This window comes from Pseudomonas sp. A125 (assembly GCF_055409485.1).
This window is the reverse complement of sequence record NZ_JBUZVP010000020.1, coordinates 1-57,671: the sequence shown is the minus strand read 5'-3', so window position 1 is coordinate 57,671 and position 57,671 is coordinate 1. Positions and strand designations below refer to the sequence as shown.

Genomic DNA, 57,671 nt, shown 5'->3' with positions numbered 1-57,671 from the left:
CTTCCAGAACATGGGCGACGGCACCTATTACCACTCCGGCTTGCTGGCGGTGCGCGGAGCCGTGGCCGCCAAGGTCAATATGACCTTTCGCATCCTGTTCAATGACGCCGTCGCCATGACCGGTGGCCAACCGGTGGACGGCCCGCTGACCCCCGGCGACATCACGCGCCAGGTCCTTGCCGAAGGCGTGGTGCGCTGCGTCGTGGTCACCGACAGCCCAGCCAGCTACAACAGCCAAAGCGGCCTCGGCGAGGGCGTGAGCGTGCACCATCGCGACACCTATGAAACCGTGCAAAAAGAGCTGCGGGACGTCAAGGGTGTGACCGTCATCGTCTACGAGCAGACCTGCGCCGCCGAGAAGCGCCGCCGGCGCAAACGCGGCAAATTCCCCAACCCGGCCAAGCGCATGTTTATCAACTCGGACGTGTGCGAGGGCTGTGGCGATTGCTCGGTGCAGTCCAACTGCGTGAGCGTGGGGCCCAAGGAAACCGAAGTGGGGCGCAAGCGCGAGATCGACCAATCCAACTGCAACAAGGACTACAGCTGCGTCAAAGGCTTTTGCCCAAGCTTTATCACCGTGCTGGATGCCGAACCACGCAAGCCGAAGAAGTCCAGTCGGGTGGGCGAGTTGATCCTGGGCCTGCCGGAACCCCGGCAGGTGGCGTTGAGTGGCGCGTTCAACATCATGGTCACGGGTATCGGCGGTACAGGCGTGGTCACGGTCGGCGCCTTGCTGGCGATGGCTGCGCACCTTGAAGGCAAGGCCTGCTCTGTGTTTGACATGACCGGGTTGAGCCAGAAGAACGGCGCGGTGTACAGCCACGTGCGGATTGCCCGCGAGGCATCGCACCTTGGCGCGCAAAAGCTCGGTGTGGGCGAAGCGGACCTGGCGCTGGCCTTCGATGCGGTGGCGGGGTTGGCCAAGGAACCGATCATGACCCTCAATACCCAGCGCACGCACGTGGTGGTCAACCAGCGCGTTACGCCGACGCCGGCCTTTCAGCGCAACCCGGACTTGCACGTGGACAGTCAGCGCCTGGTCGGCCACCTGGCGCAATTGTCCAAGACGCTGCACGGCGTCGACGCCACTGGCCTGGGCCTGGCGTTGATGGGCGATACCATCGCCTCCAACCTGTTCATGCTCGGCTATGCGTGCCAGAGCGGGCTGTTGCCGGTTTCACCGCAGGCGATCGAGCGCGCGGTGGAAATCAACGCCGTGTCGGTCGAATTCAACCAGCAAGCCTTTGCCCTGGGTCGTCTGCAAGCCTGCGACCCGGCGCGCATCGATGCAGCGCTGGCCCAACAGCGTCCGTCCCTGGCGTTCACACCATTGACGGTCCTGGCGGACATTGTTGCGCACCGCACCCGTTTGCTCACCGACTACCAGAACGCCGCCTGGGCCAAGCGCTATCAGCGCCTGGTTGAGGCGGTCGGCATTGCCGAGCAACGGGTGCTGCCCAGCAGTGAGGCACTGACCGTGGCCGTGGCGCGCAACTTTGCCAAGTTGATGACCTACAAGGATGAATACGAGGTGGCGCGCCTGCATAACTCGGCGGCGTTCAAGGCGCAGCTCAAGGAGGCGTTCGAAGACGGTGCGCGTTACCGCTACAACCTGGCGCCGCCGCTGTTTGCCCGGCGCGACCCGCAAACCGGGCACCTTAAAAAACGTGAGTTTGGCCAGTGGATGGGCGCCGTCTTTGGGGTGCTGGCACGCTTCAAAGGCCTGCGCGGCAGCGCCCTGGACGTGTTCGGCTACACCGAGGAACGCAAGATGGAGCGCCGCCTGATCACTCATTACGAACAGCAGATGGTTGCGTTGATCGAGCACCTGACGCCCGTCAACCATTCCATAGCGATTCAGATTGCCTCGTTGCCGGGGCAGATCCGCGGCTTTGGCCACGTCAAAGAGGCGAATGTTGAAAAGGTCCGTGGGCTGGAAGCGCAGTTGCTCACGCAGTTCCACAACCCGTCGGTGGGCCAGCCCATCCAGTTTATTCCGGTGCGCCAGCTCTCGCCGCAGGAGCAGTTAAACCAAGCCGGTTAACCAGAATCGCAGGTGTTGCGCGGTGTCGCGTGGGCAGTCGTGAAGGGCCTGCCTGCGCGCACAAAACTAAAAATGACATCAAATAATAAGTCCAAAAGGATGTGTCATGAATACTAAAACCAAGCGTGGAGCGTTACCGTCTCTGAAGTTCTTGACCCTGGTATTGGCCAATATCGGGGTGATGCATCAGGTTCAGGCGATGGACCTCGATACCGGCGAGAACTGGGACACCAGCCTCAATACCACCTTGCAATACACCATGGGGTGGCGAACCCAGGGGCGTAATGCCGGGGTAGCCAACAACCCGTCCTACGACGAAGGCGATTACAAATTCGACAAGGGCGACATGGTCACCAACCGTGTCAATGCCCTGGTAGAGCTGCAAGGTATCTACCAGCAGAACCTCGGTTATCGGCTGTCGGGCTCGGCCTGGAAAGACTTCGCCTACGACGATCACGTGGAGTCCAACCCGGCGTTTGCCGATATCACCAGCTACAGTAACAGCCGCTATTCCAGCACCACTAAAAAGTACAGCATGCGCGGCGCCGAGTTGCTCGACGCATTCATGTTCTACAACACCGACATGGACCAGACCCCGGTGTACCTCAAGGCTGGGCGCTTTACCCAGTATTGGGGTAATGCGTTTTTCTTCGGGTTCTCCAACATCGGCTATTCGCAGCACCCGATCGATTACCAGAAGTCGTTCACATCGCCCGGCACCGAGGTCAAGGAGCTGTTCCTGCCACGTACCCAATTGATGGCGACCGCGGACCTCACACCGGAGCTGTCGGTCACCGGCCAGTACTTCCTGGAGTTTCGCCCCAACCGGTTCCCCGAAGGGGGTACTTACCTGGGGCCGTTCGACTTCCTCTATGCGGGGCCGAACCAGGCGCTGTCGTTGGGTGGGCCGTTTGACGCCGGGCATGAAAACAAACCCAAAGACATCAACAATAACTTTGGGGTCAAGGTGTCGTGGTCGCCGGAATGGGCGCATGGCGACCTCGGTTTCTACTACCGCCAGTTCGACGAGGTGCAGCCGTTGGCGTTGGTCGACCTGTACTCCGGTGGTGGCGGCAGCGTGCATCAGGAGTTCGTGCGAAACGCCAAGCTCTACGGTTTCAGCTACGAGGTCAACCTGGGCCCGGTGAGTACCGGCATGGAACTCTCCTACCGCCAGGACACTGGCCTTGCCAGTGCCTTGCTCAACGGCCAACCCGATACCCCGTACAACAAGGGCGCCACCGGCGACATCGCCAACTTTATCCTCAACGGCGTGTACACCCTGGGTAAAACCCCGCTGTGGGACACCGGTGCGCTGGTGGCTGAACTCTCGTACACGCGCCTGGTAAAGGTCACTGACAACAAAGAGGTCTACAACGGCATCGGCTATGCCGGCTGCGCCGGCGGCTCCAAAAGCGACGGGTGCGCCACGCGTAATGCACTGGGTGTCGCAGTGTCTTTCGAGCCGCAGTGGTTGCAGGTGTTCCCCAGCATTGACCTGAGCGCACCGATGTCCCTGACCTACGGCGCCAACGGCAACCCGGCCTACAACGGCGGCGCGTTCTACGCCGAAGGCACGCAGATCTATTCAGTGGGCATGCGCGCCACGTACCGCCAAACCCATTCCGCCACCCTGCAATACAACGGTTACCACTGGAACGCCAAGCACAAAGACACCGATTTCGGCGGCGGCATGGCGTACAGCGGTGGCAACGGCGCCATCGGGCTGAATGACAAAGGTTGGATCGAGTTGCAGCTCAAGACGTCCTTTTAAGAGTTCTCGGGAGAATAACAATGAAAAAGCTGAAGAAAATCTATCTGTCCGGCTTGACCCTGGCCATCACGCTGCTTGCGGCGCAGACCGGTTATGCCGCGGTTCCTGCCGAGGAAGCCAAGGTGCTGGGCACGACGTTGACCAAGTTCGGCGCCAGTGCCGGCGCGAGCAAGGACGGTGCGATACCGGCCTATGACGGCGGCTTGAAAACCCCGCCCAAGGTCGGTGCCAACAACTACCCGGACCCGTTCGCCGGCGAGAAACCGCTGTACACCATCCAGCAATCGAACATGGCCCAATACAAGGACCAACTGGGCCCGGGCAGCATTGCGTTGCTGGAGCGTTTCCCTGACTACAAGATCGACGTGTATCCGACGCATCGCACCATGGCATACCCGGACTGGTTCCTGGACAACACCGTGAAAAACGCCACCACCGCCACCGTCGGCGGAGCCGTCGAGGGTGACAAGGTCGCGGGCGCCGCAGCCGATGGCCTGCCGTACCAGGGCATTCCTTTCCCGGTACCGAAGACCGGCTACGAGGTGCTGTGGAATCACTTCTTCCGCTACGCGCCACCGATCTCGCGCCTGCGCTCCAGCAACTGGCTGGTAGACAGCAACGGCAGCCAGAACCCACTGCCCGGGATCGACGCGGCTTACCTGCACCCCTGGTCGGAAAAGACCGGCGAACTGCGCAAGAAAACCTTCGATTCGATGTTCGGCTTCTGGACCACGCTGTTCTCGCCACCGACCTCGGCGGGCACCCAGTTCCTCAACTACTACCTGCCCGATGCCACCGATATTTCCAAGGTCTGGTTCTACACCCCGGGGCAGCGCCGCGTGCGTCGCGCGCCGGAGTTCACCTACGACACGCCGATGGGCAGCTACGCCGGGGTGATTGTCTGGGATGAACCGTTCGGCTTCGTCGGGCGCATGGACCGCTTCAACATGAAGTTGATCGGCAAAAAGGAAATGATCGTTCCCTACAACGTATTCGGCGTGACCAACCAGAGCACCTCCACGGAAATTCTCGGCAAGCAGTTCATCAAGCCGCAATACATGCGCTGGGAAAAACGCAACGTGTGGGTAGTGGAAGCTGACCGCAAGCCGGATGCACGGCACGCCTACAGCAAGCGCAACTTGTATGTCGAAGAAGACTGCTGGTGCCTGGTCGGTACAGAGTCCTACGACGATGGCGGCAAGATCTGGCGCGTATCGCAGATCCTCAACTTCCCAACCTGGGACATCGGCGGCATGAACAGCGACACCTGGATGTTCCAGGACTTGCGTAAAGGCAACTACATCATCATCAACGCCGGTCGTACCGAACCGGGCAACTACGTCAGAAGTTTCGGCAGCGACGAGAAGCTCAACCTCCCGCTCAACCCCAAGGCGCTGCAGAGTTCCAGCGCCCGCTAGCGGCCGGCAACCCGCAGGGTGACAAGCCCTGCGGGCGTGCCTGAAGGTGACAGATGATGAACCCATTCAATGCAATCAAGCTTCGGGCGGGCTGCTTCGCCACGGGGCTGCTATGTGCCACGTTGACGCTACCGGCCGGTGCGGCATTCCTCGACCCCCTGGACCTGCCAGCCAGGCCTATGGAAAACCTGCAATCGCGCCCGCTACAGGCGGTGGCCAAGGCGGGCGAGCGGTTGGTCGCGGTCGGTTTGCGCGGCCTGATCATGACTTCCGACGACCACGGTGAAACGTGGCAGCAAAGCGCGGTGCCGGTGCAGGACGACTTGGTTGCGGTACGGTTTCCGACCGCCACCGACGGTTGGGTGGTGGGGCACGATGGCGTGATCCTGCACAGCCAGGACGCCGGGCAAACCTGGGAGAAACAGTTCGACGGCCGCGCGGCCAAAGACCTTTTCACCCGTCATTACCAGCCCCTGGCCGACAGCGGCGATGCCGATGCCCAAGCGGCGCTGGCGTTGATCGAGCGCAATTACAAAGTCGGCCCGGCCTTGCCGTTGCTCGACCTGTGGTTTGAAGACGCGCAGCAAGGCTATGCGGTGGGCTCGTTCGGCATGTTGCTGAAGACGCTTGACGGCGGCCGCACCTGGCTGCCGTGGCTGGAACACATCGACAACCCGGACGTGCTCAATTTGAACGCGATCACCGGTATCAATGGCCAGCTGTACATCGCCGCCGAGAGCGGCACGGTGTATCGCCTCAACCGCGCCACCCAGCGCTTTGACACGCTTGCCACGGGTTACGACGGCAGCTTTTTCGGCCTGGCTTGCCAGGGCCAGACGGTATTGGCGTTTGGGCTGGTGGGGACGGTGTATCGCAGTGAGGACCAGGGAGACACCTGGGCACCGCTGGACACACCCTCCGAGGCGATTATTACCGCCGGTTTGGCGTTGCCCGACGGCCAGCAGTTCGTGCTGGTCAACGCCGCTGGGGACCTGCTGACGGGCAACCGGCAGGGGCCGGCAATGGCCCTGCACAAGACCGCAAGGCCTGCGCGCTACACCGGCATCCTGGCGCTGGGCGACGGCCGCTTCCTGATGAGCAGCCTGGAAGGTATCCGCACCGAGACGCCGTCTGACTCGACGGCGCAACGGTAACTTCACGTGAATCGATTTGGAATGCACAGCTGATGGCACACTCTCCCGGTCAAAGCGACGGCATGCCGGTTACGTCCAATCTCAAGGATTTCGACACGGCCTCCGGAACGCGCACTGAGCGCCTGATCTTCAACCATCGGCGGCTGCTGATCGCCATTTGTATCCTGCTGACCCTGGGCCTGGGCTTTTTGTCGGCGCGGCTGCAAGTCAAGGCCAGCTTTGAAGACATGATGCCGCAGTCCCATCCCTTCGTTAAAAACTACCTTGAACACGCCAGTTCGCTGCGCAGCCTGGGCAACTCGGTGCGCATTGTCGTCACCAACCGTGACGGCGACATTTACGACCCGGCGTACCTGCAAACCCTGCGCGAGATCAACGACAAGGTTTACCTGTACCCCGGCGTCGACCGCGCGTTCGTCAAGTCGCTATGGATGCCGGTGGTGCGCTGGAACGAAATCACCGCCGATGGCTTCCAGGGCGGCCCGGTGATGCCCATCGGTTTCGACGGCTCGGCGGCCAGCGTAGAAGCGCTGCGGTTCAACGTGCGGCGCTCGGGCATTACCGGCTCGCTGGTGGGCAATGACCAGAAGTCCTCGATGATTTTCCTGCCGTTGATCGACAAGGATGCGGTCACGGGCGAAGCCTTCGACTACAAGGCTTTTCGCGACCAGATCGAAACCCTGCGCGGTGACTTCAAACAGCGTGGCGTGGATATCCAGGTGATCGGTTTTGCGCAATTGATCGGCGATTTGATCGACGGGCTCAACCAGGTGTTGGTGTATTTCCTGATCGCCGCTGTCACCGCGACCCTGTTTATCCTGTTCTACACCCGCTGCTGGCGCAGTACCTTGCTGGTGACCGGGTGCTCCATCGTCGCGGTGGTCTGGCAGATGGGCTTGATGCAAGCCTTCGGTTTTGTGCTCGACCCGTATTCGATCCTGGTGCCCTTCCTGATCTTTGCCATCGGCGTTTCCCACGGTGCGCAAAAGATGAACGGGGTGATGCAGGACATCGGGCGTGGTACCCACAAATACATCGCCGCGCGCTTCACCTTCCGGCGCCTGTTCCTGGCCGGGATGACCGCGCTGCTGGCCGATGCCGTGGGGTTTGCAGTACTGGCGGTAATTGATATTCCGGTGATCCGTGGCCTGGCGGCAGCAGCCAGTATTGGTGTGGCTGTGCTGATCTTCACCAACCTGATTCTGTTGCCGGTGTTGCTGTCGTTCACCGGCGTCAGTGCCGCCTCGGCGGCGCGCAGCCAGCGCCGGCTGGAGGGTACGCACCCATTACTGGTGTGGCTCAGCAGGTTTGCCGACAAGCGCCGCGCGGTATGGGTGATCGTGGCGACGGTGGTACTTACGGCGGGCGGCTGGATGGTCGCACTCAACATCAAGATCGGCGACCTCGACCCCGGCGCACCGGAGCTGCGCGCCGACTCGACCTATAACAAGGACAACGCCTACATCAGCGGCCACTACCAACTGTCCAGCGATCAGTTCGCGGTCATCGTGGCCACGCCGCCCCAAGGCCTGATCAACTATGAAACCCTGTTGGAAATGGACCGTTTGGAGCAGGTCCTGCGGGACTTGCCCGGGGTGCAAACCACTGTGTCGGCGGCCACCCTGGCGCGGGCCTACACCAAGGTGGGCTTCGAAGGTTCATTGAAGTGGGAAAGCATCAACCGCGACCCGTTTGTGTTGCAGGACGCGATGAACCTGGTGTCTGCCACCAGCCCGGAGATGTTCAACGACGCCCGTTCGGTGGCGCCGATCATCGCGTTTCTCAGCGATCACAAGGCCGAGACCCTGACCCGGGTGGTCACCGCCGTCGAGGCGTTTGCCAAGGCGCATAACACCGACGAGCGCCAGTTCCTGTTGGCAGCCGGCACCTCGGGCATTGATGCCGCGACCAACATTGCGGTGGAACACGCCAACCGCACGATGTTGTTGTACGTGTACGCAGCGGTGATCCTGTTGTGCTTCATCACCTTTCGCAGCTGGCGCGCGGTGATCGTCGCGGTGGTGCCACTGGTGGTCACCACCATCCTGTGTGAAGCGCTGATGGTGATGCTGGGTATCGGCGTCAAGGTCGCGACCTTGCCGGTGACGGCGCTGGGGGTCGGGATCGGCGTGGACTATTCGTTGTACCTGCTGACCATCCACCTCTATCACCAGCGACAGGGCGCCTCGATTCGGGAAGCCTACCTCGCCGCGCTGTCCTCCACCGGCAAGGTCGTGGCCTTGATCGGTGTAACGCTGTCGGCCGGGGTCATCACCTGGGCCTGGTCACCGATCAAGTTCCAGGCCGACATGGGCATCCTGCTGGCGTTCATGTTCCTGTGGAACATGCTCGGTGCGCTGATCCTGGTACCGAGCCTGGCCGCGTTTCTGTTGCCGCAGTCGCCGATGGCCCGCCAAGGCGGGCAAACCGATCAAACCGATGTGCTCAAGACCGAGGCCAGGCGCCCGCCGCCCATGCCGGCGCAGGCGGCCCGCAAGCCGCCCGGCGTGCGGGCGGGCTAAGGCACAGCCAGTACCAATCACCCCAACAATAATCACAAAAGGGCAGGGCGCGTGATGCACGACACTATCTTGCGAGACACCACTGTATTCCGGGTCTGGCGCCTTTGCGCCTGGGCCGGGCCGGTTTATCTGGTCGGGCTGGTTGCCTTCTGGGGGCTGCTCGCCGGCTTCCTGCCGGCGCCACCGCAGTATTTGAATGCGCAGCAGATCAGCGAGTTTTTCCTGGCCAATAACCTGAAGATCCGTGCCGGCATGGTCGGCACCTTGTTTGTTGCACCGCTGTATTACGTGTGGAGTCTGGTGATTTCCGCCGTGATCAAAAAGATCGAAGGCCCCGACGGCTTGCTGGCGCAGCTGGAGTTCGTCGGCGGTATTGCAACGGCCTTCGTCACCCTGGGGTTTTCGATCATGTGGTTGACCGCCAGTGTGCGAACCAGCCTGCGTTCGCCCCAGGACATACAGCTGTTGAGCGACATGGGCTGGTTCATCTTCGACACCACGATCATGGTCACCGCGATCCAGATGTGCGCCTTCGGTGGGGCCATTTTCATGGACCGGCGCACGCAGCCCTTGCTGCCCAAGTGGCTGGGCTGGGCGTCCTTCGCGATTGCCGCGACGTTTATCGCGGCGTACATCATGCCGTTTGTCGAAGACGGGCCTTTTGCCTGGCATGGGTTGATCACCTACTGGGTGGTACTCAGCAGCTTCTTTGCCTGGATGGTACTGACCAGCATTCTGCTGTTTCCGGCCATCCGCCAGGTCGAGCAGGAATCTTTGGCCTAACCCGCAGGTGCCGTGATGAATAGGACCCGTGTATTACCCGGCGTGCCGGGGATCTGGATTTTCATTCTGCTGGACATGCTGTTCTTCAGCGTTCTGTTTTTGGCCTATGGCATGGAAAGGGCCAGGCAACCCCAATTGTTTGCCGCCGCCCAGGCGCAACTGAACGTGGCCCTTGGCCTGTGCAACATGCTGGTGCTGTTGACCAGCTCCTGGCTGGTTGCGCAGGCCGTGCATGCCATTCGCCTGGGGCGCACGCGCGCCGGCAAGCGCCTGTTGGTCGCGGCGCTGTGCTGTGCGCTGGTGTTTGCCGCGGTCAAGCTGGTGGAGTACGGGCAGGAGTTTTCCAGGGGTATCACGCCGCTGACCGACAGCTTCTTCACGTTGTATTTCAGCCTGACATTTTTTCATTTTCTGCATGTCCTGGCGGGTAGCGTGGTGTTGGCCATCCTGGCGCGCAACACCGGCCTGTGTGCCTACGACAGCGGACGAACCTCGGGCCTGGAAACAGGCGCCACCTATTGGCACATGGTCGACCTCATCTGGATCATGCTTTTTCCACTTCTGTACCTGGCGAAGTAACCCATGGAACTGTTCTTCAACCGTCTAGGCGCCGTGTGGCTGGCGCTGATGCTCGCCACGGCGGGCGGCGCCTGGGTTGCCGCGCTGCAGGCCGGTGAACAGTGGGCTCCGGCGGCCATCCTGGGTTTGGCGGCGCTGAAAATCGCGCTGGTCATGCTCTGGTTCATGGAGCTGTTTGGCGCCCCGCGCATTTGGCAAGCGGTGTTCGGTACCTGGTTGCTGGTGGTCAGCGCGTTATTGATCGCCAGTTTCATCCTTATCTGACTTATCTGAAAAACAACAACAGGAGATTCCCATGTTTGATCTCACGGGCAAGAACGCCATCGTCACCGGCGGTGCATCCGGTATCGGCGCCGCCACCGCGCGCCGTTTGCGCCAGGCCGGCGCGCAGGTCTGGATCGCCGACGTTACCCAGGCCAGCGAAGACGGCTGCCATTACCGGCATGTCGATGTGGCCAACGAGGCTGCTATCGCCACGCTGTGTGACGAGGTGATGGACCGCACCGGGCACCTGGACATTTACGTGAACAACGCGGCGATCTCCAGCGGGCACTTGCTGGCCGACGCGGACCTGGAGCGCTCCGAGCGGTTCTGGCGCGTCAACCAGATGGGCGTGCAAATGGGCATCAAGCACGCCGCGGCGCGCATGACGGCAGGTGGCTCGATCATCAATTTTTCATCGATCACGGCGGTGCGCGGGTTTGCCCAGTGGGGTGAATACGCCGCCACCAAGGGCGCGATCATGGCATTGACGCAAACGGCGGCGGTTGAATACGGCTCGCGCGGTATCCGGGTCAACTGCATCGCGCCCGGCATCATTGAAACGCCGATGGCCATGAGCGAAGCGCCAGATATGGTGCGCAAGAACGCCGCGGTGTTTGCCTTGCTCGGCCGTATCGGCCAGCCCGAAGAGCTGGCCGCCGTGGTGCATTTTCTGGCCAGCGACGACGCCAGCTACATCACCGGGCAAATCCTCTCGGTAGACGGCGGCTGGAGCACGGGCACATCGATCAGGGGGATTGAGCTGGCGTTGGCGACTTGAAGGGTTGAACGTCGAGCCGCATTGCGCGGCTCGACGCCTGGGTCAGCCCTGGATGTAGGCGACCTGGGTGTGGGTGTACTCGTACAGACCGTGTTTGCCATCCGCGCCGCCGATACCGGAACGACGTACACCGGCATGGAAACCCTGGAAGGCCTCGAAGTTCTCACGGTTGACGTAGGTCTCGCCAAATTTCAGCGCACCGATGGCGTGCATCGAGCTGGCCAGGCTGCTGGTGAAGATCGACGAGCTCAGGCCGTACTCGCTGTCATTCGCGCGGGCAATGCCCTCGTCGAGGTCTTCAATGGTGTCGACCATGACCACCGGGCCAAAGATCTCGCGTTGCAGGATATGCATGTCGGCGTGGGTATTGGCGATCACCGTCGGCTTGAAAAAACAGCCGTTATCGCTGTCCAGGCCGCTGCCGCCGGTGAGGATCTGCGCGCCCTTGGCCAATGCGTCATCCACCAGCAGGCCCAGGCGCTCGACGGCAGCGCGGTTGATCACCGGGCCCATTTCGACGGGGCGGCCACCCAGGGGGTCACCGAACTGAATACTCTCGAACGCCGCCGCGAGCTTTTCGTTGAACTCGGCCTGCACGCCACGCTGTACGTAGACCCGCTCGGTGCAGTTGCAGGCCTGGCCACTGTTCAGGCTTTTAGTGGCCTTCATGGCAGCCACAGCCAGGTCGATGTTGGCATCATCGAGGATGATCGCCGGGGCCTTGCCCCCCAGCTCCAGGTTGACCTTGGTAATGTTGCGCGCGGCGTTGGCCATGATTGCTGCGCCCGCGGCTGAACTGCCGGTGAAGCTGATCATATCCACCAAGGGGTGGGCCACCAGCGCCTGGCCGACACTGGCGCCCACGCCGCCGATCAGGTTGAACACGCCGGCGGGCAATTGCGCCTGTTCGACAATACGCGCGAACTCGTAGGCGCTGTATGGGGTTTCCTCACTGGGCTTGATCACCACCGTATTGCCCGTCAGCAGGGCCGGGGCGACCTTGCGCACCACCATGAACAAGGGGAAATTCCACGGCAGGATGCCGGCCACCACACCCATTGGGCGACGAAACAACAGAATGTTTTCCTTGGGCCGGTCACTGGCGACGATCTCACCCTCAAGCCGTCGCGCCCACTCGGCGTTGTAGTCCAGGTATTCGGCGGCCAGTGCGACCTCAAGCTCCGCCAGCGGCATGACCTTGCCTTGTTCGATGGCGATGACCTGTGCCAGGCGCGGCAGGTTCTCGCGGACCAGTTTGGCCATGCGTCGCAGGTACTGGCCGCGCTCATTGGCGGGCAGGGCGGCCCAACTGTCCTGGGCCGCGCGTGCGGCGCCAACCGCTTCGTCGACCAGCGCCGCATCACCATCGGGAATCGAACCGATCAGGCCTTGGGTCGAGGGGTTGAACACCTCGATACGTTGGCCCGAACCTGGGATAAAACGGCCATTGAGGTAGTGCTGAAAAGTAAATTCAGGGCTTGTCATTTCACGCTCCGAAGCAAAGTGGTTGAGAGTGGCGGGTGATCAGTGGCGGCCAAAAAATGCGGCAGCTTGCCGGCCACGGTGATGTGTTGGCGGTTGATCTCATCGAGGTTGGCACAGCCAAGCAGGGCCAGCGTGCGCGCCGTCTCCTGGCGCAGCAGGCTGAGTACGCGTTGCACACCGGGCTGGCCGAAAGCAGCCAGACCGTAGAGGTAAGGGCGGCCGAGCATGCAGGCGCGGGCGCCCATGGCCAGCGCCTTGACGATATGGCTGCCACGCCGTACGCCGCCGTCGAGGACCACTTCCAGCTGGTCACCCACGGCGTCGACAATGTTGGCGATCAGGTCCACGGTGGCGGCGGTGCCGTCAAGCTGGCGCCCGCCGTGGTTGGAAACGATGATTCCATGCACCCCGGCGGCGGCCGCGTTACGCGCATCGCTGACCGATTGCAGGCCTTTGATCACGAACGGCTTGCCCCAATGCTGCATCAGCCGTTCTACCCGCGCCCAGGTGATGTTCTGTTCCATTTTTGCGGCAAAAAAAGCCGCCAGTGTGCCCAGGTCGCCGCCATCGGGCGTGGGTACATTGGGCAGGCTGATCCCGCCACCCACCAGGTAATCCAGGCACCAGTGCGGGCGTTGGGCAAAGGACCAGAGGTTTTTCAGGTTCAGGCGCGGCGGCACGGTGAGACCATGGCGCAAGTCGCGCTCGCGGTTGCCGGCGACGATGGTGTCGACCGTCAGGCAGATCGCATCGAAACCGGCAGCCTTGCAGCGCTCGATCATGTGCAGGTTCAGCCCGTCGTCGTTGAGCAGGTACAGCTGATAAATCTTTGGCCCACTGCAGGCCTGGGCAACGGCTTCGATACTGGTGGTGCCCATGGTCGACAGGCTGTACGCCACACCGGCCCGGGCTGCTTCCCGCGCCACCGCCAACTCGCCGGCAGGGTGAAATACACGCGTCATGCCGGTGGGCGACAACAACAGTGGCCATTCCAGCGGGCAGCCAAACACGCTGCGGCGCATGTCGACCTTGCGGATATCGTGCAGGTACTGCGGCATCAGGTCGTAGCGGGCAAAAGCCTCGGTATTGGCGCGCAGCGTCAGTTCATCGTCGGCGCCGCCTGCAATGTAGTGGAACAGCGGCGCCGGCAAGCGGCGCCGGGCCGCCGCCGCGAAATCCCCCACGTTGAAGCAGTCTTCAAGTCGGCTCATAGGCCCACCCCCTTGTTGAAGGATGAGGCTTACTGAGCCTTGAAACGTACGCGCAGTTCATGGGGCCCGCGGGCAAAGTAGGAGTCGATCCAATGCACGTCCTTGGACAGCGGCTCCAGCAGGGTCAGGCGCTTGAATACCACCTCCAGTGCTTTGCCGGCTTCCATGCGGCTCAAGTAACTGCCCAGGCAAAAGTGCGGGCCCTGGCCGAACGACATGATCGGTACGCTGACCTTGCGGTCGATATCGAACACCTCGCCATTGGGAAACTTGCTCTCGTCACGATTGGCTGAAGCGAGCAACGGCATGATGGTGGAGCCTTTGGGAATGGCCACGCCTGCCAGCTCGGTGTCTTCGGTGGTATGCCGGAAAATCATCTGCACGGGCGGTTCAAAGCGCAGCACTTCTTCAAGCAGCGCAGGGATCAGGCTCGGGTCGTTGCGCACGCGTCGCTCCACGTCCGGGTAGCGGTGCAGCAGGGTCAACGTGCTGCCCAGCAGGTTGGTGGTGGTTTCCACGCCGCCGATCAGCAACAGCACGGCCATCGACAGCACTTGCACATGGCTGAGTTTCTCACCCTGGACATCGGCCTGGATCAAGGTCGAGATGATGTCGTTGCCAGGCTCGGCGGTGCGCAGGGCGATGATGTCTTCCATGAACGCGCGCAACTGTTCGGAATTGGCCTTGATCTGGGCCAGGCGCGGTGCGTCATAAGCGGCGCGATTGGCGGCGGCCAGGGTGTCGTCGACCCATACCTTGAACTCCGCGCGGCGTTCGGTGGGCACGCCGAGTACTTCGGAAATCACCGTCACCGGGAACAGCGCGCAAAAGTCCCAGACCCAGTCGCATTCACCTTCGTTACCGTGCTTGGCAATGATGTCGTCGATCAACTCATGCGCGATATTGTTCGCGCGTTCCTGCAGCGCCTGGATCTTGCTCGGGGTGAACGCCTTGTTGGCGATCTTGCGCAGGTGGATGTGGTTCGGCGGGTCCATGGAGATCATCGGCGGTACCTCTGGCACCGGGTCAAACTCCCCGAGCAGTGCCGGCCAGAACTGCGCCGAACTGTAGAGTTTGCCGTTCTTGAGCAGTGCATCGACCTCCTCGTAGCTGGCCACTGCGAACGCTTGCATGCCTTCGAGCCACTTCACCGGCTCATCGCGCCGCAACTGGTTGTAGAACGGATAGGGATTCTGTTTGACGTCATGGTCCAGGGGGTCGTAGGTCTTGGTGGCGATATCGCCGTCCTGGACAGCATGTGACTGATTCATGGGTTTCTCCGGCGCTGTGGACTTTTATTCTTATTTCCCGAGAGGTATCCGGGTTCGCCTCTACACGCTATGCCTTCGTTGCCACTTTGCTCAATGGCAATACGCGCCATCGCCGCACTGCCTGTGCCATTCGCTGCGCGAGCGCTGCCAAGGGGTTTGCGGGCGCAAGGGCGGCCCAACGATTGTCACGAACCGCCTGCCGCTGGCATTTAAAGCAACGGGCGGCCGCAGTGGGGGCCGTTATAAGTGTCGAGCGTGAAAACGGCTTGATGATTCATCCCAGAACAATAAGAGGACACGTGTATGCACATTCTTTATGCGAACCAGCTCAACGACGAGCACCTGGACCCGCACCAGCGCGAATTCATCCGTACTTTGCGCACGCCGGCACCGCTTACCCACGTCGAAGGTGCCAGCGCCCTGGGCGGTGGCCACGCCCGCAAGAGTTTCACCACGGCGCAGGACTGGGTCACAGCGTTCTTCGAGAAGGGCGCCGATGAGGTGCTGGGTTACTACGCCGACGATTTTGTCTGGGAAGACATCGAGTTTGGCCAGACCATCACCACCAAGGAGGAGTTGTACAAAGCCTTCGTGGTGTTCAACAACTCCGGCCCCGACTCCGAGTTCGGTGAGCACCTGTTTGAAGTGATCAGTTATGACGGAAACACCGTGCCCGTCTCCAAAGCCACTCTGCGCGAGGCCGGTACGCCCGCCGGCTGGGCCGAGCAGGACTACCACCGGCTGACGGACAACATGCGCCTGGGCGCCGATTTCGAATACGACGAGTGGGGGTACATGCAGTGGATCTGGAAAGCCCGGCATAACGCCGATTTCTTTGGCATCCCGGCCAAAGGCAAGACCACCGTGACCCGTGGCACCACCACGCAGTTCTACCGCCACGGCAAGATCGTGCGCTGCCGTACCCACTGGAACTTTCGAGAATTCGCGATACAGCTGGGGTTGATCCCCCCACCGGACGAAGCCTGGCGCAACAACTGAGCCCACCGTCAACCGAGAAAGGAGCTGAACATGCGCTACTCGATTCTGGGTCGCAGTGGGTTACGTGTTTCGCAAATTTGCCTGGGTACCATGACGTTTGGCCCCGGTGCCGAATGGTCGCGCTCTGAAGCCCAGGCCCGTGGTGTGTTCGAGGCCTTTGTGGAGGGCGGTGGGAACTTTATTGACACTGCCAATATGTATACCGGTGGTGAAAGTGAGCGGATTGTCGGCCATCTGGTGGCCGATGATCGTGAACGCTTTGTAGTGTCGACCAAATACGCCAATGCCGTGCCCGGAAAAGGTGACCCGAACGCTGCGGGCATGCACCGCAAAAGCCTGACCCAGTCGCTGGACGCCAGCCTGCAGCGGCTGGGGCTCGATTACATCGACCTGTATTCAGTCCACTGGTGGGATTTCACTACGCCGGTGGAAGAAGTCCATCGTGCGCTGGATGACGCGATCCGTGCCGGCAAGATCCTGCACATCGGTTTGTCCGATGTGCCGGCGTGGGTGGTCTCGCGTGCCCAGGCATTCCACGAGCTGCGCGGCCTGGCGCCGATTGCTTGTATGCAAGTGGAATACAGCCTGGTGCAGCGTTCGGTCGAGCGCGAGCACCTGCCATTGGCTGACGCCTATGACATCGGCGTTACGGCCTGGTCGCCGCTGGCGGGCGGCATTCTCAGCGGCAAGTACACGCGGCAACAACCGCATGAGGGCCCCAAGCGTCTGGATTCGATGCAGTTGCAGGCACTGGATGCGCGTAACCGTGGGATCGCCCTGGCGGTGGACCGGGTGGCGGACCGTTTGCAGTGCTCATCGTCCCAGGTGGCGTTGGCGTGGGTGATGTCGCGCGGGGTCATTCCCATTATCGGCGCGACCCGTGCGCAACAGGTCCACGAGAACCTGCAGGCGGCCGAGCTTGAGCTTGATGCCGTGACGCTTGCAGAGCTGGACCAGGCCAGCGCCTTTGATGCCGGGCACCCCTACTCGATGCTGGGGTGGGACATGCCCATGTCGCTGGGGTATGGCGGAATGTTCGACCAACTTGACCTGCGGCGGTTTCCTGGCCGTCGTTGACCACAGCCGCAGGCAGGGCCGCTATGCGCCTGCCCGGCATAACAAGAACGTGTGAGGAGAGTTGCATGAGTACACCAGACAGTGCCCGGCTGATCGCCAGCTCGGGTGAGTTTCGGCGGGTTGGTTCGGTTGCCGCGCTGCGTGGCGGTGAGCCGGTGGCGGGCATCGTTGACGGGCAGGCAGTCGCCGTTTTTGTGGTACAGGACGCTGTTATTGCCACGGCGGGTATCTGCCCTCATGCAGAGGGGCCTTTGCACGAAGGCATCGTTGAGGGGCACTTGTTGACCTGCCCGTGGCACGGCTGGCAATTCAACCTGCAGACGGGGGTTTGCGAGGACGACCCGTGCATTAACCTGGCGCGCTACGAGGTGCGTATCGACGGTGACGATATCCTGGTGCGCGTCTGACCCCGACGCCAAGCGCTGGAACACAATGGGCGTGTGGTTACACGCCCATTTTTTTGGGTCGGGGGCCGGGCAGGCTGACGCCGTAAAGGGTGCGGACCACGGCGCTCTGCAACTGCAGGTCTGCACCGGCAAGGATAATGGTTTGCAGGGCATCCAGCCCGCGCAGGCCCAAATGCGTGGGCCGGGCGTTTTCCACCATCACGTGCCGGGCATCGACGCGGTACAGGTGCAACTTGCCTACCGCCATAAAGTCTTGATGGCTGCCGGCGGCGCAGGCATTTTTGATGCTGTCGAGGGTCAACTGGCTGTCGACGCCTTCAATGCGCAGCACCGCCTCAAAGGTGGTGGCGGCGCCGGCTTCGTTGTCGACGCCAGGGGTGCGCCACTGGCTCGGGTCGCCACTGCCCAGCACATGTACATGCAGGGCGCCGATAGCCGGGGCAGCACGCAATGCCGGTATCAGCCACTGCTCGATTGTATTGATGAGCGCCTTGGGGTTGTGCCCGGCACGCAACCCCAGCAGCATTACAAACCCCGCGTTCTCTGCGCCTGCCTCGGCCTGCGCATAACTGCGGCTGGCACCTGGCTCCAGGTTATAGAGCAGCGACGTCTTGAACAGGTAACGCTCATCGGCCTGGATCAGTGCGGCGACTTTGCTGTTGGCCAGCCCCTCACGCGCAGCCGTATTGGCGAAGCCAACTTCGGCCAGGCCATGGAACCGCGCAGCCACAGGCCACGAACGCGAGACATGGGTGGGCAGCGCCAGATTGCGCACCACCGCGCCCAAGTGAAATTGCGTGTAGGTCTGGAAACCCGGAATACGCGCTGCAAGCACACCGTGGACATCGCGCCAATAGCGGAAGAACAAACGGGCGGGCAGGGCGTCCTTTTTGCTCAATAAGGCGAGCGTGGTCACTGGGGTCATAAAGGGGTTCCTGGCCGGTGAGTGCAAGGACTCACCGGCTTCACCAAGAGAAAGTAGCGCTAGGCCGCGCCAAGAAAGCCACCGTCCAGCGCGGTGACGGTGCCGGTCAGGTAGGCACCTGCCCGTGAAGCGAGAAACACGACCATGCCGCCGATGTCTTCCTGGCTGCCGAAACGCCCTGCCGGGATTTTCCCGAGCATGGTTTGCTCCAGGTTGGGCACCGCCTCAAAAAAGCCTGCGGTCATGTCGCTGGGGAAGTAGCCGGGGGCAATCGCATTGACGTTGATATGGCGCACGCGCAGGTCAGAGGCCAGCATGCGCGTGAGTTGGTGCAAGGCCGCCTTGCTGCACCCGTAGGCGTAGGCGCCGTTGCTCTGCGGCATCAGGCCGCCAATGGAGCCGATATTGATGATGCGCGCGGGGTCGGCGGTGCTCGCCTTTGTACCCAGCAACGGCAACAACGCCTGGATCAGCAAAAACGGCGTGCGCACGTTGAGCCCCATCAGGTCATCCCAGCTTTTTTCGCTGACGCTGCCCAATGGCTCGGCGTTGAAGGTCCCGGCATTGTTGACCAGAATATCCAGCGACGCGCTGTGCTCGGCAAGTTCCCTGGCCAAGGCCTGGACCTGCTCGGCGTCAGCCAGGTCGTGCTGCAGGAAGGTGCACTCGCCGTGTTCGGCCAATTCATCGACCAGCCGTTGACCCGCGTCGCGCGAGCGGCCGCTGATGAACACCCGGCAGCCGGCGCGCACCAGGGTCTTGCTGATCAGCGCGCCGACGCCCTTGGCGCCGCCGGTGACCAGCGCGGTCTTGCCCTTGAGTGAAAACAGCTCGTGATAGATATCCGCAGCCATGGTCTGTATCCCGAAAAGTTGATGGGGTTGAGCCGAGGTCAGCTCGGCACAGCGCCCAATTGCCGGAACACCGGGATCGCATCCCAGATGCTGCGTTCGAGGATGATCTTGCCGTCCTTCCAGCCCATCACGGTGACGCCTCGGGTTTTAGTGACTTTGCCGGCTGCCGGCACGCCGAGAAAATCGCCGGCGTGTTTGGTTTCCCAGGTCCACTGGAAAGAACCCAGGGTTTCGTCACCCACGTAGTCGAACACTTCAAAGCGGTTGTACGACAGGCTCGGGTCGGCGATTTCGAACCCTTCAAAAAATTTGCGCAAGGCAGGCAGGTCATTGTTGATGCGCAGGTCGAAGTTGACGTCCTCGAACTCAAACTTGTCCGAATACAGCGTCATCAATTCGTCGGTGCCGTTGGCAAACAGGCCTATCCAATATTGGGACCATTGCAGGTTCATGCAGAGCTACTCCTGAGGCGTGGATTATTGTTGTTGGGGATGCAGGACGTTGTTGTAAGCCCGGTTACCTTACTCCCGCTCAAGGCCTGCTGCGATGGCACGAAATGCCAGGCCATGGCCGAACGTGACAATGTCACCCAGCGTCTGCGCCGGGTATCAAAAACCCTTGTGACAGCACCGAACGCTCTGTTTCAGGCGTTGCCGCGGGCTTTGTTGACAAGCATGGAAAGCTGTGCGTAATTCAGCGAACAAAAATAAGATTAAGGCCTTGGCGCGATTAGCCGTGGGGCCCTGAGGAGGCGCGATGAAGTCGGGAATTTCGGGTTGGGTATTGGCCATTGCACGCACGCTGGACGTCGCGGGCATACCCCACGAAAAGATTTTCCAACAGGTGGGCATGGACCCCGCCGGTCTCAACGCAGGAAGCAACCGTTACTCGCAGGAAACCGTCAGCCGTTTATGGCGGGCCGCCGTGCAGGAAACCGCAGACCCTTACTTCGGCCTGAAAGTAGCCTCGCAAATCCGTCCTTCGACCTTCAGCGTCGTTGGCTACGCCATGAGCTGCAGCGCCACCCTGGGTGATGCCCTGAACCGTTTCGCGCGCTACGCCAAGCTGATCTCCAACTCGGCGACGGTCACCCTGACCGAGGACTGCGGTAAATTATCCATCAGCTTCAATTTCGACACCGGCGGCGCCCCGCCGATTTTTCACACCATCGACACCGTGGTAGCGGGGCTGGTGTGTTTCAGCAGTTGGATCGCCGGCAAGCAGGTGGTGCCCCACGAAGTGCATTTTCGGCATGAGCGTCCAGAGGATATCAAGGCTTATACCAAGATCCTCAAATGCCCGATTCATTTCGGCCAGGAGAACGATTGCATCGTCTTCAACAGCTGTGACATGACGCGCCCCATTCTCTCGGCGGACGAGCAACTGGCCGCACTGCTCGACAGCATGGCGGTGACGCAGATGGCGCAATTGTCTGAGCGTTTTTCCAAAAAAGTGCGTGATTGCCTGGTTCAGCAATTTGCTGAAGGGGAGATCTCGCGACGCGGCACCGCCGAGCGCATGCACATGACCGAGCGGACCTTGTTGCGCCGCTTGAAGGACGAGAACACCACGTTCCAGGAAGTGCTTGACCGCTTGCGCGAGGAGCTGGCTTACGAATACCTGAGTGGCTCGGATGTCACGGTGCAAGCGGTGTCTTCCATGCTCGGGTTTTCCGACGCGAGTACCTTTTCCCGTGCGTTCAAACGCTGGACGGGCCGCCGGCCCAGCCTGGCCCAGCACAAGGACACGCCACCCAGCCTGCACCGCTGGACCGAAGAGAGCGCGCTGGCGGGGTAGGGGCGAGCCGTTTCATTGGCCACGCCGTTGAACGACCATTCAGGTGATGTTGGCCCTCAAAAAAACAGGTCCTGGAGTGCCGGCTCGCAGTACCGTGCGCTTATTCGATGGGGTATTGCTTGAAGGCTGGGTGTTCTTCAAGTCGCTCGGCATGGCGCTGCAGATGCGGGAACGTCCCGGCGTTGACCACTGAAGCAACGGTGAACTGGCTGAAGGACCAGGCCACTGCGGCGGTTAGGGCACCTTGGGTCAGCGCTTTGTCAGCGCCGTGGGCCAAGCGCTTTTCCAGGGCGCAGTAGGCCGCCAATAACTGGCCAGTCACTCGGTCGAGCCAGGGTTCGTGGAGTTTTTCTGCGGGGCGCAGATTATGCTCGTAAACAATCTGTACGGTTTTTTCACAGGCGGCCAGGGCGAGGCCGATCAATAGCAAGTCTTGGGCGCGCGCGCTGGCCTGCTGTGGCAACAACTTCTTGTCGGCTGGCGCCAACGCTTCGAAGTAATCAAGGATCAGGCTTGAGTCCATCAACACGGTTGAGTCATCCAGCACCAGGCTGGGGGCCTTCACGACCGGATTGATCCTGGCAAATTCGTCGTAGGTACTGAATACCGAGAGCGGCTGATGCTCAAACTCGATGCCGTACAGATCCAGGGAAATTGCAACGCGGCGCACGTAGGGCGAGTCCAGCATGCCGACCAGTTTCATGAAGCCTCCATTTACGTCAGGGTGATTTTCAAAGTGCAGTGAGGGTGCTTGAGGAGTTGACGGTGTAACGGGAACCTCCTGCAACTGGCAGGATTGTTTAATCGAGGTTACTTTATAGCGAGAGAGGTCCACGCAATATCGAAAGTTTTTACCAGAATAGGTTAGTTTTACTTACATGAGCGCATTTCCTCCATTGACCTGCCTGCGCAGTTTCGAGGCCACCTCCAGGTTGGGAAGCGTCACCCTGGCGGCCAAGGAGTTGCACGTCACCCATTCAGCGATCAGCCAGCAGCTCAAGGTGTTGGAGGAAATTGTGGGGGTGACCCTGTTCGTACGCGAGGGGCGTGGCTTGCGTGTGAGCGAGGATGGGCGACTGTATGCGCTGCAGATCCGCAAAGCCTTGGGAGATATCGCCGAGGCCACGCGATTGGTCCAGGCACAACCCAGGATGGGCGAGTTGGTGGTGGCGGTATTACCGTCGTTCGGCCGGTCCTGGCTATTACCGCGCCTACCGGGTTTTCAGCAGCTTTACCCGCATATCAGCATTCGGCTGCAAGCGAGCCTGACGATCTCCAACCTGCATCAGGAATCGGTGGATATTGGCATCCGCATGGGCAAGGGTGATTGGGAGGGCGTAGATCAGAAGCTGTTGTTCCATGATGAAATCGTCGTTGTCGCCGCCCCTCACTTCAATGGCGGACGCTTGCCGCAGACACCGCAACAGGTCATTGAAAGCAAGATCATCTACAACACCGAATCCTGGCTGCCGTGGTGCGAGGCGGCGGGCGTCGAGATGGGCAGCGAACGCAAGGGGTTGTGCAGCAATGACTCCAACCTGGTATTGGAGGCGGTCCGCCTGGGGCAGGGCATCACGCTGGAGCGGCGCAGCCTGGTGCATGACGCCATCGAGCGGGGAGAGCTGGTCCAGGTGTGTGACATCAGTGCGCCGTATGCCTATCCCTATTGGCTGGTGTGGCCGCCCAGGGAAAGTTCGCAAGACAAGCAGCGCAAGTTCTCCCATTGGTTGTCCGGGGAAGTGGACCGTTACCTTGCCCAACTGAAAAAAGACCCCTGAAAGAGGCTTTGCCCGATACCGCCGCCAGGCATCCGGCCGATCAACTCGTGCCAATGCATGACCTCCAGGCACTCAACGCCAAGTTCTGCCCATATCAACACCCAACATGCGGTGTTCGCCCACTTCGTTGGGCAGGCGCAGCCGTCGCTGCGGGCGGCGGGCTAACCTATCACTTGGTCAGGCGTTGGCGCACGCCGATGGAATTTTCGCGCAGTGTGCGGCTCTTTCGTAATAGAGGCGAAAAAAACGCCCCGTAATAGGTGTCGGCAGTCGCCGAGGCCCAAATAAAAATATGCGGATGGAGCCTGCCATGCCTGCATTGCCCGGTTACATAGCTTTCCTGTTTTGTCCCGTTGCACTCGGCGTGTACTTACCTGCCGTTGGCGGCTGGCGGATGTGCCGGGTCCGCCACCCAAGGAGCCTTTCATGACTGTCCTTCAAACCCTGAAAAGTCCGTCCAGCCAGTGGCTGCATGAGGGTGCTTTGCGCATTCAGTACGAATCTTTGCTTGCCGATTGGGACGCCAAATCTGCGCAGCGGGCGGCGGATTTCCTGCAGGCGCAGTTGGAACTCGTCGGGCCCGCTGAAGACGCGCCGTTGCCCACGTCGCCTCATCAACTGATGGAGTGGGTTGAACACAATTGCACGGCAGTTGCCCAGGAATACGCGCGTTACCTGCAAGGTCGACAGCAAGGCGACGACCGCCGCTATTTCCAAAATAAAGCTCACGCCCTGTACTTCCTGCAATGCGTGGCGCCGACCAAACACGTCGACGGTGCCTGGCTCTACGGGGTGCTTGCGCACTGGCCGGATTATCGCTACGACGGGCTTTTGACCACCTACCTGGAAGAGCTCGGCGACGGCGAGTCGGCACAGAACCATGTCGCGATTTACCAGCGCCTGTTGGCCGAGCAAGGTTGCGACGGCGATTTCGACTGGCAAGATCAGCACTTCCACCAAGGCGCCATCCAGTTGGCGCTGGGCCACAGCGCCCAGGGGTACATGCCGGAAATCGTCGGCTATAACCTGGGTTATGAACAACTGCCGCTGCACCTGCTCATCTGCGCCTACGAGCTCACGGAGCTGGGCATCGACCCCTATTATTTCAGCCTTCATGTGACCATCGACAACGCCAGCAGCGGCCACGCCCGCCGCGCGGTGCAAGCGGTTCTGGCGTTGATGCCCCAAGGTATGGACGCGACCGAGTATTGGCAACGGGTGCGCCGCGGTTACCAGCTGAACGACCTTGGCGTTGGCTCCACGGCCGTCATTAAGGCGTTTGACCTGGAACACGAACTGGTCGCAATGCTTGAGCGCAAGCGCCCGTTCGGCCAGCACATGCATTCCGATTACTGCCGCTTTGAAGGCAAGACTGTCAATCAGTGGCTGTCGCAACCGGGGCAGGTTCGCGGTTTCCTGCAAGCCCTGCAGGACAAGGGCTGGATCAAGCGACACCAGGCCCCTGAAGACAGCCGTTTCTGGCAATTGATCGACGGCGCGGGGGCCGCCATGTTCGGCGTGTTCAGTGGCTATGAAAAACAATTGCTGCGCGACTGGATCGCTGGGGATTGGTGCGATGCAAAACCTATTGCGCGCCCACGCCCGGCGCTGCCCGTGTCGCCAGACGCGAACGCAAGCACCGCCGACGACCCCGAAATGCATACACTCCGAGAGGCACTGGCGTCGCACAACGGCGAGCAGCAGTTAGCCCTGTTGCTACCGTGGCTGCGCCCTGACCGTCATCATCGCCCCGCCGGCTTGTTCGCCACTCGGCATTTTATTCAACTGCGCGCAGGCCTGCGCTGACTGACAAAGGAATGCGCCCATGGTTGATTCGCTGCTGTACTCATCGCCGCCCATTTCATCGGCCCAATCCCGTGCCGACCGTGCGCTGCTGCACCTGGGCCGCCGCTTGCAGGCGGATGACTATCGCTTTATCACGCCCACGCCGCTGACCCACCAACGGGTCATAGCCCGTTTGGCTAATGCGCCGGCCCGCGACATGCGCGGGATCTTCGGTTGGTCGCGACCCTTTGATGCGCAGGTGTTCGAGCCTGCCGAATGGCGGGAGCTGCAAGAAGCTGGCATTGTCGTCAAGGCGCACGGGCGCTGGCACAGCACGGTACGCTGGTCGACCCTGGGCCCGTTGCTGTTGGCGCATTCGGCGTTTCCAACCGAGGACGCGGACTCGGTGTTTTTTGGCCCCGACACCTACCGTTTTGCCGGCGTCATTGATGACTGCCTGCGCGAGCGCTTTGCGCCGATCCGCCGCGCCGTGGACATCGGCTGTGGCTCGGGCGCCGGCGCCTTACTGGTGGCGCGCGCACGGCATGACGCTGAGGTGCTGGCGGTGGACATCAACCCCAGGGCGCTGCGCCTGAGCGCGGTCAATGCCGAACTGGCCGAGACGCCGAACGTCAGCGTGTACCACAGCGACGTACTCGACAGCGTCGACGGCTGCTTTGATCTGATCCTCGCCAACCCGCCCTACATGAAGGACGGTCAACAGCGGGCCTACCGCCATGGCGGCGGCGAACTGGGTGAAGCGCTGTCGTTGCGCATTCTGCGTGAAGCGTTGCCGCGCCTGGCGCGCGACGGCACCTTGTTGCTCTACACCGGCGTGGCGATGGTCGACGGTCGCGATGCGTTTCTTGAGGCCGCCCGTGCCGTGTTGAGCAGCGACGCCTTTGGCTGGACCTACCGCGAACTGGACCCCGACGTGTTCGGCGAAGAGTTGGAAAAGCCCGGCTACGAGCGGGTCGAGCGCATTGCCGCGGTGGCGCTGACCGTTACCCGCCTGAGCTGAGTGGCCATGGACCGCGGACAGCGCTTTGGCATTGAAGAAGAATATTTCATCATCGATCTGCGCAGCCGACGCCTGCTTGCCGAGCCGTCGGCGCGGGTGTTGACAGCCTGTCGCGAGGCCATTGGCTAGGGCTTTTCCTATGAGATGTTCCAGGGCCAGGTCGAAGTGGCATCGCCGGTGTTTGACGATGCCGTACACGCTGCCACCTACCTTGGCCGCGTGCGCCGGGAACTGGACCAGGCATTGGCCGAACACGGGCTAGGGTTTATCAGCAGCGGCGCGCACCCAATGGCTGGTTGGCAGGCGCAACGGGCTACCCCGCAGGCGCATTTCCAGCGGTTGTTCGATGAGTTCCGAATCGTCGCGCAGCGTAGCGTGCTCAACGGTCTGCACGTTCACGCAGAGATCCCGGCAGGTGTCGATCGCATCGCGGTGATGAACGAGGTATTGCCCTGGTTGCCGATGCTGCTGGCCCTGAGTGTTTCATCGCCGTTGTGGCAGGGCCAACCCAGTGGCTATTGCAGCTATCGACAAGTGGTGTGTGACGAGTGGCCGCGTATGGGCATCCCCGAATACCTGCTGGATGAGCCCGGTTTCGAGCACTACTTGGGCTTACTCAAACAAACCGGCGCGGTGGCCAGCGACGCCAATATCTGGTGGGGTTGCCGACCCTCTTTGAGCTACCCGACGCTGGAGTTGCGCATGACTGACGCGTGCCCGCGTTTGAGCGACGCGCTGGCCTTGGCCGGGCTGTTCCGGGTGATGGTCAAATATGCCTGCCTGTTACCGGCGCCTGGCAGTCAATACAGTGTCGAGTGCCACTGGCTGCTCAAGGAAAACCGGCATCAGGCCAGGCGTTGGGGGCACCAGGGGCGCTTTGTGCTTGCGCCCGAGACGCCGGTGCTGTCGCTTGAACAATGGCTGACATTGGCAGAGCAACGCTTTGGCGCCACTGCCCGAGCGCTGGGCGAGGAGGGCGTGTTTATTAAGGCCCGGCAAATACTGCGCGATGGCACCAGCGCGCAACGCCAGTCAGCTTGGTATGAAGCCAGCGCGGCGCCGGCCGAGGAACGCTGGCCGGCCGTGGTAGACGGGCTGTTGGCGGAGAGCCGGGAGGGACAGGTGGTTCCGGCGAGTTGACCTACATGCCATTCGTCCTTTGCGTTGCACTTGACTCTCACAGGCGACTCGAAACAGATCCATACCCGGTAAATGGGAGAATTTCGCCATGAAACATGACCCGTCGAACACCGAGGCCGCCCCGGTAAAAAAATCTCAAGAGCCCAATGACGACGGTTTCGCTGTCGGCACCGCAGGACGTGATGAAGACCCGAACGCCACGACCGACTGGGATCATCCCGATGACCCGCAACACCGTCGAGGCACGCTCGAAGGCACGCAGCCTCCGCCGAACGGCACCCCCGGCATCGACATCGTGCCCGGGCCGGATTACGACGGTGAGGATTGAATGCCGTGCGCATACGGTATCGATAGGGTATGCCCCGTGCTGCCCTATCTGCCGAAAAATCTATCCTGATCAGCGGGTTGAAGATGCGCTGCAGGAAAGTGCCAATAAACTGTATTCGTTGCTGGCGCGGCGCCAGCAACGATAACGTGAGCGCCTGTCCTTAATCGCGCGCGCTGCGCAAACTATTGATCAATTCAATCAGCGACTCATGAGCCACCGGCTTGCTGACATGATGATTAAAGCCGGAGGCGGCGGTTTTTTTCTGATCGCTTGCGGCGCCATAGCCGGTAAGTGCAATGGATGGCGTGGCCTGCAAGTGATCCAGCTTGCGAAGGTTTTTCATCAACTCATGGCCGTCCATGGCCGGCATGCCGATGTCCGAAATGATCAGGTCATACCGGCTGGTGTTCGCGGCTTCAAGTGCCAGTCGCGGATCGCCGAAGGCCTTCACGTCGGCACCTTCCATTTCAAGCAGCATCTGCAGCACGAGCAGCACGTCTTCGGAGTCGTCGACCAGCAGGACTGTCAGTCCGCCGAGACGGTTATCCTCATCTGAGGTTTCCGGGATGACCGGTAGATCGTCTTGCTGCTCGCTCAGGGGCAACAGCACCGAGAACGCGCAGCCAAAGCCCAGCCCCTTGGAGTGCACGCTCACATGACCACCGTGAGCCTCCACCAACTGGCGTACCAGTGACAGGCCGATTCCCAGGCCTTCGCGCTGGTGCGTCTGGTGCTGGTTTTCCGCTTGGCTGAACAGGTCGAAAATCTTATCCAGGCTTTCCTCGGCCAGCCCAATGCCGCTGTCGATGACGTCCAGCTGCGCATGCCCATCCACGCGGCTCAGTATCAACTGGACGCGGCCATCGTCCGGGGTGAATTTCAGTGCGTTGTTGACCAGGTTCCAAATCACCTGCTCAAGCCGCGTAGGGTCGGCATCGACGAGCAGCGTCGCCTGCGGCGCGAGGGAAATATCCAGCGTCACCTGGCAACGGTGGCCATCGATGAGCACCACGTTGTAGATGTCCTGAAGCGTCTTGGCCAGATCGACAGGCTGTTTCTTCAGCTTGAGCTTGCCGGTTCGCACCCGTGCCACGTCCAACAGGTCGTCAATAATCCGTGCCTGGCTGGAAACGGCCTCGCAGATCGTATCAACGGCCTTGATCGCCAGGCCCGCCGACTTGGTGGCCGGAAGGCGGCGCAGCAATTCGGCGTTGAGCTGGATCAGGTTCAGCGGGTGTTTAAGCTCGTGAGACATCACCGCGAAAAACTCGTCCTTGAGATGGCTATTGGTCTGGGTTTCCATCAGCCGCTTATGCTGCTCGTCATGAATGCGTTTATGGCCGGTGAGGTCCCGGGCGATCTTGACGTAGCCGCGCAGGCTGTCGCTCTTGAGTTGGGTGACTTCACCACTGCAATAGAACCGGCTGCCGTCCTTGCGCACATGCCAGCGCTCGTCTTCACCCCGGCCATGCTCGCGGGCCGCGCGCAGTTCATTTTCCGGCACGCCGTCGGTGCGGTCCTCCGGGGAGAAGATCAGGTCGTAGTAAGCGCCCAGCACTTCGTCTTTGGTGTAACCGAAGATAAGTTCCGCGCCGGTGTTCCAGTCGGTGATAGCCCCATGGTCATCCAGGATGATGATGGCAAAGTCATGGGTGCTTTCGGCCACCAGGCGCATGCGCTCCTCGCCCAGCCTGAGCTCTTCCTCCGCCAGGCGACGTTTGGTGATGTCGATAAAGGTCAACACGGTTCCGTCAATATGGTCTTCGCTGGAGCGGTAAGGCAGTAGACGCGCGATGTACCAACGCTCGTCCTTGCTGCTGATTTCGCGCTCGATCATGCTCAATGATTCAAAGACATTTGTCGCGTCGCTGGCCATTTCCGGGTAGTTGAGGCGGTGGGTGATATCCGTCAAGGAGCGCCCGGTGTCGACCGGCAGCATGCTGAAAATATCGGTCGCACGTGGAGTGAACCAGCGGATGCGCATATTGCGGTCGACGAACACGGTGGCGATGTCGGTGGACGCAATCAAGTTGGTCAGGTAGTCGTTGACCTTGTCGGTTTCTTCAACCTTGGTCTTGAGTTCGTAGTTGACCGTCAGCAGTTCTTCGTTGATTGACTGCAACTCTTCCTTGCTGGTCTCCAGCTCTTCAGTGGCCGAACGCAACTCTTCGTTGACCGCCTGCATCTCTTCGTTGGAGGCCTTGAGTTCCTCGCTGGAGACTTCCGATTGCTCAATGGTGTCCTGCAGGTGCAACTTTGTACGCTGCAGCTCACGTTCCAGATTGCTCATCATCTGGTTTTCGACGAAGTTGACGGTGGACTCGCCCGATTGCTGCGAGTCGACCTGGGTTTCTTTGAATATCACCAGGACAAAATCGCTTTCGGTGGCATCATCCCGGTAGGGAAGGGCAGTGATGTCCACCGTGAACAATTCCTGGCCACGCTCCATTTGCACTTTGCGCGAGGTGACCGGCAGGTTGGACTGCTGCACCTGAAACAGCGTCGTGCGAATATCCAGGCGCAGGTCGGGGTGCACCAGCGCGAGCAAATTGCGCGTCATTTCCCCTGCTACGTAGCGCAGGAAGCGACCGGCCCCTTCGCTGATGTGCAAGATATCGGCGTGTACATCGACGATGACGCTGGGTGGCGCAGCTTTTTCCAACGCGCGCATGTGAATTTCGGCGAACGATAGCTTCGTCGGCGCCTTGATTTCAGCGGTGACCGGCAGGATGTTGGGACGCAAGTAGCCACCGCGCGGCATGGTGGGCGCGCGGCGCATTGAGGTCGAACCGGCACGCACACGAAAGATGCGGTTGCGCTTGTCCACCGGCACAAACAGATCAAGGCAGCCGTCGGCTGATTCCGACGAACCGAGGAACAGATAGCCGCCGGGGCGCAAGGCGAAATGGAACATCTGCAGGATGTCCCGTTGCACTTCCCGGTCCAGGTAGATCAGCAGGTTGCGGCACACGATCAGGTCGATCTGCGAGAACGGCGGATCGGCCATCAGGCTGTGCTTGGCAAACAACACCTTTTCACGAATTTCCTTGCGCACGCGATAGTGCTGGTTTTTCTCCTTGGAGAAATACTGACGCAGGCGCGTGGGCGGCACGTCGGTGATGATTGCTTCGGGGTACACGCCATTGCGGCCATGGCTGATCGCGCGCTCGTCGATATCGGTGGCGAACACCTGCATCTTTGCCCCGCTGGCGTCCAGCACCAGTTGCTCGGCGACCAGCATCGCCAAGCTGTAAGCTTCTTCGCCGGTCGAACAACCGGCCGACCAGATACGCACTTCCTCGCGATGCGGGACGCTGTCTTCGAGTGATTTCACCAGGTTGGGAATCACATCGCGCTCCAGCGCTTCAAACGCCTCGCGGTCGCGAAAGAAGTTGGTGACGCCGATCAGCATGTCGCCGAGCAGCGCCTTGGTTTCCTCGGGGTGTGCCTGCAGAAAATTGTAGTAGCTGGCCAGGTCCGGTTGGGCGGTCACCTGCAGGCGCCGCTCAATGCGGCGCAACACCGTGGCCCGCTTGTAGTGCTTGAAGTCGTGGCCGGTGCTGGCGCGCAACTGGATCAGGATGTCCAGCAGCAGCTGTTCGGCTACGGCAACATCCCGTTCGGTCGCGGGCGGAGTGGTGTGGATCTCGGGGTCATTGGCCGTGGGCAGGATGATCGATTGAGCGTTACGCCACAGTTCGAGCAGTTTCTGCGGCATTTCCACCACCGGCAGCATCAGGTCGACCATCTGCGTTTCAATGGCGGCCAGCGGCATGCCGTCGAACTCGGCGTCTTCCGGCGTCTGTACCAGGGTCACTCCGCCTTGTTCCTTGATGCGCGACAACCCCACTGCGCCATCGGAGCCGGTGCCGGAAAGGATCACGCAAAATGCACGCTCCTTGTGAGTGTCCGCCAGGTCGCGGAAAAACAGGTCGATCGCAATGTGCGAGCCGCCTTCGCGCACGGAAGGCGTTACCGCCAGGTAGCCATCATTCATCGCCAAATGTTGGGCGGGGGAGATGACGTAAACGTGGTTTTTTTCGATCGGCGTGGTGTCGGTAACCTGGGTGACCGGCATCCGGGTCGATTCCTGGATGATTTTGTCGGCCACGCTTTGATGGTCGGGGGACAGGTGCAGAATCACCACGAAGGCCATGCCGCAGTCTTTGGGCATGTGTTCGAAGAATGCCTTGACCGCCTGCAGCCCGCCCGCCGATGCCCCAATGCCCACGACCGGAAAGCTCAGGTTGCTGGGCGTAAGGTCCTTGCGTTGCGGAACATTCGGGGACCGCGGTGGGGCAGACTTCATTAGGAAAACCTTGATTAACAGCGCGCTAAAAAACCGTTATCACACGGTCTCGATTCAGACGGGGTGAGGATGGGAGGGAGTGCGGAATATAGCTCATAAACGGCCTGCCATAGAACGTTTTAACGTCGCTCGATCAACCCTCACCATTCGGTTGAGGTGCAAATACTGGCGAAGGTTTACTCAGATCGACGGGTGGTACCTCACCACCGCAACGCTAATCCGGATTTTGCAATTTCGTCTGAACTATTGCCTGCGGTGAGTCCTCGCAAGAATAGGCAAGCGAAGGAGGACCTCCGATGAGCAACTACCCAAAACCACCGTTCAAACCCCAACAGCAAGCGGTGCCCGGCGCGCAATACCGGATGGACCCGCAACCCGATTGTGGTGAAAAAACCTATAAGGGTTCAGGCCGTCTGGCGAACAAAATAGCCTTGATCACCGGCGCCGACAGCGGCATCGGCCGAGCCGTCGCCATTGCCTTCGCACGTGAAGGTGCGGACGTAGCAATCTCCTACCTGGACGAGCACGAGGACGCCAAGGAAACCGCGCGCTGGGTCGAAGCGGCCGGCCGCCAGTGCGTACTTTTGCCGGGTGATTTGAGCCGCCAGCCGCACTGCGCGGCCATCGTGAATGACACGGTAGAAGCCTTCGGCCGCATAGACATTCTGGTCAACAACGCAGCCTTTCAGATGACCCACGAAACCCTGGAGGAAATTTCTGACGAGGAATGGGTGAAGACTTTCGACGTCAACGTCACCGCCATGTTTCGGATCTGCAAGGCTGCGCTGCCCCATATGGCCGAGGGCAGTTCGATCATTAACACCAGCTCGGTCAACTCCGATGCGCCCAACCCGACCCTGTTGTGCTACGCGGCCACCAAGGGCGCCATCGCCAACTTCACGGCAGGCCTGGCGCAGTTGCTCGGCAAGCGCGGGATCCGCGTCAACAGCGTCGCGCCGGGGCCTATCTGGACACCTCTGATCGTGTCGACGATGCCTGAAGAGTCAGTGAAGAATTTCGGTGGCAATACACCCCTGGGTCGCCCAGGCCAACCGGTCGAAGTGGCGCCGATTTATGTACTGCTGGCATCCGATGAGGGCAGTTACATCTCCGGCGAACGCTACGGCGTGACGGGCGGTAAGCCGATTCTCTGACGCATGGCCGGCGCAACGTGTTGCGCCGGTTTTCATTCGACCTGCTTTAAGCGAGGGTTCCAATGACAACGACAGTAGGTGACTTTCTGGTTGAACGGCTTGCCCAGTGGGGCGTCACGCGGATTTTTGGTTATCCGGGTGACGGCATCAACGGCGTGTTTGGTGCCTTGAGTCGCGCCAACGGCAAAATCGAGTTCATCCAGGCCCGTCACGAAGAAATGGCCGCGTTCATGGCTTCGGCCCACGCTAAATTTACTGGCGAGCTTGGGGTATGCATTGCCACCTCCGGGCCGGGTGCGTCGCATTTGATCACTGGACTGTATGACGCGCGTATGGACCACATGCCGGTGCTGGCCATTGTCGGGCAACAAGCCCGGGCAGCGCTGGGCGGCCATTACCAGCAAGAGCTGGACCTGGTCTCGATGTTCAAGGACGTGGCCGGCGCCTTTGTGCAACAGGCCTCGGTGCCGTCGCAGGTGCGCCACCTGATTGACCGTGCGGTACGCACCGCCGTCGGCGAGCGTCGGGTCACTGCGATCATTTTGCCCAACGACTTGCAGGACGCTGCCTACGAGCCTCCCGCCAGGGCCCATGGCACGGTGCATTCCGGAGTGGGCTACAGCAAACCCAAGGTAGTGCCCTATGACGCCGACCTGCAGCGCGCGGCGGACGTACTCAATGCCGGCAAAAAGGTTGCAATTCTGGTCGGCGCCGGGGCACTGGCGGCGACTGATCAGGTGATCGCCGTGGCCGAAGCATTGGGCGCAGGCGTCGCCAAGGCGTTGCTCGGCAAGGCGGTGTTACCCGATGACTTGCCATGGGTGACCGGCAGCATCGGCCTGCTCGGCACCGAACCCAGCTACAAGTTGATGACCGAATGCGACACCTTGTTGATGATCGGCTCGGGTTTTCCCTATTCCGAGTTCCTGCCCAAGGAAGGCCAGGCGCGCGGCGTGCAGATTGACCTGCAACCCGACATGCTGAGCCTGCGCTACCCGATGGAGGTGAACCTGCTCGGCGATGCGGCCGAAACCCTATCCGCACTGCTGCCGCTGCTGGAACACAAGACCACGCGTACCTGGCGCAAAAAGATCGAAGGCTGGCGCGCAAGCTGGGAGAAAACCCTGGAGAAACGCGCCCTGGCCAAGGCCAAGCCGATCAACCCCCAGCGCGTGGTATACGAACTTTCGCCGCGCTTGCCCGACCACGCGATTATCACCAGCGACTCCGGCTCCTGCGCCAACTGGTATGCGCGTGATCTGAAGATCCGCCGGGGCATGCAGTGTTCGCTGTCCGGCGGCCTGGCGTCGATGGGCGCCGCCGTGCCCTATGCGATTGCGGCCAAATTCGCCCATCCGCAGCAAACGGTGATCTCGCTGGTAGGCGATGGCGCGATGCAAATGAACAACATGGCCGAGTTGATCACCGTCGCCAAATACTGGCGGCAGTGGCAGAGCCCGAAATGGATCTGCGCAGTCTTCAATAACGAGGACTTGAACCAGGTCACCTGGGAGCAACGGGTGATGGAAGGCGATCCCAAGTTCGAGGCTTCGCAGAACATCCCCGACGTGCCGTACCACCTGTTTGCGATCTCGCTGGGGCTCAAGGGTATCTTCGTCGAGCGCGAAGAAGACGTCGCGTCGGCCTGGGAGCAAGCGCTCGCCTCTGATGTGCCGGTGTTGATCGAGTTCAAGACCGACCCCAACGTGCCGCCGCTGCCACCGCATATCAAGCTGGAACAAGCGAAGAAATTTGCTTCCACGCTGCTCCAGGGCGATCCGGATGAGGCCGGGGTGATTGTGCAAACTGCCAAGCAAGTGCTGGCGAGTGTCTTGCCGGGGCGCGCGAAGCCATAGACAGCCCGCGCCGATAACAAAAATAACGAACTCCTGCGCACCCGCGCAGCCCTAGCTGTAAGGACATGGACATGAGAATCCGGCGATGACGCAGATTTTCAGGCGCTCGGCCGACACCTGGTTGCGCGTGGGATTGCTGCTGCTAATCGTCGGCGTCTCGGGAGGCTTGCTTGTGGCATTGACCCTGGAGAGCACCGACTACCGCACCGGGCGTAATTGGGTGGTCGAACAGCCCTTGCCCTTCAGTCATGCCCACCACGCGCGCGAGCTGAAGATTGACTGTCGCTACTGCCACAGCGCGGTGCAGTCCTCGGCCATGGCCAGCCTGCCGCCCACCGAAACCTGTATGAGCTGTCATTCCCAGGTCTGGAAAAACGCCGACGTGCTGGCGCCTTTGCGCAAGAGCCTGCGCGAGCATGAGCCGATGCACTGGCAGCGCGTGGTCGAGCTGCCGGACTACGTATACTTCCATCACGGCGTGCATGTAAACGCTGGTGTTGGCTGTAGCGAATGCCACGGCCAGGTCGACCGTATGCAACTGATGTTCAAGGCCCAACCTCTGAATATGGGCCAGTGCCTGGCCTGTCACCGGGACCCAGCACCGCACCTGCGGCCGGTAGATCAGGTAACGAACATGCAGTGGCGTACCGATGAGGATCGCCGCGCTCTGGGTGAGCGTCTTATGAAGGCGCACCCTATTGATATCCGAGGTCTGACCGACTGCGGGACGTGCCACCGATGAGCGCGCCACTGGATTTCACCGCCTTGCGCGGGCAACTGGCCGGGCTCAAGGGCCAGGCCTATTGGCGCGGGCTTGAGGCCCTGGCGGCGTCCCCCGAGACCCAAGCGCTGATGGAAGCGGAGTTTCCGGGAGCGGCACCGTTGATGGACCGCCGAAGCTTCCTGCAACTGATGGCGGCCAGCCTCGCCATGGCCGGGCTGGCCGCGTGCGGCAAAACCCCGGAACAGGCCGTTACGGCGGTTAACCAACCGGTTTCACTGACACCGGGTGTCGCCGCCTGGTATGCGACCGCCATACCCTTTTGCGGCGTCGCTCAGCCGGTGTTGGGCAAGACTGTCGCCGGACGCCCGATCAAGCTGGAAGGCAACCCTGAACACCCGATGTCCGGCGGCACTTGTGATGCGTTCACCCAGGCTGCAATCCTGCAACTCTATGACCCCGACCGCTCCCAGGCGCCGCGCTTCAAAGGCCGCGAAACCAGTTGGTCGCACGTGCTTGCGGCGCTGTCGGGCATGCAACAGGCGCTGGATGGCGTCCACGGCAAAGGCCTGCACATCGCCTGCGGCGCCAGCAGTTCGCCGACCCTCGGGCGACAGCTCGATCAACTGCAAGAACGCTGGCCCGAGGCGAGGCTGTACCACGCTGAGGCATTCAACGAGACCGTCGCCCTGCACAGCAGCGAACGGGTGTTCGGCCAGCCGGTGAGCCCGCGCGTGCACTTGGAACAGGCTGACGTGCTGGTGTGCCTGGAATACGATCCGTTGGGCAGCGGTCCCCACCAGACGGCGTTGCAGCGCGGCTGGGCCGAGCGGCGGCGGCGGGCGGCCAAAGGCGAGGGCGCCGCATTGGCGTTCGTGGCTGAAAGCATTCCAACCCTCACCGGCGCAGCCGCCACGGCACGCCTGCCGATCGCGCCATCACGCCTGCCGGACCTGTTGCTGGCCTTGAGCCAAGCCTTGGGCGAAACGCTTTCGGCCACGCCGCGCATGACGGCAGCGCAGCAGCAGTGGGTTGACGCGGCCGCCGCCGCGCTCAAGGCGCATCCAGGCCGAGGGTTCATCGGCGTCAGCCCTCAGGCGCCCGAGGCGCTGCAGGCGCAGGTCATGCACCTGAACCAGCGTCTCGGCCATCCGGACTGGCAGGTGCCGAGCCTGCTGGGTTATGCGCCGCAACGCCGTTGGGATTCGCTGGATCAACTGAATCGCGAGCTGACAGCGGGGCGCGTCACTCACTTGCTCATGCTTGATTGCAACCCGCTGCAGACTTCACAGCTTGCGCGCGACCTGCAGCAGGTGCCGTTCCGCCTGCACGCCGGGCTCTATTACGACGAAAGCGCTGCCGAATGCCACTGGCACCTGCCACTCAACCATGCGCTGGATGGCTGGAGTGACGCCCGCGCCGCAGACGGCAGCGCCTGCATCGTGCAGCCGCTGATCGAACCGATGTACGCGACCCGTACGTTGCATCAGGTGGTCGACATGCTGCTCAACGCCGCCGAGGTTGATGCCCTGCAACTGGTGCGCGCCACGTGGGCGCCTATCCCCGAGGCTCAATGGCGCCAGGCTTTGGCGGACGGCTGGATCGAACCGGCTGCGCCGCCCATAGAAGTCGCCGACGCGACAGCGGCAACTCCCGCATTGACCGACATCGACGGCCTGCAGGCGGTCATCCGCCCAGACCCGACGGTATGGGACGGGCGTTTCGCCAATTGTGGATGGCTGCAGGAACTGCCCAAGCCGATCAGTACCCTCACCTGGAGCAACGTGATCGGGCTTTCGCCGCGCCAGGCTGAGCAGTTGGGCCTTGGCAATGGTGACGGCGTTGAAGTAACCCTGGCCAACCAGACTGTGCGCGGGCCCGTGTGGATCGAGCCGGGGCAGGCCGACGAGGTCATCGCCCTGTACACCGGTTATGGCCGAACCCGCGCCGGGCGTGTCGGTAACCACCTCGGCTACGCCGTCAGGCCGCTGGAACAGCTTTCCGTCGGCGCGACCCTGCGTGCCACGGGCGAGCGTTATCGGTTGGCCGCCACGCAGGCCCATCACCACCTTCCCGGCGATGAAGACCCACCCATCCGCGTAGTCGCGCGCGATGCGCCGCAACTGCCCACCCAATCGATTCCGGTGTCGCTCTACAGCCCGGCCGCCGACAGTGGCCCGCAGTGGGGCATGGTCATCGACCTGGACCTGTGCACTGGCTGCAACGCCTGTGTCGTCGCCTGCCAGGCCGAGAACAACATCGCGGTGGTCGGCGCCGACCAGGTTGCCCAAGGCCGCAGCCTGCACTGGCTGCGCATCGATCACTACTACCAGGGCCCGCTGGAGGCACCGCGCTCACGCTTCCAGCCGTTGCCGTGCATGCATTGCGAACAGGCGCCCTGCGAAACCGGCTGCCCGGTCAATGCCACGGTACACAGTCGCGATGGTTTGAATCAGATGGTCTACAACCGCTGCATCGGCACGCGCACGTGTGCCTCCTATTGCCCGTACAAAGTCCGCCGCTTCAATTGGCTGGACTACAGCGCCGATGCGGCGCCGTCGCTCCAGGCCCAGCGCAACCCCGAGGTGACGGTGCGCGCCCGGGGCGTCATGGAAAAATGTACCTACTGCATCCAGCGCATCAGCAGTGTGCGGATTGACGACAAGCAGCAAGGTGGCGACTTCGACACCTCAGGCGTGGTCACCGCCTGCCAACAGACGTGCCCCAGCCAGGCCATCCGTTTTGGCGACATCGCCGACCCGGCGAGCGCCGTCAGCCAGGCACGCCGGGACCCACGCCATTACCGCCTGCTCGAAGCCCTCGGCACGCGACCGCGCACCAGCTATCTGGCGCGGATCGAAGAGGAGGGCGCGGCCGATGAGCACTGAGCCATTGCTGCACGACACCGCGCATTTTTTGCCGCAGGCCTTGAGTGACCAGCAGGTGTCGCGGCAGGTGTTCGGGCCGCTGCAACAGTTCCCGCGGCGCGTGGCCTGGCGCTGGATGTTCGGAGCCGGCATCGTGCTGTTGCTGGTCTACCTCGCCTCAGTCGCGGTGTTGTTGGCCAAGGGCGTGGGTATGTGGGGCAATAACCAGCCGGTGCAGTGGGGCTTTGGCATTCTCAATTACATCTGGTGGCTGGGCATCGGCCACGCCGGCACGTTTATTTCAGCGTTGCTGCTGCTGATCGAACGGCCCTGGCGGCATACCCTCAATCGCCTGGCCGAATTGATGACGCTGATGGCGGTGATCTGCGCCGCGCTGTACCCGATCCTGCACCTGGGCCGTCCCTGGCTGTTCTACTGGACCATGCCGTACCCGAATGAAATGGGGCTATGGCCGCAATTCAAGAGCCCCACCGCGTGGGACATGTTTGCGATCCTGTCGTACCTGACGGTGTCGGTGTTGTTCCTGCTGGTGGGCGCCATACCGGATTTCGCCACCGCCCGTGACCGCGCCAGGACGCCGTTGCGGCAAGTTCTGTATGGCCTGCTCGCGCTCGGTTGGCGCGGTTCGCAACGGCACTGGGCGTTATGGCGACGCACCACGCGGGTGCTGGCGATCCTGGCAATACCGCTGGTGTTTGCGGTCTCCAGCGGTTACTCGTTCCTGATGACCATGGGCCCCCAGAGTGGCTGGCATTCAACGTTATTCCCGGCGTATTTCGTCGCCGGCTCGGTGTTTTCCGGGTTTGCGCTGGTGGCGTTGCTGGCGATTGGCGTGCGCTGGATGCTGTGCATCGAAAGCCTGATTACCGCGCGCCATCTGGACATGCTCGGCCGCTTGCTGCTGGCCACCGGTTGGCTGACGGCCTACGGTTACCTGGCGGATCTGTTCATGCCGTTCTACAGCGGCGATGCACATGAAATCGAGGTGCTGCTCACGCGCATCAATGGCCCGCATGCCTGGAGTTTCTGGCTGGCCATTGTCTGCAATGTCGGCGTGCTCCAAGCATTGTGGTGGCCCCAAGTGCGACAGCAACCGAGACGCCTGGCCCTGGTCGCGTTGGCGGTGCTGGTGGGCATGTGGGCCGAACGTTTCATGTTGCTAATCCCGCCCCAGACCCGCGACCTGCTGGTGTCGAGTTGGGGCGACTATTCGCCAACGCTGTGGGACTGGTCGCTGTTTATTGGCAGCTTCGGCGTATTTCTGGTGCCCTACAGCCTGTTCCTGCGCTACCTGCCGATGGTCTCGGCGTTCGAGGTCAAGCAGGCGCTGCATCAGGAGCGCAGCGATGGCTGACTGCCTGGGGCTGCTCGCGCGTTTTTCCGCACCCCAACCGCTGGTAGAGGCGGGGTTGCGCGCCTGGGACCTCGGCTATCGACGCCTGGACGCGTTTGCGCCGTTTGCGCTGGAAGTCTTGGAGCCGGTATTGGCGGCCAGGTCCAACCGCGTGCCACGCATGGCGTGTGTCGGCGCTGCAGTGGGCGCCGGGCTGGCACTGTTGATGCAGATTGGCTCGGTGTGGGCCTATCCACTGAACGTTGGCGGGCGTCCGTTGATTGCGTTGCCGCAGCTGTGGGTGGTGACGTTCTTGTTCGCGGTGGTGTTTGCTGGCGTGGCGGCGGTGCTGACCTGGTTGATGTGCATCCGCCTGCCACGCCTGCACCATCCGTTATTTGCTGCAGAAGGGTTCGACGCCGCCAGTGATGACGGGTTCTTCCTGTTTATCGACGCGCGTGACCCACTGTTCGACCTTGAAAACACCCGTGCCTGGCTGGCCGAACACGCGCTCAGCGTGCAGGCGGTGCAACCGTGAGTCGCTGGCCGTGGGCGCTGTGCCTGGCGTTGCTGTGCAGTGGCTGCGATGATATGTCGCGCCAGGCCAAGGTGCTGGAGCAGCGCGCGGGTGCGTTGTTCGCCGACGGCCTCAGCAGCCGTCAGCCACCGGCGGGCAGCGTGGCGCGCGGGCAGTTGCAGCGCGAGGCAAGCGTGCAGCAGCGCCCGGCGCTGAGTGCGGCATTGCTTGCCCGGGGCGAGGCTGGCTATCAAACCTTTTGTACACCCTGCCATGGCCTGAGCGGGCTCGGCGATGGCTTGGTGGTCGGTCGCGGTTTTCCGGCGCCGCCATCATTCATCGAGCCTCGGCTGTTGAACGCAACCGATGACCAACTGATGCACGTCATCGCCCATGGGCAAGGCTTGATGTATGGCTACGAATCGCGCATCCAGCCGCAGGAGCGCTGGGCCATTGTCGCCCATCTGCGCCTGTTGCAATTGAGCCAGCATGCCGACCTCGACAGCCTGCCGGCGCCGCTGCGCCAGGCGTTCGAGGCGCGAGCGCAATGAAACGCCTACCACTGCTGGTCGCCATCGCAGCCCTCGGGCTCGCGCTGTTTGCCCTGTGGCAGCCAGCCTGGGTCGGCGCGGGCGCACTGGCGGCGGCAGTGAATGGCACCAGCATCGCGCTGGGCTGCGTGCTGCTCGCCGTGCTGACGCCCTTGGTCAGCGGGCGCTGGCAACCGCTGCTGGAACCGGGCAGCCGCCTGGGCGCGAGCGCGGTGATCCTGATGGTGCCGATGCTGCTGCCGGTGCTGCTGGCAATGGCGTGGGTGTACCCGTGGTACGGCCAGGAGACCCAGGGTTTTCGCGGACTCTGGTTGTCACCGTGGTTTTTTGTGCTGCGCACCTTGCTGTATGCCGGGCTGGCTTGGCGGGTGCTGCGCTGGGCCGGTCGGCACAACGCCGCGGGGCTGATCCTCTACGGGTTGACGGCCAGCCTGGCGGCGGTGGACTGGCTGATGTCGCTGCAGCCGGGGTTTGTCTCCAGCATTTTCGGCCTGTTGTTGATTGCCCGGCACTTGCTCGATGGCCTGGCGTTTGCCGGGCTCTGTGTGATGTGCTGGAACGTGGTGCTGTTGCCGGCCCGGCAGTGCGTCGTATTGCGTGGCCTGTTGGTAAGTGCCCTGGGGTTTTGGGTGTATGTGCACTTCATGCAGTACCTGATTATCTGGTCGGTGAACCTGGAGCATGAAACGCTCTGGTATCGCCTGCGGGAAGCCGGGTTGTGGGGCGTGTTGACCGCGTTGTTGATGCTTGGGCAACTGGCGTGTCTGCTGGTGCTTGCGTCGCCGTGGGGCGCGCGGATGTGGGTGTTGATGTGGGGTTGCGTGGCGATCCTGCTGTTGGGGGCGCTGGAGTCCATCTGGATCAGCCTGCCGTCGATATTCCCTGAAGCAGGCGCCGGCGCCGTGCTGACCGCCGTGCTTTGCCAGGGCGTCTACGCGGCGGGCCTGTTCATGTGGTGGCGCCGGCAATGGCAAAGGAGGCGCCATGACACCTGATTACCAACCCAACAGTTTTGACGGCAAAAAAGCCTGGCGCGTGATCCTGCTGTTGTTCGTGGCGGTCGCGCTGGCATTGGGTGGCGTGGCCTGGCTGTTGAGTGGCTATCGCCAGCATGCGCGACAGCCCCCCTTGAGCGAACTGGAAAGCCAGCGTCTGCTGCCGCCCGAGCCGCGCTTACAAGCCAACCCCAGGCAGGCCGGCGAAGCACAACTCGCCCGCCAGCGCGTGCACCTGGACAGCTTTGGCTGGGTCGACCGCGAGCATCACATCGTGCATCTGCCCTTGGCGCACGCTCGGCAGTTGATGCTGGAGCGAGGCTGGCCCGCACCAGAGGACGATGGCCGTGGGCATTAAATCCGTGCTGGCGCTGCTGGCGTGCCTGGTGTTGCAACCGGTCATGGCCCAGGGCTTCGACCCGTTTACCGCCGCCGGCATCGACAGCAGCCGCGCGGGCAGCCGCCTGGCCCTGGACACGCGCTTTACCGATCAGCACGGCAGCTCGGTGCGCCTGGGCGATTTGCTCAACGGCCAGCCGACGCTGCTGGTGCCGTTGTACTTCCGCTGCCCGAATGTGTGTGGTGCGGCGCTCTCGACCTTGTTCAGCCAACTGGCGAACCAGCCTTACCGCCTGGGACGGGACTTCCAGGTCATCGCCTTCAGCTTCGACCCGCGTGAGGACGTGAGCGCCGCCCGCGAAGAACTGGCCAAGCTCAGCCAGCACTGGCCGGCATTGGCCGACGCGCCCGGCCTGCACCTGCTGACCGGCGACGCGGCTGCCAGCCAGGCCCTGGCCGACTCGATCGGGTTCGGTTACCGCTTCGATCCGCAGCAACAACAATACGCCCACAGTTCAGCGGTGGCAGTGGTCACCGCTGACGGGCGTTTGTCGCGCTGGCTCTATGGCCTGGGCTACCAGGCCAGCGACCTGCGCCTGGCGCTCACCGAAGCCGGGCAGGGCAAGCTCGGCGCAATCAAAGAGCAGCTGTTGTTGCTGTGCTACCACTACGACCCCCAAAGCGGCACCTATAGCAGCCGCATTATCTTACTGCTCCAGGTGGCCGGCGTCGCAACGGTGCTGGTGCTGGGCCTGTTTATCGGCCTGGCCGTACGCCGCGAACGTCGGAGGACAGCATGAACGAACATTTCCTGCGCCTGTGGCCGGCGCAAGCCTCGGATTATGCGGTTTCGGTAGATTGGCTGGTGATTGGCTTCACGGCCATGATGGCGCTGTTTGTGGTGCCGGTATTCGTGGCACTGTGGGTGTTTATCTGGCGCTATCGACGCGGCCGCGTGGCAGACCGTGACCACCGCCCGCAAAGCAACCTGCCCATTGAACTGGCCTGGATCATCCTGCCGTTCATTGGCTCGCTGGTGGTCTTCCTGTTTTCCGCGCGGTTGTTTTTCATCGCGCGTACGCCGCCGGATGACGCGCTGGAAGTGCAGGTCACCGCCCGGCAATGGATGTGGAAATTCCAGCACCAGGGCGGCCAGCGCGAGATCAACACCTTGCACGTGCCGGCCCGGCGCCCGGTGAAGTTAACGATGATTTCCGAGGACGTGATCCACAGCCTGTTTTTCCCCAGCCTGCGCATCAAGCAGGACGTGCTGCCAGGACGCTACAGCATGCTGTGGTTCCAGGCCGAGCACAGCGGCACCTACGAGGTGTACTGCGCCGAATACTGCGGCACCGACCATGCGGCCATGCTGGCGCGCCTGGTGGTGCTGGACGCCGCCGACTACGAACACTGGCTGACCGAAAACGGCAGCGCCGCCGACCTCGCCAGCCAGGGCGAAACCCTGTACCGGCAGTACGGTTGCGGCAGTTGCCATGACTCGGGTAACGCGCCGCGGCTGGCCGGAGTGTTCAATCGCACGGTACAGCTGGCCGATGGGAGCCAGGTGAAGGCCGATGAAGCCTACCTGCGCGACAGTATCCTGTTGCCGCAAAAACAACTGGTGGCCGGCTACCTGCCGATCATGCCGACCTACAGCAACTTGCTCGACGAAGAGGCCGTGCAGCGCCTGGTGGCCTATCTGCGCACACTGCCTGGAGATCCCAAATGAGCCAACCCAGCTACCTGCATAAACAAGGCCTGCGCTCGTGGTTCCTGACCCGCGACCACAAGCGCATCGCGGTGCTGTACATGCTCACCGTGACCTTCTTTTTCTTTGCCGGCGGACTGGCGGCGAGCCTGATCCGCATCGAACTGGTGACCCCGGAAGGCGACTTGCTCACCGCCGATGGTTACAACCGCGCGTTTACCCTGCATGGGGTGATCATGGTCTGGTTTTTCCTGATTCCCTCGATTCCCAGCGTGTTCGGCAACTTTCTGGTGCCGATCATGATCGGGGCCAAAGACATGGCGTTTCCGCGCCTGAACCTGTTCAGTTGGTACCTGTTGCTGGGCGGTGGTTTGTTCACCCTGCTCGCGCTGCTGTTAGGCGGGGTCGACACCGGCTGGACCTTCTACACGCCGTTGTCGACGATGTTCAGCAACGGCCATGTGGTCGCGGTGATCTGCGGGGTGTTTATCGCCGGGTTTTCGTCGATTTTCACCGGCGTCAATATCATCGCCACCGTGCATACCTTGCGCGCGCCGGGCATGACCTGGATGCGCCTGCCGCTGTTCATCTGGTCGATGTACGCGACCTCAATCATCCTGGTACTGGCCACGCCGGTGCTGGCGATCACGCTGGTGCTGGTGGCCGCCGAGCACCTGTTCAATATTGGCGTGTTCGACCCGAAACTGGGCGGAGACCCGCTGCTCTTCCAGCACCTGTTCTGGTTCTACAGCCACCCGGCGGTGTACATCATGATTTTGCCGGCCATGGGCGTGGTCAGCGAACTGATCACGGCGGCGGGGCACAAGCGTATTTTCGGTTATCGCTTTGTCGCCTGGTCGAGCGTGGCGATTGCGGTCATCGGCTTTCTGGTGTGGGGCCACCACATGTTTGTGGCCGGGCAGTCGATGTACGCCAGCCTGGTGTTCTCGCTGTTGAGTTTTCTGGTGTCGATTCCTTCGGCGATCAAGGCCTACAACTGGAGCGCCACGCTGTACAAAAGTGACCTGACGCTGCACGCGCCGTTCCTGTTCGCGCTGACCTTTATCGGCTTGTTCATCATCGGTGGCGTCACCGGGCTGTTTCTCGCGCTGCTCGCGGCAGATTTGCATGCGCACGACACGTATTTCGTGGTCGCGCATTTCCACTACATCATGGTCGGGGCGGCGGTGGCGGGGTACTTTGGCGCGCTGCATTTCTGGTGGCCGAAAATCACTGGCCGGCTGTACTCGCAGCTGTGGGGCAAGATCACCGCGATCCTGATTTTCTGCGGCTTCAACCTGACGTTTTTCCCGCAGTTTTTGCTCGGCTACCTGGGCATGCCCAGGCGTTATCACAGCTATGACCCGGACTTTCAGTTCCTCAATGTGTTGTCCTCTGCCGGCGCGTCGATCCTGGCCGTGGCCTACGTGCTGCCGTTCTTTTACCTGCTTGGCTCGTTGCGTTGGGGCGAGCGGGCGCCCATCAATCCCTGGGAGGCTGCCGGGCTTGAGTGGCGCGTGGCATCACCGCCGCCAGTGCATAATTTCGAAGCACCGGTGACGGTGGATTTCGAAGCGTACGACTATTCACCCGAGGCGCGTCGTGATCCGCTCTGACGAAAAGCCCTCCGAGCCGTTCGTGGCCTGGGCCCAGCAGCGCGACGCCGCACGCCTGGGCATGTGGCTGTTCCTGGCCAGCGAAGCAATGATGTTCGGCAGCCTGATCATGGTCGCCTGGTTGCTGCGGTTGCAGCACCCGGACGGGGTGGCGGAGGCGGTGGCGGGGCTGCATTACTGGCTGGCGGCCGGCAATACGTTCCTGCTGTTGACCAGCAGCTTGCTGATGACCCTGGCGATGGCCGCCGGTGAGCCGCGCCGGGTGCGTCACTGGCTGCTCGGCGCTGCACTGTTGGGTGTGTTGTTCCTGGGCTGCAAGGGCATTGAGTATGGCCTGGAGATTCAAGAGGGCGTGTTGCCTGGTTTCGCCCAGGCGTCGCATTGGCAAGTGCCCTCGGCGCAGTTGTTCATGAACCTGTATTTCATCGCCACGGCGCTGCACGGCGTGCATGTGCTGGTCGCCGTCGGCCTGGCGCTGTGGCTGTATCGTTCGCTGGGACGCGGCACGCTGGCGGAGCATCAGGCGGACACACGGCTGGAAATGATCAGCCTGTATTGGCACTTGGTCGATGGGATCTGGATTGTGTTGTTCCCCACCCTCTACCTGGTAGGGCGTTGAGATGAGCAAGGCAGGCGCACTGAAGGTCTACACCGGGTTGTTGCTGCTGTTGGCGCTGCAGTTGCTGTGTGCAACGTTCTGGCCCCGACAGGGCGGCGTGATCATGCTCGCCGCCGGTGCGCAGTTCCTGCTGTTGTTGCTGTTCTACCTGGGGCTGTACCGTCACCGCGGTTGGGCGCGCCTGTTTGGCTGGGCGTACCTGCTGTGGCTGTTGGTGATGGTGGTGTTTATCCTCGGTGAATCAGCCACCCGCTGAACTCAGGCGCACCGGCACCGATTTGGCCGCCGGCACTTTACTGCGCTCGGCATGGTGCCAGAGCGGCACCAGCGGGTTGCATTCGGGGTAGTAGGCCGCAGCACAGTCCTCGGGAATATCGTAGGAAATGATGTCGAACGGACCGACCTGACGCTTTACCTCAGGCTCGTGCCTCCTTCAGACCGATGTCTGGGAAGGCGCCGATCGAGAACCGATTCTCCTTGCCATGCAGCCGATACTTCAAACGCTAGAACTTGGAAGGCGGTTTTCCTGCTTTGCTCGACGCCCTTACCTCCAAGTAGAGGCCAGGAACATCGCGGTCGGCGTGCTTGCGGTGTTCGGTCAGCGTGCGGATGAAGGCATCGCTGGGTTTTCGTCTGAAAATGAGTGGGGGCATCGTTTTTTTAAAATCGAAATTTGCCCCCAATTATTCCCTCCTGAGCTCTGGAAACCAGTGGAATTGGACGGACGAATTTCGATTGAATTTAGCTATAACCTTATGTTAATAAAAGGTTTATTGGAGTTTTGTGGAATTCTGTTACAGGCTGTCGGGGTCGCCAAAGAACATTTTGACTAGGCTCTAGGACGGTAGTTTCAGGTCATAAAAAACTAATGATGCCCCCAGTTTTGCCCCCAGTTACATGGGGTGCGAGAGCGCTCGCGAGCGGCGATTTCTCACGGACTCCAGTATGGCAGTGGCTGGCTTTCGGTGTAACTCCTCATTGGATCTGGAGGGAGGGTGCAGGGCTCATCAAGGACAAGCTAATCCGCTCTCGCTCGAGAGCAGCAACTCCGATCGGCTGTGTTCGACCCAATATTTGCATCCGCGTAATTGGTTTGCTGGGCTTGGAGGTTTCTACGAAACCAGGGGCGATTCAGAGCTTTATCGACGTTTGTGTGTAAACGAAGGCCAAGCAGTGGAGGTATGAGAGAGAATGGAGAGCCCTTGCGCTTGCTGGAAGTAAGCTTTATCGGGCCCCGGCGCCGATCTCAGCAATCATTTTTCGCGCACGTATGCTTGATGCCCATAAAACAGAAATTCACCAAATCCTCCATCCGAACCCCGGAATCCAGTTCAAAGAAGCCTTTATGCTTGAGGACGTATTCGGCCTGGGGTTTCGTCCCTACGTAGCGTTCAGTGCATCCTGAAACGAGGCTATACGTGGTGGTCTGTGCAACAAGCAATGAGCCCTTCGTCAACCGCTGGTTCAATGGATGACCCAGCGGAGGTTAGACTGCGTGTGAAGGTGAAATCAGCGCATGCTCGGTGGCGATGGAGATAACTGCATCAAACTTGGGGTGCCTTCAAAGTCAAATATAGGCAAGGTGATAACTACCCTAGAATTTCAGATAAGGTTTGCGTTGCTCATGGGTCAGCTTCGAGAACAAAGGATGATCTTCAAGTGCGTAGGCGGCAAACTCGGGGTTGCGTAATTTCCAGTATTTATTAAAGCTCGTCACAATTATTTTTACAGTTTCGAATATTTCCTGAAACTTAACATCAAGTTGTTGCAGGATCATGGTGAAGTGGCATTCATACATTTCGCTACCTCCATCGTACCAGTCGTGGTCGTGGATGGTTGCCTCGATGCTCGGAACACCCCATGCAAATCCGATTAGCGGGCAGAGCTCCCTCATGTCGGAGTAGACATTGCGAATGCGACGCTCATGCTCATGGGCAGCGAAATTCTCGGGATCATATGTCCCCTCGCCATCTACCGGCAGGTGGCCGTTGCGTTGGTAGCGATCGAACAGGCTTATAAACGTCTTATGTGTAGCCATGATCGACGGCAGCGCCCAATCCATCATTCGAAGATTTTTAGCGAACTAGTAATGCACATCGAGTTTTTTTACATCTGTAAAATCTGCTTCGGTAAACCGTAAGCTCAGAGACTCGGTACGTCCGATTATGAATCTAGCGGGATCAAGTCGTTTTTCCAGCTCAATCGACTTGAAATGAACCTGCTCAGTATCTACATCGATCATCACTATGAAAACGGGTGTTTCGTAAACTTTCCAGAGATTAAGGGTTCTCCGTTTGATCTCAACAACGGGGGATTCCTCGGGCTTTTCACGGCTCCCAGACGCTGTCCCCTTTAGCTGAATTCCAGAAATCCAGCCGATGACCTGGTTGTTCTGATCAGTGAACTCGAGATGAAAATCGATGCCGTAGTCGTTCTCGGTCTGGTCTCGCAGTATCCATTGAGGCGGAAGCGCCGCACGAAGTAACGTTTTGGCGCGACTATCGATCACGTGAGACGATGGCCGCTGGGGAAGAGAATAATCGGGCATGTTAGTTCCAGCACTGGATAGACGGAATCGATCTCAAAGCAGAAATAGCCGCCATAGACCGAATTCAGAGATGGATACCTTAGAACGCCCCCTACAGCAAGTAGGACTGGGCTTGCTCCGTTTCGATTGGGCGCAAAGCATCTGTAGGGTATCGGGGTGATCCGCCGCTGGATGGGGAAAACCGAACTGGTGCTGGTGTAGTCCAATCTGACGAATTCTGGTAGCAGAGGCAGGGTGATGGGACGCTTGAGCTTCAGGGCCCAGGGTAGCCCGTTCCGCCACAGTCGCGCTTGGGCTTCACGAAGCAATAGCAGGGCTGCTTCTCGTTCCGTCTGGGTCAAATCGGGCGGGCCGCTAGCCTGCACCCACATCCAAGACTGGCTGGTCGGGTCACCGCGGTGGGAGTTCACTGGGGGCTTTCGAGCAGTCAGCGACAGATATCTCTCCGTTATCTGTCGCTTCCAGGTCGACAACCTCGCTCTGCAGCTGCTGCACTAGGACACGGTCGCCGACTCAAGTTTTTTCGCAGGCTTGCGCTGTGATGGAGTTCTCATTCCGAATCCTTCAAATCATCCCTCATCACTGTCCATGGGTGGTTTGAGATGTAACAAGTGGTGGTAGATGTTCACATCACTCTGATTGATTTTACGTGTTTCCTTATAGTATCTGGCGTTAAAGCTATTTCCCTGTGTTGTTATGAGTTGTAATCCGCTTTTGTAATCATCGTCAAAGTCTCTGTAGTCGCATTTCTCAACATGTCTAACATAGGATTCGCACAGTCGTGAGAAGTTTTCCGTAGCGACATAAATCACCACAAACACCGTACTCATACCCATGGAGTTATATCTGCCGATCTTGTTCAGGTGCTCATCAATTTGCGTAGAGTCGATGTAGTTCCCAAGCCTAAAACCTTCAAATAGGAACACCGGATTTCCCCTTCCATCCCGTACCCAACCATCAATCTCGCCGACACCCTTACCGCTGCCTGAGCGCCCAGTACGTGACTGATCGGGCATCGTCCAGTTAAGAAAACTCATGCGTTGACATACGAGCGATACAAACCAGTCGTTAATCATGTCTTCCTCATCAAGCATGATCGTGCTCGCGGACGCTGGAGCCAATTTCTTGCGCTGGAGATTTCCATTACGTTTCAGTAACTCCCGGCCCACATGCTCTACCAATTCGAACAGGTACTCATCAATATTTGTTGTGGCATTCATAAATATTTGACTTTGATCGTATGCGTTCATGTCCTTGATTGTAAGCCATGCAAGACGCAGCTTGTCATGAAAGGAGTCAATCTCAGCATTGAGGATTGGCTGAGGCTTAGAGAGGCCCACGGTGCCGGTGCTCCTGAGGCTATTCTCAATGGCAGCGATTTTTTCTTCTGCATCCTGTGGGAAAGATCGATGAGTAATGCGTATCTGTTGGAGATAAGAGAGTGCTTCTTCGGCGCTTCTCATACGCTTGAGATACTCTGCCCTCAGTGGAGCTAATTCATAGGCCTTCTGCTGCTGGGGCGAAGCCACATTCCAGAATCGTTTGAAATCGTCGAAATGTTCCGTTTCCAAGCAGAGCTGAAGAATGTAATTTAGCTCAACATCGCTGAGTTTGGCGTCGAGATCCGTCTTGAAAGTTGTTTGATAGGTGTCCAGCCAGCGCTTTAAATAAAACTCAAGTGGTTCGGGTCGAGCGATGTCAGTGGGCCAAGAGAGCGCTACTTTGATCAAACCCGTCGCGTTCTGTAGTGTCTGTTCAACATCGAGCACACTGCTGAACATGTCCAGTGCTTTGGCATGATCCACAAACATTGTGAGAGAAGCAATCAGGTATCGCTTGAAGCTTTGAACTTCATTGGTGACCTGTTGTTCTTCGCTGGATATTTTATACAGACATAGCCTATTGATTTTTTCCTGGTCTGGCAGCTTTTTGTTGTCAAATATATCTTTAAGGTCTAGTTTGGCAGATATTTCAGTAGTCTTGTTTTTAAAGGTTTTGTGAGAGTGTTTTCTCACGTAGTCTAGATATTCCCTGGCAATTTTCATCTGACCATTGTTAGCGGCTTTCAGGATGATGTCGAAGGCTTCGGGAGTCCAGTTGGTTGCCGCCTCTTCTAGATTGCGCTCAGCTATAAGTCCCACTACAAGTTTCTTGTTCTCATATGTAGTGGTACGTTCTAGCATTATAAATAGCGCTCTTAAAGGGGCCTCCCTTCGCCGCAAAATTGCAATTAGCTCTTGAAATTCTTTCGGAGTAAAATTGTTAGCTACATTGCAAACTGTTGGCCATAGTTTTATGGGGCTGTAGTCCGAGTTATCATGCAAATAATCGAAAATTCCAGATTGCCACTCTGAATAGAAGCCAAAGCGTTCGATAATACCCATGAGCTTACTTGCAAAAATGCGCTTCTCCGCTGCGTGCTCTGGAGTGTGCTCAGTTTGCGTGAAAAGTTTCAGTAGCAATCGGGTGTGCATGCGAGCAGCGAATACGGTGTCTCTTTTTTCTTTGGTGGGGTTACCTGACTCGATCGCGGGTTGATCATCAAGAGCATTGATCCAGCGTTCGCGATGCTTGGCTAATGCGTTTATATAGACGTTGAGCCATTCAAACTCATCAAATGCGAGCGGGTCATCAACCGCATTCGTGTCACCATTCAGGCGGTCATGCAGCAGTCCTAGGTAGCTTTCGATCAATGCCTCGCATGCATCAAGTGCATGGCTACTCGAATTATGGTGTGACTTGGATGAGGCCAAATCCCACTCAAGGCACCAGAATAAAATCAGCCACCCTCCGAGGGGTAGATGTCGGTCCCCTATACGAGCCTTCTTAAGGTGTTCGTGCGCCCGATTGATGAGTATTTGGCGGTGGTCTTCTATGAGGTACCTAACTTGTCTTGAGTCATCCAAGTACCTCACGGTGCTTATGGTCTTTTGGAGGCTAGGCAGGCGAGTGTCTGCCATTAACTTGTGACTAGAGTTGTAGTTGATCTCGTGGGTGGCAAACCAGGCGATCATTTCGCAAAGCTGATCTACAGCCTCGGGAAGGGCTGGTAGGCGAACATACTGCTCGTAGCTGTTGTAAAATACTTCAAGAGCTTGAGCCCATACTAAGTCACTCCAGGTCTTCTCATAAGAGGCATATTCTGATATGGGGCGCATGTTCCGCTCTATATTTCCATAAACACCGATCAAGCCAAATTGGTTTGTCTTCGGGTTCGAGAGTAAGAAGCAAAGATAGGGAGGGTGATAGATATCACTGAACAGGGCTCCGACCAGTTTAGGGGAGCGATAGGCTAAATCGATTAGTTTCCGGGTGAGAGGGAAGCTGTCTCTGGGGGAGTAAAGGTTGTGCTCGCGCTGGAGGATTAAATGAACTAAGTGCTCGCTAATGCCTCCGATCCCTTGGAATCGATAATGCGTTACATCTTTCCACCATTTTGCGCCCTCCATGAGCGTGGTGGGGGGGCTGCTCGCCAGATTGTAGATCATGCTTTCAAGCTGAGAGAAGTCAAGCGCCTCACAATAGGGTTCCGCTTCTTGGCTCACCTCGTCAGGTTGTCCCGGTCTTTTCTGCACCACTAGAGGAGATGGCTTCTTGATGATGTTGTTAACACGATTATGACTGATAGCGACATTGGCTGCGCAGTCTGCCCAGCTATCAAAGAGCGTCTTATCTGCAGCGATATAGTTGAAGGCGCAGTCAAGGAACTGTTTAACGTCGATATCTAGATCGAAATCGATTTGGAAGATAGCAATACTGCCAGCGGCCAGCCGCATCCTGGTGATGTAATTGGAAAAAGCGGTATCTGGGTCGACGGAGCCGTCTATCAGTCGTTTCCATAGGAAAGTGCCTACGCCTTTCAGGTCTTCGCGCTTTACCTTCAGCCGATAACCTTCGGCTCGGGATTCAAAGGTATCGCGCAGGACGGCCAGGTCGATCGAGGTAACGTCTTCTTGGCAAAGTCTTAACTGCGGGGGTTCCCAGACATCGTTGAGGTACCTCAGCTCGTACAGAAGGGTGTGTGCATCTAGCTGATGCCGCAGCTTTGGTGGCATATCGGGGGTTGAGGGCACTTTGGGCTGTACGGCCAGATAGTCATCCGGGAATGCGATAACGCGGGCCTGTTCAAGCTCCGAGACGTCCACCGGGTAGGCTAGACAAAACTCTGCACCTGCCACTGTTGGCCAGGAATCTCGCCCCTCTAGCAGGGCTGCCACGTTGTCTCGGTTTAGAGGTCTCGGGTAGATATGCGCAGCGTGAATGTAATGAGCGATCCGCTCGTGAAGGAAATTTGGAGAGGCCACACGCGAAGGGTGCGTGTCTTTGTAGAGCGCCAGTTTTCTCTCCAGATCTTTGATCAGATCATACGAACTCATGTTCTTCCGAAATCCTTGGTGGGTCGCTCACTGCGTCGACGCCTGTGCTGGTAGCTTACTGAACGGTCATGGTTTTTTCGATAACGCGAACACCATCATTCGCCCGGCTAGTTGAGCGGGACGCGATTTGGTTCAGGAGATTATCCTTGCGCGTGTTTTACGAAGGCTTTGACGCTGTTACGCAGAATGCCTTGGCAGTCGTCAGCTTGGCCGTTACCGGGTTAACGCATGGACGGCAAGGCCTCACTCAGCTTTGAGGTGCGCGAGCTCGGCGCCAGGCCGGGCCTTTCTCGCAAAACTCGATTGCGTCATATACGGTCGGGAACACGCCCCACAGGGACGGGCGATCCCAAGCGCCGCCATCCAGGCAACGCACAACGAACTTGGTACCGCCTGGGTTAAAACCGTGAAAAGCGGCTTTGCGGGCTTTGATTTCAGCTTCAGCCTCCGCCGTACTAGGGTCGCCAGCTCGTGCCTGTTGAGCTCGACGAAGGTCTGACTGCGGATTCCACGCTATCCGGACACTCAGCCCACGAGCATCCGGATATTCATTCCACGTTCATCCGGACAGGCATTAGGAGCGCAGCGACGCAGGTAGGCATTGTTACTCTGAAGTGATCGCCGTCGTCAATTTCGTCATGCGTTTGCGCATCGATTCGCTCTGTAGCTCGATGCGATAAGCGTTATGTGGCAGCCGGTCGATGATGGCATCGCCTAGGGGCGGGTCGCCGATCAGCGCATGTATTGGTCAACTGATCGGTGCTGGGTCAGCGTGCCGTCAGCCACTGGGTCAATTCGACGTCAGAGCCAATACTTGTCCTTTTACCTTGCTCCAGCTTGGAGCGATTGAGGCAGCATCCATCACGTATCCGTTATTGCACGCTTCAGCTCAATAGGATTTGATCTGCAAAACAAGGATGGAGTCTTTCATGTACCTCGCTGAGCTGACGATCAATAATTTCCGCAAACTGCGTGACGCCAAGCTGAAATTTCAGCCGGGACTGAACGTGTTGGTAGGCCCAAACAATGTGGGCAAAAGCGCCGTAGTCGACGCGCTTCGAACCCTTCTCGCCGGTCACGATGAACCGTACCCCCGTCTTGATACTTCTGACCGACACCGTCCCAACGAAGGCGAGCCGGCAGGCGACATCACCTTCCATTTTGTCTTTAAAGGACTCAGCCATGAGGATGAAGCAGACTTCATTGCGGCGCTAAAACCGTGTGAAGACAACGCCATGGAGGCGCACATCCATGTCCGGTACACCGATGCGGATCAGACGGGACGATTCAAAGTAAAACGATGGTGCGGCGATCATCAGGAGGTCGCGCTCACCTCCGATATGATGGAGAACCTTCGCGGCGTCTATTTGCAGCCTCTGCGTGATGCGGCCCAGGGGCTTCGTCCTAGCCGAAACAGCCAACTGGCCCGCTTGCTTCATCTTTTGACCGATGACGATGGCCGCAAGACGATTAATGATGCGCTGAAGAAGCTGGATGACGAACTTCAATTGAACGAGTCAATCAAGAGCACTCATGCCGCAATTTCGTCCCGTCACGGCTTGATGATGGGTGAGCAGTTGGCGCAGGCGCTTGCTATTGGCCTAACTGCCACGGACTTCCAGCGTCTTTCGGCAAGGCTCTCCATCACTGCAGAGGCGTTGGAGATTGAGCAGAACGGCCTGGGCTTCAACAACCTGATCTTCATGGCTGTGGTGCTGAGCGAGCTGGCTAAAAATCCCGATGCTGCCTATCGGAGTTTGATTGTAGAAGAGCCTGAGGCGCACCTGCATCCGCAATTGCAGCGGGTTCTGCTTCGCTACCTCGCTAGCGTGCCTAAAAGTGAGGGCGACAAATCAGTTCAACTCTTCGTCACAAGCCATTCCCCCAATTTTGCCAGTAACTCAGAGCTTGAGGCGCTGGTCTGTCTGGTCGAGAACGAGGCAGGTGTGCAGACGTTCTTCCCCCGTGACATAACCTTTGAGAAGGGGAAGCGCGAAAAGCTCGAACGCTATCTGGATGTAACCAGAGCCGAGCTGTTTTTTGCTCGTCGAGTGATCTTCGTCGAAGGTGCAGCCGAGCTCATGCTGGTCGATGCACTCGCAAAACTCATAAATCTCGATCTGCGTGAGTACGGTGTCAGCCTTATCAGCGTGGAGGGGCTCAATTTCGATTCCTTCCTGCCATTGTTCGGCGAAAAAGGTTTGCGGATTCCGGTTTCTGTAATCACTGACGCCGACCCTTTCGAAGAGGTTGAGATTCAGGGCAAGGCACAGGGTGAATTGAGCGACGAAGTGATCGAAGATCTTCTCGCTGAGGCTAGCTACCAGGAAGAGGCTGGTGAGCCAGAGGACGAAGAGCCAGCTGAAGCCGAAGTCGGAGCGAAAAAGAAAAAGGTCAAGCGTGTTGAGGTCTATCCGTCCCTTGGGGATGAGGTGCGGATCTCCAGCAATACAACCAAGATGAAGGGTATGGAAGATGCATTTGTGAAGATCTTCCATGGTTTAAAAACTTTGGAATATGACTTGGCGCTTCTTGAGGAGAATCGTAAGGCCATGCTGGCGGCTCTCGGCGATCCCCATCCACGAATTGCCAAGGCGTTGGGCAAGATCGTCAACGCTCAGCCAGACAACACGGCGAAGGCCAAAGCACTGTTTTGCGGCATGTTCGAGCGCAAGGATAGTAGCAGCAATGTGCAGAAAGGCCGTTACGCCCAGGCACTCGCCGAGCACATTGCCAAGCAACCTGGCTGTAAGGTGCCCGAGTACCTGGAGCAAGCGATCCGGCACGTCTGCAAGGGAGTGAACAAGCATGAGGATGTCTGATGAACAGAAAAATGTCATCGGCGCCGAGTTGGGTCCGATCTCAGTAACGGCGTGTGCTGGAAGCGGAAAAACTGCTACCGCAATCAGACGCCTGATCGCAGTTCGGCAGAAGATGGAAAAAAGCCGGGGTCGTGTCGTGCTGTTGTCATTCTCCAATGTGGCCGTCAACACGTTCAACAAGGGATACCAACAGCTCGCGTCGGCGCTGCCGGATGATGCCAATCGCAAGCTAGTAGAGGTCAACACGCTGGATGGTTTTTTTACGCAGCACGTACTTCGACCTCATGCCTATCGGACCATGGCAGCGACCAAGGCTGCCTACCTCGTAGCAGGTTCTGAGCCGTTCCTGAGTAACTATCAGTATTGGCCAGGGGGCGACGACCGCCCGCTCTCGGTCAAGGAACTAAAGGTAGGAATGGAAGACGGGAGTCCGTTTTTCTTCGTTGATACCCACGCAGGGCCAGCACACCTAGTCACCTGGAAGGCGCTAGATTCTGTTACACGGCTTGGCAGCACAGGCGCTTACACCCATGACCTCGGACGCTACTGGGTTTATCGAACCTTGGTAGAGCAGCCGGCTGTGCTTCGAGCTTTAGTAGCCCGTTACCCGCAAATCCTCGTTGATGAGTCTCAGGATCTGGGCACGCTGCATCAGGCTATCTTGGAACTCCTGATAAAGGCCGGTGCAACCGTGTCCCTCATCGGGGACGTCAATCAAGGCATCTACGCTTTCGCGGGCGCTGACGGCATGTTTCTGAACACCTACGAGGCGCGGGCCGGTGTCACCCCATACAAGCTGACTCGAAATTATCGTTCGTTACCACCGATCATCGACATTGCGAACCGACTTTGTGGCAGGAACGACAAATCAGATCGAGATCCCGAGGCGGGGGGAGCTTATTTCATTGGGTACAAAGATTCGGAGCTCCCCAGGCTGTTTGACTCCTTCAAAGCTCGAATCGACGAGTTGAAAATGCAGCACGACGATGCGGCAATTATCTGCAGATCGGCGGATCGAGCGATGGTGCTGGCTGGAAAGGTCGCCCCTCCGGGACAAGGCACCGTTGCCATGTTCAGTGAAGCGGCGTTGCTACGAGATCAGCAAGGGCGCTATCAGGAGTGCTTTAAATGTGTATGCAGAGCTGTCGTCGGTTTGCTGGATGATCCTCCCCACGGACTCAGTAGCGAGTTACAAGGTGCCCCGCATGAGGGATGGATGCTGCGGTTGAGGCGACTGCTATGGGCCTTTATTCGCAATGAAGACGCTGGTTTGCCGTCCTCAACTCTCATTGCCAAAACCGATTGGCATCCCTGGCTTGTGAAGAATCTTAAAATCCTGCTTGCGACGATCGAAAAGCAGTTTGGATTGAAGGCAGTTGGCACCCTTGGTAACAAGCTGGCAAAGACCAAGCTTCTGGAGCTCCCTCTTGCTGGTGAAGGTGCAGATGCCAAACAGGGGCCGGGTATCAGGGTAGAGACGGTCCATCAGGTAAAAGGTGAGTCCATCGGCGCAGTGCTGTATGTGGCGAAGAAGCCCAATGTCCAAGCGTTATTGGCAGGCACCGATGGCGAAGAGGGTCGTATCGGTTATGTGGCGGTAACCAGAGCAAGAAATCTGTTCTGGTTGGCAGTGCCCATTTCCTGCATCAAAGAGTTGCGCGACGAGTTAGGTGCAGCTGGTTTTGAGGAGCTTCCTGCTTTGAAGTAGGTACGCACGAGGAGTGCAGCAGCAGGGAGTCGACAGGCTGCGGTAATGACACGGTACGGAAGTCTAGTAATAGATTTGCGTACCAAAATGGTGTCCATCTTCAGGGGTTTGCGTATCGTGGGAAATTGCACCCCATTTGACCAGTCGTTTGCATTCGACTTGACCAGTCGTTTGCATCGGACGTGACCAGGCATTTGCATTGGACTTGACCATTCGC

General features: G+C 59.8%; 44 protein-coding genes and 3 pseudogenes (1 of these 47 running past the window's edge). 34 read left to right on the top strand and 13 right to left on the bottom strand.

Features of this window, described 5'->3' with window-relative positions; genetic code table 11:
• From ACZRN6_RS24375 to ACZRN6_RS24335, 9 genes are all read left to right on the top strand, one after another.
• Positions 1 to 2,044: the 3' portion of an indolepyruvate ferredoxin oxidoreductase family protein gene (locus ACZRN6_RS24375; RefSeq protein WP_464009040.1), read on the top strand. It extends 1,469 nt beyond the left edge of the window; the window shows 2,044 of its 3,513 coding nt (coding positions 1,470-3,513); its start codon lies beyond the left edge, outside the window; the stop codon is at positions 2,042 to 2,044.
• A 106-nt stretch (positions 2,045 to 2,150) separates the two neighbouring features.
• Positions 2,151 to 3,818: a DUF1302 domain-containing protein gene (locus ACZRN6_RS24370; protein WP_322145018.1), complete on the top strand. Its 1,668-nt coding sequence runs from the start codon at positions 2,151 to 2,153 to the stop codon at positions 3,816 to 3,818.
• A 20-nt stretch (positions 3,819 to 3,838) separates the two neighbouring features.
• The gene (locus ACZRN6_RS24365) at positions 3,839 to 5,236 is read left to right on the top strand and encodes a DUF1329 domain-containing protein (RefSeq protein ID WP_322145019.1); all 1,398 of its coding nucleotides are present in this window, start codon (positions 3,839 to 3,841) and stop codon (positions 5,234 to 5,236) included.
• Positions 5,237 to 5,292: 56 nt separating this feature from the next.
• Positions 5,293 to 6,390 carry a WD40/YVTN/BNR-like repeat-containing protein gene (locus ACZRN6_RS24360; RefSeq protein WP_464009039.1) on the top strand — a complete coding sequence of 366 codons (1,098 nt, stop codon included), beginning with the start codon at positions 5,293 to 5,295 and terminating at the stop codon, positions 6,388 to 6,390.
• A gap of 32 nt (positions 6,391 to 6,422) precedes the next feature.
• The gene (locus tag ACZRN6_RS24355; protein WP_464009038.1) at positions 6,423 to 8,912 is read left to right on the top strand and encodes an efflux RND transporter permease subunit; all 2,490 of its coding nucleotides are present in this window, start codon (positions 6,423 to 6,425) and stop codon (positions 8,910 to 8,912) included.
• 54 nt (positions 8,913 to 8,966) lie between these two features.
• A complete protein-coding gene (locus ACZRN6_RS24350) occupies positions 8,967 to 9,695 on the top strand; it encodes a hypothetical protein (protein WP_322145022.1) in 729 nt (242 codons plus the stop codon).
• A gap of 15 nt (positions 9,696 to 9,710) precedes the next feature.
• Positions 9,711 to 10,274: a cytochrome c oxidase subunit 3 family protein gene (locus tag ACZRN6_RS24345; RefSeq protein ID WP_322145023.1), complete on the top strand. Its 564-nt coding sequence runs from the start codon at positions 9,711 to 9,713 to the stop codon at positions 10,272 to 10,274.
• Positions 10,275 to 10,277: 3 nt separating this feature from the next.
• Positions 10,278 to 10,538, top strand: coding sequence for a cytochrome C oxidase subunit IV family protein (locus ACZRN6_RS24340; protein WP_322145024.1), 261 nt, complete (start codon positions 10,278 to 10,280; stop codon positions 10,536 to 10,538).
• A gap of 31 nt (positions 10,539 to 10,569) precedes the next feature.
• On the top strand, positions 10,570 to 11,316 hold the full coding sequence (locus ACZRN6_RS24335) for an SDR family NAD(P)-dependent oxidoreductase (protein ID WP_322145025.1): 747 nt from the start codon (positions 10,570 to 10,572) through the stop codon (positions 11,314 to 11,316).
• Between the two features lie 42 nt (positions 11,317 to 11,358).
• Here the strand turns inward: ACZRN6_RS24335 and aldA are convergent, their stop codons facing one another.
• The 3 genes from aldA to ACZRN6_RS24320 are packed head-to-tail and all read right to left on the bottom strand — an operon-like array spanning position 11,359 to position 15,283.
• Positions 11,359 to 12,801 (bottom strand): aldehyde dehydrogenase, encoded by a 1,443-nt coding sequence (aldA, locus tag ACZRN6_RS24330; RefSeq protein WP_322145026.1) that lies wholly within the window; start codon positions 12,799 to 12,801, stop codon positions 11,359 to 11,361.
• Positions 12,798 to 14,012 carry an alpha-hydroxy acid oxidase gene (locus ACZRN6_RS24325; RefSeq protein WP_464009037.1) on the bottom strand — a complete coding sequence of 405 codons (1,215 nt, stop codon included), beginning with the start codon at positions 14,010 to 14,012 and terminating at the stop codon, positions 12,798 to 12,800. Before ACZRN6_RS24325 ends, aldA begins: the two co-directional genes overlap by 4 nt.
• A 29-nt stretch (positions 14,013 to 14,041) precedes the next feature.
• The gene (locus tag ACZRN6_RS24320; protein ID WP_322145029.1) at positions 14,042 to 15,283 is read right to left on the bottom strand and encodes a cytochrome P450; all 1,242 of its coding nucleotides are present in this window, start codon (positions 15,281 to 15,283) and stop codon (positions 14,042 to 14,044) included.
• Between the two features lie 303 nt (positions 15,284 to 15,586).
• Here ACZRN6_RS24320 and ACZRN6_RS24315 point away from each other — a divergent pair, with 303 nt between their 5' ends.
• The 3 genes from ACZRN6_RS24315 (at position 15,587) to ACZRN6_RS24305 (ending at position 17,766) form a co-directional block, all read left to right on the top strand.
• Entirely contained in the window at positions 15,587 to 16,282 is a 696-nt protein-coding gene (locus ACZRN6_RS24315; protein ID WP_464009036.1) for a nuclear transport factor 2 family protein, read from the top strand.
• 30 nt (positions 16,283 to 16,312) lie between these two features.
• Positions 16,313 to 17,359 carry an aldo/keto reductase gene (locus ACZRN6_RS24310; RefSeq protein ID WP_464009035.1) on the top strand — a complete coding sequence of 349 codons (1,047 nt, stop codon included), beginning with the start codon at positions 16,313 to 16,315 and terminating at the stop codon, positions 17,357 to 17,359.
• Between the two features lie 65 nt (positions 17,360 to 17,424).
• Positions 17,425 to 17,766 carry a Rieske (2Fe-2S) protein gene (locus ACZRN6_RS24305; protein ID WP_322145032.1) on the top strand — a complete coding sequence of 114 codons (342 nt, stop codon included), beginning with the start codon at positions 17,425 to 17,427 and terminating at the stop codon, positions 17,764 to 17,766.
• 37 nt (positions 17,767 to 17,803) lie between these two features.
• Here the strand turns inward: ACZRN6_RS24305 and ACZRN6_RS24300 are convergent, their stop codons facing one another.
• From ACZRN6_RS24300 to ACZRN6_RS24290, 3 genes are read right to left on the bottom strand one after another with little or no spacing between them, the layout of a single operon-like run.
• Entirely contained in the window at positions 17,804 to 18,691 is an 888-nt protein-coding gene (locus tag ACZRN6_RS24300; protein ID WP_464009034.1) for an EthD domain-containing protein, read from the bottom strand.
• A 59-nt stretch (positions 18,692 to 18,750) separates the two neighbouring features.
• Entirely contained in the window at positions 18,751 to 19,545 is a 795-nt protein-coding gene (locus ACZRN6_RS24295) for an SDR family oxidoreductase (protein WP_445575418.1), read from the bottom strand.
• Between the two features lie 38 nt (positions 19,546 to 19,583).
• Complete coding sequence (locus ACZRN6_RS24290) at positions 19,584 to 19,997, bottom strand: ester cyclase (RefSeq protein ID WP_322145035.1); 414 nt, start codon at positions 19,995 to 19,997, stop codon at positions 19,584 to 19,586.
• A gap of 304 nt (positions 19,998 to 20,301) precedes the next feature.
• On the opposite strand from ACZRN6_RS24290, the gene ACZRN6_RS24285 reads away from it, so the two are divergent.
• On the top strand, positions 20,302 to 21,342 hold the full coding sequence (locus tag ACZRN6_RS24285; protein ID WP_322145036.1) for an AraC family transcriptional regulator: 1,041 nt from the start codon (positions 20,302 to 20,304) through the stop codon (positions 21,340 to 21,342).
• A gap of 100 nt (positions 21,343 to 21,442) precedes the next feature.
• Here the strand turns inward: ACZRN6_RS24285 and ACZRN6_RS24280 are convergent, their stop codons facing one another.
• Positions 21,443 to 22,045 carry a glutathione S-transferase family protein gene (locus tag ACZRN6_RS24280; protein ID WP_464009033.1) on the bottom strand — a complete coding sequence of 201 codons (603 nt, stop codon included), beginning with the start codon at positions 22,043 to 22,045 and terminating at the stop codon, positions 21,443 to 21,445.
• A 175-nt stretch (positions 22,046 to 22,220) separates the two neighbouring features.
• Here ACZRN6_RS24280 and ACZRN6_RS24275 point away from each other — a divergent pair, with 175 nt between their 5' ends.
• The 5 genes and pseudogenes from ACZRN6_RS24275 to ACZRN6_RS24255 all read left to right on the top strand — a co-directional run bounded on the left by ACZRN6_RS24275 (position 22,221) and on the right by ACZRN6_RS24255 (position 27,394).
• Positions 22,221 to 23,120, top strand: a complete 900-nt coding sequence (locus tag ACZRN6_RS24275; protein WP_464009032.1) for a LysR substrate-binding domain-containing protein — start codon at positions 22,221 to 22,223, stop codon at positions 23,118 to 23,120.
• A gap of 426 nt (positions 23,121 to 23,546) precedes the next feature.
• A complete protein-coding gene (locus ACZRN6_RS24270) occupies positions 23,547 to 24,926 on the top strand; it encodes an iron-containing redox enzyme family protein (RefSeq protein WP_464009031.1) in 1,380 nt (459 codons plus the stop codon).
• A 19-nt stretch (positions 24,927 to 24,945) separates the two neighbouring features.
• Positions 24,946 to 25,926, top strand: coding sequence for a methyltransferase (locus ACZRN6_RS24265; RefSeq protein ID WP_464009030.1), 981 nt, complete (start codon positions 24,946 to 24,948; stop codon positions 25,924 to 25,926).
• 6 nt (positions 25,927 to 25,932) lie between these two features.
• Positions 25,933 to 27,066 (top strand): annotated as a pseudogene (locus ACZRN6_RS24260) (carboxylate-amine ligase).
• Positions 27,067 to 27,154: 88 nt separating this feature from the next.
• A complete protein-coding gene (locus ACZRN6_RS24255; protein WP_322145042.1) occupies positions 27,155 to 27,394 on the top strand; it encodes a hypothetical protein in 240 nt (79 codons plus the stop codon).
• Between the two features lie 160 nt (positions 27,395 to 27,554).
• Here ACZRN6_RS24255 and ACZRN6_RS24250 read toward each other — a convergent pair whose 3' ends face one another.
• Complete coding sequence (locus ACZRN6_RS24250) at positions 27,555 to 31,703, bottom strand: CheR family methyltransferase (protein WP_464009029.1); 4,149 nt, start codon at positions 31,701 to 31,703, stop codon at positions 27,555 to 27,557.
• Between the two features lie 296 nt (positions 31,704 to 31,999).
• On the opposite strand from ACZRN6_RS24250, the gene ACZRN6_RS24245 reads away from it, so the two are divergent.
• The 14 genes from ACZRN6_RS24245 (at position 32,000) to ACZRN6_RS24180 (ending at position 46,256) form a co-directional block, all read left to right on the top strand.
• The gene (locus ACZRN6_RS24245; RefSeq protein ID WP_464009028.1) at positions 32,000 to 32,857 is read left to right on the top strand and encodes an SDR family oxidoreductase; all 858 of its coding nucleotides are present in this window, start codon (positions 32,000 to 32,002) and stop codon (positions 32,855 to 32,857) included.
• 62 nt (positions 32,858 to 32,919) lie between these two features.
• Positions 32,920 to 34,713 carry a thiamine pyrophosphate-requiring protein gene (locus ACZRN6_RS24240; RefSeq protein ID WP_464009027.1) on the top strand — a complete coding sequence of 598 codons (1,794 nt, stop codon included), beginning with the start codon at positions 32,920 to 32,922 and terminating at the stop codon, positions 34,711 to 34,713.
• 85 nt (positions 34,714 to 34,798) lie between these two features.
• The gene (locus ACZRN6_RS24235; protein WP_464009026.1) at positions 34,799 to 35,455 is read left to right on the top strand and encodes an ammonia-forming cytochrome c nitrite reductase subunit c552; all 657 of its coding nucleotides are present in this window, start codon (positions 34,799 to 34,801) and stop codon (positions 35,453 to 35,455) included.
• On the top strand, positions 35,452 to 38,322 hold the full coding sequence (locus ACZRN6_RS24230) for a TAT-variant-translocated molybdopterin oxidoreductase (RefSeq protein ID WP_464009025.1): 2,871 nt from the start codon (positions 35,452 to 35,454) through the stop codon (positions 38,320 to 38,322). The genes ACZRN6_RS24235 and ACZRN6_RS24230 overlap by 4 nt, the downstream gene beginning before the upstream one ends.
• Positions 38,312 to 39,676 (top strand): NrfD/PsrC family molybdoenzyme membrane anchor subunit, encoded by a 1,365-nt coding sequence (nrfD, locus tag ACZRN6_RS24225; protein WP_464009024.1) that lies wholly within the window; start codon positions 38,312 to 38,314, stop codon positions 39,674 to 39,676. Before ACZRN6_RS24230 ends, nrfD begins: the two co-directional genes overlap by 11 nt.
• A complete protein-coding gene (locus ACZRN6_RS24220; protein ID WP_322145048.1) occupies positions 39,669 to 40,193 on the top strand; it encodes a DUF3341 domain-containing protein in 525 nt (174 codons plus the stop codon). Before nrfD ends, ACZRN6_RS24220 begins: the two co-directional genes overlap by 8 nt.
• Positions 40,190 to 40,723 carry a c-type cytochrome gene (locus ACZRN6_RS24215; protein WP_322145049.1) on the top strand — a complete coding sequence of 178 codons (534 nt, stop codon included), beginning with the start codon at positions 40,190 to 40,192 and terminating at the stop codon, positions 40,721 to 40,723. Before ACZRN6_RS24220 ends, ACZRN6_RS24215 begins: the two co-directional genes overlap by 4 nt.
• The gene (locus tag ACZRN6_RS24210) at positions 40,720 to 41,718 is read left to right on the top strand and encodes a hypothetical protein (protein WP_322145050.1); all 999 of its coding nucleotides are present in this window, start codon (positions 40,720 to 40,722) and stop codon (positions 41,716 to 41,718) included. The genes ACZRN6_RS24215 and ACZRN6_RS24210 overlap by 4 nt, the downstream gene beginning before the upstream one ends.
• Positions 41,708 to 42,076 carry a hypothetical protein gene (locus tag ACZRN6_RS24205; protein ID WP_464009023.1) on the top strand — a complete coding sequence of 123 codons (369 nt, stop codon included), beginning with the start codon at positions 41,708 to 41,710 and terminating at the stop codon, positions 42,074 to 42,076. The genes ACZRN6_RS24210 and ACZRN6_RS24205 overlap by 11 nt, the downstream gene beginning before the upstream one ends.
• The gene (locus ACZRN6_RS24200) at positions 42,066 to 42,857 is read left to right on the top strand and encodes an SCO family protein (protein ID WP_464009022.1); all 792 of its coding nucleotides are present in this window, start codon (positions 42,066 to 42,068) and stop codon (positions 42,855 to 42,857) included. Before ACZRN6_RS24205 ends, ACZRN6_RS24200 begins: the two co-directional genes overlap by 11 nt.
• A complete protein-coding gene (gene coxB / locus ACZRN6_RS24195) occupies positions 42,854 to 43,786 on the top strand; it encodes a cytochrome c oxidase subunit II (RefSeq protein ID WP_464009021.1) in 933 nt (310 codons plus the stop codon). The genes ACZRN6_RS24200 and coxB overlap by 4 nt, the downstream gene beginning before the upstream one ends.
• Complete coding sequence (locus tag ACZRN6_RS24190; protein ID WP_322145054.1) at positions 43,783 to 45,381, top strand: cytochrome c oxidase subunit I; 1,599 nt, start codon at positions 43,783 to 43,785, stop codon at positions 45,379 to 45,381. The genes coxB and ACZRN6_RS24190 overlap by 4 nt, the downstream gene beginning before the upstream one ends.
• Positions 45,368 to 46,000, top strand: a complete 633-nt coding sequence (locus tag ACZRN6_RS24185; protein WP_464009020.1) for a cytochrome c oxidase subunit 3 — start codon at positions 45,368 to 45,370, stop codon at positions 45,998 to 46,000. Before ACZRN6_RS24190 ends, ACZRN6_RS24185 begins: the two co-directional genes overlap by 14 nt.
• A 1-nt stretch (position 46,001) precedes the next feature.
• Complete coding sequence (locus ACZRN6_RS24180; RefSeq protein WP_322145056.1) at positions 46,002 to 46,256, top strand: hypothetical protein; 255 nt, start codon at positions 46,002 to 46,004, stop codon at positions 46,254 to 46,256.
• Positions 46,257 to 46,422: 166 nt separating this feature from the next.
• Here ACZRN6_RS24180 and ACZRN6_RS24175 read toward each other — a convergent pair.
• The 5 genes and pseudogenes from ACZRN6_RS24175 to ACZRN6_RS24155 form a co-directional block, all read right to left on the bottom strand.
• Positions 46,423 to 46,653, bottom strand: a pseudogene (locus ACZRN6_RS24175) (Arm DNA-binding domain-containing protein); the annotation flags it as partial.
• Positions 46,654 to 47,594: 941 nt separating this feature from the next.
• Positions 47,595 to 48,065 carry a hypothetical protein gene (locus ACZRN6_RS24170; RefSeq protein ID WP_464009019.1) on the bottom strand — a complete coding sequence of 157 codons (471 nt, stop codon included), beginning with the start codon at positions 48,063 to 48,065 and terminating at the stop codon, positions 47,595 to 47,597.
• Positions 48,066 to 48,083: 18 nt separating this feature from the next.
• On the bottom strand, positions 48,084 to 48,548 hold the full coding sequence (locus ACZRN6_RS24165; protein ID WP_464009018.1) for a DUF4365 domain-containing protein: 465 nt from the start codon (positions 48,546 to 48,548) through the stop codon (positions 48,084 to 48,086).
• Positions 48,549 to 49,117: 569 nt separating this feature from the next.
• The gene (locus tag ACZRN6_RS24160) at positions 49,118 to 52,924 is read right to left on the bottom strand and encodes a hypothetical protein (protein WP_464009017.1); all 3,807 of its coding nucleotides are present in this window, start codon (positions 52,922 to 52,924) and stop codon (positions 49,118 to 49,120) included.
• A 604-nt stretch (positions 52,925 to 53,528) separates the two neighbouring features.
• Positions 53,529 to 53,666: pseudogene (locus ACZRN6_RS24155) on the bottom strand (ATP-binding protein); the annotation flags it as partial.
• A 187-nt stretch (positions 53,667 to 53,853) separates the two neighbouring features.
• Here ACZRN6_RS24155 and ACZRN6_RS24150 point away from each other — a divergent pair.
• The gene (locus ACZRN6_RS24150) at positions 53,854 to 55,746 is read left to right on the top strand and encodes an ATP-dependent nuclease (protein ID WP_223448637.1); all 1,893 of its coding nucleotides are present in this window, start codon (positions 53,854 to 53,856) and stop codon (positions 55,744 to 55,746) included.
• Positions 55,739 to 57,454 (top strand): UvrD-helicase domain-containing protein, encoded by a 1,716-nt coding sequence (locus ACZRN6_RS24145; RefSeq protein WP_464009016.1) that lies wholly within the window; start codon positions 55,739 to 55,741, stop codon positions 57,452 to 57,454. The genes ACZRN6_RS24150 and ACZRN6_RS24145 overlap by 8 nt, the downstream gene beginning before the upstream one ends.
• Positions 57,455 to 57,671 lie beyond the last annotated feature (217 nt).

Excerpts from the sequence above, each read along its gene's own strand:
- ACZRN6_RS24370 (WP_322145018.1), top strand. The coding sequence starts at position 2,151 with ATGAATACTAAAACCAAGCGTGGAGCGTTACCGTCTCTGAAGTTCTTG.
- ACZRN6_RS24365 (WP_322145019.1), top strand. The coding sequence starts at position 3,839 with ATGAAAAAGCTGAAGAAAATCTATCTGTCCGGCTTGACCCTGGCCATC.
- ACZRN6_RS24360 (WP_464009039.1), top strand. The coding sequence starts at position 5,293 with ATGAACCCATTCAATGCAATCAAGCTTCGGGCGGGCTGCTTCGCCACG.
- ACZRN6_RS24355 (WP_464009038.1), top strand. The coding sequence starts at position 6,423 with ATGGCACACTCTCCCGGTCAAAGCGACGGCATGCCGGTTACGTCCAAT.
- ACZRN6_RS24350 (WP_322145022.1), top strand. The coding sequence starts at position 8,967 with ATGCACGACACTATCTTGCGAGACACCACTGTATTCCGGGTCTGGCGC.
- ACZRN6_RS24345 (WP_322145023.1), top strand. The coding sequence starts at position 9,711 with ATGAATAGGACCCGTGTATTACCCGGCGTGCCGGGGATCTGGATTTTC.
- ACZRN6_RS24340 (WP_322145024.1), top strand. The coding sequence starts at position 10,278 with ATGGAACTGTTCTTCAACCGTCTAGGCGCCGTGTGGCTGGCGCTGATG.
- ACZRN6_RS24335 (WP_322145025.1), top strand. The coding sequence starts at position 10,570 with ATGTTTGATCTCACGGGCAAGAACGCCATCGTCACCGGCGGTGCATCC.
- aldA (WP_322145026.1), bottom strand. The coding sequence starts at position 12,801 with ATGACAAGCCCTGAATTTACTTTTCAGCACTACCTCAATGGCCGTTTT.
- ACZRN6_RS24325 (WP_464009037.1), bottom strand. The coding sequence starts at position 14,012 with ATGAGCCGACTTGAAGACTGCTTCAACGTGGGGGATTTCGCGGCGGCG.
- ACZRN6_RS24320 (WP_322145029.1), bottom strand. The coding sequence starts at position 15,283 with ATGAATCAGTCACATGCTGTCCAGGACGGCGATATCGCCACCAAGACC.
- ACZRN6_RS24315 (WP_464009036.1), top strand. The coding sequence starts at position 15,587 with ATGCACATTCTTTATGCGAACCAGCTCAACGACGAGCACCTGGACCCG.
- ACZRN6_RS24310 (WP_464009035.1), top strand. The coding sequence starts at position 16,313 with ATGCGCTACTCGATTCTGGGTCGCAGTGGGTTACGTGTTTCGCAAATT.
- ACZRN6_RS24305 (WP_322145032.1), top strand. The coding sequence starts at position 17,425 with ATGAGTACACCAGACAGTGCCCGGCTGATCGCCAGCTCGGGTGAGTTT.
- ACZRN6_RS24300 (WP_464009034.1), bottom strand. The coding sequence starts at position 18,691 with ATGACCCCAGTGACCACGCTCGCCTTATTGAGCAAAAAGGACGCCCTG.
- ACZRN6_RS24295 (WP_445575418.1), bottom strand. The coding sequence starts at position 19,545 with ATGGCTGCGGATATCTATCACGAGCTGTTTTCACTCAAGGGCAAGACC.
- ACZRN6_RS24290 (WP_322145035.1), bottom strand. The coding sequence starts at position 19,997 with ATGAACCTGCAATGGTCCCAATATTGGATAGGCCTGTTTGCCAACGGC.
- ACZRN6_RS24285 (WP_322145036.1), top strand. The coding sequence starts at position 20,302 with ATGAAGTCGGGAATTTCGGGTTGGGTATTGGCCATTGCACGCACGCTG.
- ACZRN6_RS24280 (WP_464009033.1), bottom strand. The coding sequence starts at position 22,045 with ATGAAACTGGTCGGCATGCTGGACTCGCCCTACGTGCGCCGCGTTGCA.
- ACZRN6_RS24275 (WP_464009032.1), top strand. The coding sequence starts at position 22,221 with ATGAGCGCATTTCCTCCATTGACCTGCCTGCGCAGTTTCGAGGCCACC.
- ACZRN6_RS24270 (WP_464009031.1), top strand. The coding sequence starts at position 23,547 with ATGACTGTCCTTCAAACCCTGAAAAGTCCGTCCAGCCAGTGGCTGCAT.
- ACZRN6_RS24265 (WP_464009030.1), top strand. The coding sequence starts at position 24,946 with ATGGTTGATTCGCTGCTGTACTCATCGCCGCCCATTTCATCGGCCCAA.
- ACZRN6_RS24255 (WP_322145042.1), top strand. The coding sequence starts at position 27,155 with ATGAAACATGACCCGTCGAACACCGAGGCCGCCCCGGTAAAAAAATCT.
- ACZRN6_RS24250 (WP_464009029.1), bottom strand. The coding sequence starts at position 31,703 with ATGAAGTCTGCCCCACCGCGGTCCCCGAATGTTCCGCAACGCAAGGAC.
- ACZRN6_RS24245 (WP_464009028.1), top strand. The coding sequence starts at position 32,000 with ATGAGCAACTACCCAAAACCACCGTTCAAACCCCAACAGCAAGCGGTG.
- ACZRN6_RS24240 (WP_464009027.1), top strand. The coding sequence starts at position 32,920 with ATGACAACGACAGTAGGTGACTTTCTGGTTGAACGGCTTGCCCAGTGG.
- ACZRN6_RS24235 (WP_464009026.1), top strand. The coding sequence starts at position 34,799 with ATGACGCAGATTTTCAGGCGCTCGGCCGACACCTGGTTGCGCGTGGGA.
- ACZRN6_RS24230 (WP_464009025.1), top strand. The coding sequence starts at position 35,452 with ATGAGCGCGCCACTGGATTTCACCGCCTTGCGCGGGCAACTGGCCGGG.
- nrfD (WP_464009024.1), top strand. The coding sequence starts at position 38,312 with ATGAGCACTGAGCCATTGCTGCACGACACCGCGCATTTTTTGCCGCAG.
- ACZRN6_RS24220 (WP_322145048.1), top strand. The coding sequence starts at position 39,669 with ATGGCTGACTGCCTGGGGCTGCTCGCGCGTTTTTCCGCACCCCAACCG.
- ACZRN6_RS24210 (WP_322145050.1), top strand. The coding sequence starts at position 40,720 with ATGAAACGCCTACCACTGCTGGTCGCCATCGCAGCCCTCGGGCTCGCG.
- ACZRN6_RS24205 (WP_464009023.1), top strand. The coding sequence starts at position 41,708 with ATGACACCTGATTACCAACCCAACAGTTTTGACGGCAAAAAAGCCTGG.
- coxB (WP_464009021.1), top strand. The coding sequence starts at position 42,854 with ATGAACGAACATTTCCTGCGCCTGTGGCCGGCGCAAGCCTCGGATTAT.
- ACZRN6_RS24190 (WP_322145054.1), top strand. The coding sequence starts at position 43,783 with ATGAGCCAACCCAGCTACCTGCATAAACAAGGCCTGCGCTCGTGGTTC.
- ACZRN6_RS24180 (WP_322145056.1), top strand. The coding sequence starts at position 46,002 with ATGAGCAAGGCAGGCGCACTGAAGGTCTACACCGGGTTGTTGCTGCTG.
- ACZRN6_RS24170 (WP_464009019.1), bottom strand. The coding sequence starts at position 48,065 with ATGATGGATTGGGCGCTGCCGTCGATCATGGCTACACATAAGACGTTT.
- ACZRN6_RS24165 (WP_464009018.1), bottom strand. The coding sequence starts at position 48,548 with ATGCCCGATTATTCTCTTCCCCAGCGGCCATCGTCTCACGTGATCGAT.
- ACZRN6_RS24160 (WP_464009017.1), bottom strand. The coding sequence starts at position 52,924 with ATGAGTTCGTATGATCTGATCAAAGATCTGGAGAGAAAACTGGCGCTC.
- ACZRN6_RS24150 (WP_223448637.1), top strand. The coding sequence starts at position 53,854 with ATGTACCTCGCTGAGCTGACGATCAATAATTTCCGCAAACTGCGTGAC.
- ACZRN6_RS24145 (WP_464009016.1), top strand. The coding sequence starts at position 55,739 with ATGTCTGATGAACAGAAAAATGTCATCGGCGCCGAGTTGGGTCCGATC.